The organism is Pantoea sp. RG18 (genome assembly GCF_025910075.1).
Classification (GTDB): Bacteria; Pseudomonadota; Gammaproteobacteria; order Enterobacterales; family Enterobacteriaceae; genus Pantoea; species Pantoea agglomerans.
On the sequence record NZ_JAPCIL010000014.1, the window covers coordinates 1 to 56,696 of the forward strand.

Below are 56,696 nucleotides of genomic sequence, written 5' to 3' on the forward strand. Positions count from 1 at the left end.
ACAGTTGCTGACAGCTGTGAAAGAATCGGTGGAGCGGTAGTTCAGTTGGTTAGAATACCTGCCTGTCACGCAGGGGGTCGCGGGTTCGAGCCCCGTCCGTTCCGCCACCCTATTAGGGGCGTAGTTCAATTGGTAGAGCACCGGTCTCCAAAACCGGGTGTTGGGGGTTCGAGTCCCTCCGCCCCTGCCAGAAAACGATCCTTTGCTTCGGCAAAGGATTTTTTTTTGCCTTTAAAAAAGCAAAAAAGAAAAACCAGCTAAATCTAACTGGCCTCTGATCTTCTCTGCTTACTGTCCTGCCTGCAAATTCAGCTGTTTTGCCTGACCAGAATCGGGAATTTAAGCAACTGACGGATATGTGCCTGCTGATCGCTGTTCTGCAACCAGACAGCATAGAGCGGACGCACGGCGACGGGCGTATCCGGAATCACCATCAACTCACTGTACACACTCTGCCAAAAGTCCGGCAGAAATGCGCACGCTCCGGTGGTATGTAGCAGTTCACGGGTGACATGTGCCGACGTGGTGGTCAGTACCGGTACATCATCAGCCCCGGAGAGATAGCTCTGATGCTGATGAAAATCTGCTCCCCATTCCAGCTTGATATAATCATATTTTTCACGCTTCTCGCTCTGCCGGGCGCAGAAAAGCGCCAGTGAAATATGACCAATCTGCTGACTGGTTAACTCATCCATCTTAGGTGCTTCAGTGGTGATCAACAGATCCAGCTGGCGCTCATGGAGTTGCTTAACCAGCAGATGTCGTTGTGCCACGCGCGCTTCTAAGTGCAGGCTCTCCCGATTCTCGTAGAGCGTCTGTAGCCATGGCGTCAGATAAGCCTCCCATAGTGATGCACTGGCACCTATTGAAAGCTCATGGTGCTGCTGAGTGTGAGAAACCTCCTTCTTCGCCATCATCCAGGTGCTCATCAGGCTTTCAGCATAGGGGAGCAGTCGCTCTCCGGCCGCCGTCAGACGTATGTTATTGCGATGCCGTGTAAAAAGGTTAACGCCAAGCTGATTCTCTAACTGACGGATGCGAAAACTGACAGCAGATTGCGTGAGGTAAAGTGCTTCTGCAGCACGCCCGAAATGGCGAGTTCTGCTCACTTCCAGGAAAGTTTTCAGTAATTCCGTATCCACAGCGTTCTCCCAAAAAATGTTTGTCGTATAGATTTAAATGTTTTGTTTTACACTCTGTCAAGCCTATCTAATACTCCGCGCCATTAACAGCACGGCATTAGAAAATCAGGAGCGTGTAACATGGCGGAAAGCTTCTCAACAGAGAATCGTTTCTTTGATAACAAACATTACCCGCGTGGTTTCTCACGCCACGGTGACTTTACTATTAAAGAAGCTCAGCTTCTTGAACGCCACGGTTTTGCCTTTAATGAGCTGGATTTATCAAAGCGTGAGCCTGCAACCGAAGAAGAACGTTTGTTTATTGAAGTGTGTCGTGGCGTGCGTGAGCCGCAAACGGAAGCTGAACGTGTATGGTCTAAGTATATGACCCGCATTAAGCGTCCTAAACGTTTTCATACGCTGTCTGGCGGTAAACCGCAGATGGACACCGTTGAAGACTTCACCGACAGCGACGATTAACAGAGAAGGGGCGAAAGCCCCTTTTTTATTGCAGGCTGTTATGCAGATGGATCATTAATCGATCTATCGTGCGATAGCTGACAGCTTCCTGCAGATGATGCCGGGTGATGTCTGTTTCCCCAGCCAGATCGGCCAGGGTACGGGCCACTTTTAAAATCCGCTGCCATGCCCGTACAGATAAACCCAGTTTTTCCAGCACTGACTCCAGCCACTCCGCATCCTCTTTAGCAGGCTGACACCAGCGCATAATCTCTGCATTGTTTAAATGCGCATTTATTTTTCCTGCACGAGCCAGCTGAATGTCACGCGCTGCGACCACCCGATGACGAACCTGCTCAGATGCTTCCGCTTTGGCGCGCTGACCGCTGAGCATGCCGCTGGGGAGTAGCGGCACCTCCAGCGAAAGATCAAAACGATCAAGAAATGGGCCGGATAGCTTACTGAGATAACGCAGCACCTGCTGGGGTGAGCAGCGGTTATGCTGTCCCTGATAGTGTCCGGTTGGACTTGGATTCATCGCAGCAATCAGCTGAAACCGGGCCGGGTAGGTAACTTTTGCCCGTGCGCGTGAAATAGCGATGATGCCCGATTCTAATGGTTCGCGCAGGGAGTCCAGCACCTTGCGATCAAATTCCGGTAATTCATCCAGAAACAGCACGCCGTTATGCGCCAGGGAGATCTCACCGGGCCGTGGCAGTGAGCCGCCGCCAATCAGAGCATAGAGAGAGGCGCTGTGGTGAGGTGACCTGAAAGGCCGGGTGCGCCACTGTCGATGCAGGGTCTTGCTGTTCACCAGGCTGGCGATTGCCGCACACTCCAGTGCTTCCTGATCGCTTAAGGAGGGCATGATGCCGGGCAACCGGGTAGCGAGCATGGTTTTACCGGTGCCAGGGGGCCCGATCAGCAACAGGTTGTGCCCGCCAGCCGCAGTGATCTCCAGTGCTCTGCGTCCCTGTTCCTGACCAATGATATCAGCGAGATCGTCAGCAGGTGCATCGCCCTGATGCTCAGGATATTGGGCTGTCGGTAATGTGAGTTCATTGCGCAGAAAGGCGCACACTTCGCTGAGGTGAGAGGCAACCAGCGACGAGCCCTGACGGATTAGCCCGGCATCACACTGATTCTCAGCGGAGAGGACCAGCTGTCGTCCAGCCTGAATGGCTACCATGGCCGCGGGAATCGCGCCCTGTACACCGCACAGTGCACCGTCGAGTGCCAGCTCACCCAGAAACTCATAGTGCGTCAGCTTGTCGGCAGGAAGCTGCTCAGAGGCCACCAGAATGGCAATCGCCATAGGTAAGTCATACCGCCCGCCCTCTTTGGGTAAATCTGCGGGTGCCAGATTGATGGTGACGCGTTTTGCCGGGAAGGCAAAACCGCTGTTGATAATGGCGCTGCGTACCCGCTCACGCGCCTCTTTCACCGTGGTTTCAGGCAGCCCCACCAGCGTTAACGCAGGCAGTCCGTTACTGATGTGTGCCTCGATGGTCACCAGCGGGGCTTCCACTCCCAGCGCTGCCCGGGTCAGAACTTTTGACAGTGACATACTCGCTCCTTGTTACCGTCAGTCTGGTGACAGCATCAAAGGAAAGCCAGGGCATCATCAGCACTATTCGGGTCATTGCACAACCTATCAGAAGTTTTTTCACGACCTGTTAAAACGCTGCGTGTCTGCGCGCAAATTCACCAAAACATTATTACGTCAGTAAAGTGATGAATAATTATCATCATGTAATTATTTCTTATATTACAAATTGATAGATCGCGATTTAGCGCCAGGCGCTAAAAAAACTCTGTAAAAAAAGTTGTGTCATGCCCCCTGACTATGATAACTCTGTAGGCATTACTTCGAACAAGCGAAAGAATTGAACAACACATGAAAGCCCTTCTACAAGTGATTAGCCTGGTCGTGATTAGCGTGGTGGTGGTTATTAACCTACCGTGCGGGGCAACGCTTGGAGAAAGAAAGGCTTAGAAATCAAGCCTCGAATCCGAAAAAACCCCCGCACCGAAAGGTCCGGGGGTTTTTTTTCGACCAGAGGAAATATCAGTAAATCCACAAGGAACAAACAATGAACAGTAGCATAAAATTCTGTTGTTCCGGTCAGGACACAGGAGAATAGCGATGACAGGTGCACAGTGGGTAGTTCAGGCTTTACGCGCGCAGGGTGTTAATACCGTATTCGGTTACCCTGGCGGCGCAATCATGCCGGTATACGACGCGCTCTACGACGGCGGCGTGGAACACCTACTGTGTCGTCACGAGCAGGGCGCTGTGATGGCGGCGATCGGTTATGCGCGCTCAACCGGCAAAACCGGCGTCTGTATCGCCACCTCTGGCCCTGGCGCGACAAACCTGATTACCGGCCTGGCAGATGCCATGATGGATTCGGTTCCGGTCGTGGCAGTAACCGGTCAGGTCACCTCGGCCTTCATCGGCACCGACGCCTTTCAGGAAATCGACGTGCTGGGCTTGTCGCTGGCCTGCACCAAACACAGCTTCCTGGTCGAATCGTTAGATGAGCTGCCCGCCATCATGGCAGAAGCCTTTGCGCTGGCGCAGTCAGGCCGTCCGGGTCCGGTACTGGTGGACATTCCTAAAGATATTCAGATTGCGCAGGGAGAACCTGCCCCGCATCTGGTTCCGGTAGAAGAGGGAAGCGCGCTGCCGCATCAGGCGATTCAGGAAGCACGCGCACTGATGGCGCAGGCCAGAAAACCAATGCTCTATGTTGGTGGAGGCGTTGGCCTGGCACAGGCTGTTCCGGCACTGCGCGCGCTGGCAGAAGAGACCGGCATCCCGGCAGTGGCCACCTTAAAGGGGCTGGGCAGCGTAGACCCCCACAGCGAGGTGTATCTCGGCATGCTGGGGATGCACGGTACTAAAGCCGCCAACCTGGCGGTGCAGAGTTGTGACTTACTGATCGCGGTCGGCGCCCGTTTCGATGACCGCGTGACCGGCAAGCTGGACACCTTTGCCCCCCATGCCAGCGTGATTCATCTCGATATCGATCCCGCTGAGTTAAATAAATTACGTCGTGCACATGTCTCTCTGCAGGGTGATCTCAACGAACTGTTGCCCGCCCTGAGTCAGCCTCTGCATATCAACGCCTGGCGCGATGAGATGAAAGCGCTTAAGGCCAGTCACCCATGGCGCTACGACCATCCGGGCGAAGCGATCTATGCACCGCTGTTGCTGAAGCAGCTTTCCGATCGCAAACCGGCCAATACCGTAGTGACCACCGACGTCGGTCAGCACCAGATGTGGACGGCGCAACACATGGCATTCAGCGCGCCGGAGAACTTCATCACCTCCAGCGGCTTAGGCACCATGGGCTTTGGTTTACCCGCCGCCATCGGTGCGCAGGTTGCACGCCCGGAAGATACGGTTATCTGTGTTTCGGGCGATGGCTCTATCATGATGAACATCCAGGAGCTGGGCACCATCAAGCGCGGCAAACTGCCGGTCAAAATCGTGCTGCTGGATAACCAGCGTCTGGGCATGGTGCGTCAGTGGCAGCAGCTGTTTTTCGATGGCCGCTACAGTGAAACCAATCTGTCCGACAACCCCGACTTCCTCACGCTGGCCAGCGCTTTCAATATTCCCGGCCAGCGCATTACCCGTAAAGATCAGGTCGACGCCGCCCTTGATGCTCTGCTGAACAGCGAAGGTCCTTACTTCCTGCATGTTGCAATTGATGAGCATGAAAACGTCTGGCCACTGGTACCGCCGGGTGCCAGCAATGCAAACATGATGGAGAAAACTGTATGAACCAGCATCAATTGTCTATCGAAGCCCGTTTCCGCCCTGAAATATTGGAGCGCATTTTACGCGTAGTGCGTCACCGCGGTTTTCAGGTCTGTTCTATGAACATGGCCTCAGTCGCCAACGCAGAAAACATTAATATTGAAATGACCGTTGCCAGTCAGCGTTCCGTCGATTTACTGTCTTCGCAGTTAAGCAAATTGATCGACGTTGCATGCGTTCAGATTCAACAACAGACAACACAACAAATCCGCGCTTAGCCGCGAGAGGGAATAACAATGAGCACGAAGAAAGCAGACTTTATTTGGTTCAATGGCGAGATGGTTAAGTGGGAAGAGGCGAAGGTCAGCGTCATGTCCCACGCGTTGCACTACGGTACGTCGGTATTTGAAGGCGTGCGCTGCTACGACTCTCACAAAGGACCGGTTGTGTTCCGCCATCGCGAACACATGCAACGTCTGCACGACTCCGCCAAAATCTATCGCTTCCCGATTAAAAGCAGCGTTGATGAGCTGATGGAAGCGTGCCGCGAAGTCATCCGCGTGAACAAACTGAAAAGTGCTTATATCCGTCCGCTGGCCTTTGTCGGCGATGTGGGCCTGGGCGTGAACCCGCCAGATGGCTTCACCACCGACGTGATCATTGCGGCGTTCCCGTGGGGCGCATACCTGGGCGCTGAAGCCCTGGAGAACGGCATCGATGCCATGGTCTCCTCATGGAACCGCGTAGCACCGAATACCCTGCCAACCGCCGCTAAAGCGGGCGGTAACTACCTCTCCTCACTGCTGGTGGGCAGCGAAGCCCGTCGTCACGGCTATCAGGAAGGGATTGCGCTGGATACCAATGGCCTGATCTCCGAAGGTGCAGGCGAAAACCTGTTTGAAGTTAAAGATGGCGTGCTCTTTACCCCGCCATTTACCTCTTCAGCACTGCCGGGCATCACCCGCGATGCCATCATCACTCTGGCGCGTGATATGGGCATTGAAGTGCGTGAGCAGACCCTGTCGCGTGAATCTCTCTATCTGGCTGACGAAGTCTTTATGTCTGGCACCGCGGCAGAAATTACACCGGTGCGCAGCGTTGACCGCATTCAGGTCGGCGAAGGCAAACGTGGCCCGGTGACCAAACGCATCCAGGAGGCCTTCTTTGGCCTGTTCACCGGCGAAACCGAAGACAAATGGGGCTGGTTAGATCCGGTTAACCCATAATCAGATACAGCGCGGGCGTCATCTGACGTCCGCGAGCTTATTCTTACTGGAGTAAATAGAGTATGCCTAAGTACCGTTCCGCCACCACCACCCACGGCCGCAATATGGCGGGTGCCCGTGCCTTATGGCGCGCGACAGGAATGACCGACGACGATTTCGGCAAGCCGATTATCGCTGTGGTTAACTCATTCACCCAATTTGTGCCGGGCCACGTTCACCTGCGTGATCTTGGTAAACTTGTCGCCGAGCAGATCGAAGCGGCAGGCGGTGTGGCTAAAGAGTTCAACACCATTGCGGTGGATGACGGTATTGCCATGGGTCATGGCGGCATGCTGTATTCACTGCCGTCGCGTGAGCTGATTGCTGACTCGGTCGAGTACATGGTCAACGCCCACTGTGCTGACGCCATGGTCTGCATCTCTAACTGCGACAAAATCACCCCGGGTATGCTGATGGCGTCATTGCGCCTCAATATTCCGGTGATCTTCGTTTCAGGCGGACCGATGGAAGCGGGTAAAACCAAGCTTTCTGACCAGATCATCAAGCTGGATCTGGTAGATGCGATGATTCAGGGTGCCAACCCGAACGTCAGCGATGCCGACAGCGAGCAGATCGAACGCTCTGCCTGTCCGACCTGCGGCTCCTGCTCCGGTATGTTCACCGCCAACTCGATGAACTGCCTGACTGAAGCACTCGGTCTGTCGCAGCCTGGCAACGGTTCACTGCTGGCTACGCACGCCGATCGCAAAGAGCTGTTCATCAATGCCGGTAAGCGCATCGTAAGCCTGACCAAGCGCTATTACGAGCAGGATGATGTCAACATGCTGCCGCGTAACATCGCGAACAAGGCCGCTTTTGAGAACGCCATGATGCTGGATATCGCCATGGGCGGTTCCACCAACACCGTGCTCCACCTGCTGGCAGCCGCACAGGAAGGCGATATCGACTTTAATATCTCCGACATCGATCGCCTGTCACGCAAAGTGCCTCAGCTCTGTAAAGTGGCGCCAAGTACCCCGAAATACCACATGGAAGATGTGCATCGCGCGGGTGGCGTGTTCGCCATTCTCGGCGAGCTGGATCGTGCCGGCCTGTTCGACAGCAGCGCCCGTAATATCCTGCAGCAGACCATGCGTGAAACGCTGGATCAGTACGACATCATGCTGACCAAAGATCAGGCGGTAAAAGATATGTTCCGCGCGGGTCCGGCGGGTATTCGTACCACCCAGGCGTTCTCACAGAACTGCCGCTGGGACACGCTGGATGATGACCGTGCCGAAGGCTGTATCCGTACCCATGAAAATGCTTACTCGCAGGATGGCGGTCTGGCCGTGCTCTACGGCAACATCGCGGAAGATGGCTGTATCGTAAAAACTGCGGGCGTAGACAAAGAAATCCTGACCTTCACCGGTCCGGCCAAAGTCTATGAAAGCCAGGATGACGCCGTTGAAGCGATTCTGGGCGGCAAAGTCGTTGCGGGCGATGTGGTCGTCATTCGCTACGAAGGTCCAAAAGGCGGGCCAGGCATGCAGGAGATGCTCTATCCGACCACTTATCTGAAATCGATGGGGCTGGGCAAAAGCTGCGCGCTGATCACCGATGGTCGTTTCTCTGGCGGTACGTCGGGCCTCTCTATTGGTCACGCCTCGCCTGAAGCAGCCAACGGCGGCACCATTGCGCTGGTCAAAGATGGCGACACCATCGAAATCGATATCCCTAACCGCGGTATCAAGCTCGCCGTACCGGATAACGAACTGCACGCCCGTCGTGAAGAGCAGCAGGCACGTGGCGATGCGGCGTATACGCCGGTCAATCGTCAGCGTGAAGTCTCCTTTGCGCTGCGTGCCTACGCATTACTCGCGACCAGTGCTGACAAAGGCGCCGTCCGCGATAAGAGCAAGCTGGGAGGCTAACGATGGCCGAGTCTCAACCGCTACCCGAGGCGCCTTGTGGCGCTGAGTATTTGCGCGCAGTGTTGCGTTCACCGGTGTATGAAGTGGCACAGGTGACGCCGCTGCAGGTTATGGAAAAAATCTCATCGCGTCTCGGCAACACCATTCTGGTGAAGCGGGAAGATCGTCAGCCGGTGCACAGTTTCAAGGTGCGCGGTGCCTACGCGATGATTGCCGGTCTGAACGAAGAGCAGAAAGCGCGCGGCGTGGTGACGGCGTCAGCCGGTAACCATGCGCAGGGCGTGGCGCTCTCCGCCACTAAGCTGGGGATCAAGTCACTGATTGTGATGCCGCTGGCGACGGCAGACATCAAGGTTGATGCGGTGCGCGCATTTGGCGGTGAGGCTTTCCTGTTCGGGGCCAACTTTGACGAGGCGAAAGCCAAAGCGATAGAACTTTCTGAACAGCGCGGTTACACCTTCGTGCCGCCGTTTGACCATCCGGCCGTCATTGCCGGACAGGGCACGCTGGCGATGGAGCTGCTGCAACAGGATGCGCATCTCGACCGGGTCTTTGTCCCGGTTGGCGGTGGAGGTCTGGCAGCCGGCGTCGCGGTGCTGATCAAGCAGCTGATGCCGCAAATCAAAGTGATCGCGGTGGAGTCAGAAGATTCAGCCTGCCTGAAAGCAGCGCTGGAGGCGGGTCATCCGGTCGATCTGCCACGCGTCGGGCTGTTTGCCGAAGGGGTGGCGGTGAAACGGATTGGCAGCGAAACCTTCCGGCTCTGTCAGGAATACATCGATGACATCATCACCGTCGACAGCGATGCGATTTGTGCCGCGATGAAAGATCTGTTCGAAGATGTCCGTGCTGTGGCGGAGCCCTCTGGCGCGCTGGCGCTGGCGGGCATGAAAAAGTATATCCAGCAGCATGGAATCAAAGGCGAGCGGCTGGCGCATGTGTTATCCGGGGCCAACGTCAATTTCCACGGCCTGCGCTACGTTTCTGAGCGCTGCGAGCTGGGCGAACAGCGTGAAGCGCTGCTGGCCGTAACGATCCCGGAACAGCAGGGCAGTTTCCTGCGTTTCTGCCAGACGCTGGGTGGACGGTCGATTACCGAGTTCAACTACCGCTACGCCGATGCGGACAAAGCCTGCATCTTTGTTGGCGTACGACTGACGCGTGGCGTGGAAGAGCGCAGCGAGATCATCAGCGAGCTCACCAGCGGCGGTTATCAGGTGGTCGATCTCTCGGATGATGAAATGGCGAAACTGCACGTGCGTTATATGGTGGGCGGACGTCCTTCTAAACCACTGCGTGAACGCCTCTTCAGCTTTGAATTCCCGGAGGCACCTGGCGCGTTGCTGAAGTTCCTGCAAACGCTGGGCACCCACTGGAATATCTCGCTGTTTCATTATCGCAGCCACGGCACCGATTATGGCCGTGTGCTGGCCGCTTTTGAACTTGGCAGCGATGAGCCACGCTTCGAAGAGCATCTCACCGATCTGGGTTACGACTTTCATGACGAAAGCCAGAACCCGGCGTTCCGCTTCTTCCTGTCAGGCAGCTGATTACAGCTGGCTCCAGAAAGCACTGATCAGCGGCTCTCCGAGCCGCTTTTTTTGCACGCAGATGCCGAGTTCGAACGGCGCAACCGAGTCAATATTCTCCAGTAGCAGCACGCGGTTACGCACCGGATCCGGGCTGTTTTCCAGCACCACATCCGGTAAAAGTGCAATACCGCAGCCCAGCGCCACCATCGAAACAATCGCCTCATGCCCCGAGACCGTGGCGTAAATCACCGGATTCGGGATGCGCTGGCGGCGGAACCAGAGATCGATACGTCGCCGTGCCGGTCCCTGTACCGGCAGGATAAACGGAATTTTTGACCAGTCGGGCTGCGACTGTGTTGCCTGAGTACGAACGGCACAGGGCAGTGCAGGCGCGATCAGCACCAGCGGGATCAGCCCCAGTGGCATAAAATCAATGCTGGCGGGCAGCGTTTCAGGACGGCCGGCAATGGCCAGATCGGCATCGCCGGAGTGCACTTTTTCCACCGCATCCGCAGCATCGCCGGTATCCAGTTTGATTTCGACCTGCGGATGTTCAGCGCGAAAGCGGTCGAGGATGGGCGGCAGATGACTGTAGGCAGCCGTCACCGAACAGAACAGGCGCAGCTCGCCGCTGAGCGACGGACCGTTAAGATCCATCACATGGCGCAGTTGCTGATACTGCAACAGCGTCTGCTGGGCAAACTGGCGCAGCCGTTCGCCCGCTTCTGTCAGCGTCACGGTGCGGTTATCGCGCAGAAACAGCGCATGGCCGACATCTTCTTCAAGCCGCTGGATCTGGCGTGACAGCGTGGAAGGGCTGACGTGCATAGCACGCGCAGTGCGCCCGAAATGGCAGCTTTCTGCCAGATGAAGAAACAGTTTCAGATCCCGTAAATCCATGTGCGCGTCGCCTCTGGGTGGTGTTGCATTTATTGCAATGTGACGTTGTTAATATATCAATTTAAGCAACAGAATTCCTGTCATATGATGGGGTCATTCGCGGCGCTGCATGACACGCCGTTCCTGAACAAAAAAAGCAAACACAACCTTACCGGAGTACCCATGGCTAACTATTTCAACACATTGAACCTGCGCAACCAGCTGGCGCAATTAGGCAAGTGCCGTTTCATGGCACGCGATGAATTCGCGGATGGTGCCAGTTTCCTGAAAGGCAAAAAAGTCGTTATCGTTGGCTGTGGTGCGCAGGGCCTGAATCAGGGTCTGAACATGCGTGATTCCGGTCTGGATGTGGCCTATGCACTGCGTGCTGAAGCAATTGCGGAAAAACGCCCTTCATGGCGCAAAGCGACCGATAACGGTTTCAAAGTGGGCACCTACGAAGAACTGATCCCGCAGGCTGATCTGGTGGTTAACCTGACGCCAGACAAGCAGCACTCCGCTGTAGTTCAGGCTGTTCAGCCGCTGATGAAAGATGGCGCTGCGCTGGGCTACTCGCACGGTTTCAACATCGTTGAAGTGGGCGAAAGCATCCGCAAAGATATCACCGTGGTCATGGTGGCACCGAAGTGTCCGGGTACAGAAGTTCGTGAAGAGTACAAACGTGGCTTTGGTGTACCGACGCTGATCGCGGTTCACCCGGAAAACGATCCAAAAGGCGAAGGCATGGCGATTGCCAAAGCCTGGGCAGCAGCAACTGGCGGCGATCGTGCTGGCGTGCTGGAGTCCTCTTTCGTTGCTGAAGTGAAATCTGACCTGATGGGTGAGCAGACTATCCTGTGCGGCATGTTGCAGGCTGGTTCACTGCTCTGCTTCGACAAGCTGGTGGCTGAAGGCACTGACCCGGCTTACGCAGAAAAACTGATCCAGTTCGGCTGGGAAACCATCACCGAATCACTGAAGTTTGGCGGCATCACACTGATGATGGATCGCCTCTCTAACCCGGCTAAACTGCGCGCTTATGCGCTGTCAGAGCAGCTGAAAACCATCATGGCACCGCTGTTCCAGAAACATATGGATGACATCATCTCCGGCGAATTCTCTTCCGGCATGATGGCGGACTGGGCTAACGATGATAAAAACCTGCTGACCTGGCGTGAAGAGACCGGCCAGACCGCGTTCGAAACCGCCTCACAGTATGAAGGCAAAATCGAAGAGCAGGAGTACTACGACAAAGGTGTGGTGATGGTTGCGATGGTTAAAGCGGGCGTTGAGCTGGCGTTTGAAACCATGGTGGACGCCGGCATCATTGAAGAGTCTGCCTACTACGAATCACTGCATGAGCTGCCGCTGATCGCGAACACCATTGCCCGTAAGCGCCTGTATGAAATGAACGTGGTGATCTCCGATACCGCCGAATATGGTAACTACCTGTTCTCCTTCGCCGCGGTGCCGCTGCTGAAAGAGTTCATGACCACGCTGCAGCCAGGCGATCTGGGTAAAGCGGTTGAAGGCACGCAGGTTGATAACGCGCAGCTGCGTGACGTTAACGAAGCGGTTCGCCAGCACCCAATTGAAACCGTTGGCCGTAAGCTGCGTGGCTACATGACCGACATGAAGCGTATCGCTGTGGCGGGCTAATTATCGTCATCACAGTTTTCAGCAAAACAAACCCCGGCTTGCCGGGGTTTTTTGTTGGTGAACAACGGCTGGACGGTTCTCTGTGAGACCGTGCCTGCACAGGCAACACGGTCAGATCGGAAAGACGCAAAACCGCCATCCATGGCATGCTCGGCCCGCGCGATTACGCACCTCATCCCTGAGGTGCGCCCGTTTCCGGGCCAACGCTTTGCGTTGTTCAAAAACGCTCCCGGCGTTTTTGTCCCTGGCGCGGGACGCTTTCCTTGACCGTGTTCCCTGTGCCCTTAAGCTTCTTCATTGCTGCCAGTATCAATACGCTTTTCAGCGAGGTCCGGTTTTTTCAAACAGAAAGCTAACCCGCTTAAGGCGTATGCTCCCTGAGCCTGTCGCCTGATATTGTTTAACCCTTCAGAGCGGTTGTACTCTGTGAGCCTGCTCCATAAAAAAACCCGGCAGCCGCCGGGTTTTCACTGACCTTCATCCAGCCGGATTAAACGTCATACAGCGTCTGATTACGCGTCTCTTTACAGGCGAGCAATGCAATCAGCGTCAGCACGGCCATCGACGCCAGATAAAGTCCCACCGCCTGCAAACCATAATGCGCATTCAGCCAGGTCGCGATATAAGGCGCAACAGAGGCACCCAGAATCGATGAGAGGTTATAAGAGAACGATGCGCCGGTATAACGCACTTCGGTCGGAAACAGCTCCGGCAGCAGGGCGCCCATCGGACCAAAGGTCAGGCCCATAATGCTCAGACCCAGCAACAGGAACGCCATCACCAGCGCCTGCGATCCGGAACCGAGCATCGCCGGGAACAGGAACGAAAACGCGATAATCATCAGCGTAATGGTAATCATCGTCTTGCGGCGACCAAAACGGTCAGCCAGCAAACCGGCAATCGGCACCATCACTCCAAAGCCAATCACCGCCAGCATCAGCATCCACAACATACTATTACGCGGAATACCCAGACCGGCCGGTGCTGCCGTGGTGCCGTAGCTCATCGAATAGACGGTCATGATATAGAACAGCGTATAGGTCGCCAGCATGATAAAGGTGCCGAGAATGGTGGCAGTCAGATGCTTGCTCAGCAGCGCCGCAATGGGCACCCGAACCTGCTTCTTCTCTTTCTGTACTTTGGCAAACACCGGACTCTCATGCAGCGAAACGCGCACATAAAGGCCGATCAGCACCAGCACGGCAGAGAGAATAAACGGCACGCGCCAGCCCCACTGCATAAACTGCTCGTCGGTCAGCAGCCACGAAAGCAGCAGAAAAGTGCCGTTAGCGAAGAAAAAGCCAATCGGCGCACCCAGCTGAGGGAAGGAACCGTAAAGCGCACGCTTCTTCGCCGGGGCATTTTCCGTCGCCAGCAGCGCCGCGCCACCCCATTCACCACCCAGTCCCAGTCCCTGACCAAAGCGCGCCAGCGCCAGCAGCAGCGGAGCCATCACGCCGATGGTTTCATAGCCGGGCAGCAGACCAATCACCACGGTGGAGATCCCCATGGTCAGCAGCGAGGCAACCAGCGTGGCTTTGCGACCCACGCGATCGCCAAAGTGACCAAACACGGCGGAGCCAATCGGACGCGCGATAAAGGCGATAGCAAACGTGGCCAGCGACTGTAGCGTCGCGACCGTGGCATCACCCTGCGGGAAGAAAATGTGCGGGAAAACAATCACCGCAGCAGTGGCATAAATATAAAAGTCGAAGAACTCGATGGCCGTTCCGACCAGCGAGGCAATCACCACTTTACTGCGTGAGTTAACCGGCGTGGGATCCTGCTGTTTGTCGAGCGTGTCTGTGAGGGAGGCTTGCATAACTGTTTCTTATTTGTAAATACAGACAAAGAATCTTACGCATCTGCCAGAGCGCATTCAATGATGAAAACCCGCGCCGCGTCTGGCTTCAGCGGGCAAAAAGAGGATAATTTCTGAGGTGCGACGAATGTCGGGTGATACCGGGGTAATCCGGACGATATATGGCGGGATACTCTACGAAAGGGCTAAATAAAAGTGACCCCTCAGCTATTCATCCTGTTATCTGGTTAAAAAATAGCCGAGGGGTGATATTTTCCGCTGTTGTTAACGGATTACGATGATTTGTGTCGTGACGCGCTGCCCGCTTCAGGCATTTGTGGGTCGTCTTTATATTTGGCGGTGGCGATCCACGCCGCACAGAACAGCGTCAGACGGGCGAAGAAGTAGAAAAACGCCATCAGGCCAAGCACGGAACCAAAGGCCGCACCGGAAGGCGAGGTCGCCAGCTTCGGCAGCGTCAGCGTCATCACAAACTTGATCACCTCAAAACCGATTGCCGCCAGCAGAGTGCCGCGAAACAGCGCTTTCTTACGCGGCTTATGACGCGGCAGGATCCAGAAAATCCACAGGAACAGCAGATAGTTAGCCATAACGGAAATCGAGGTGGCGATAATGGTCAGGGCGGGCCGTAACCAGTCGATGCCATCCAGCCCCAGTGCGCTGACGATCATTGCCTGCGCCGAACCGGCTACCGAGGTCAGCGACAGCGTAATCACCAGCGCCAGCATCAGACCGGTCAGCGACAGGAAATCGCGAATATAACGCTTCCAGATCTCCTCTTTGTCATCCGGTTTGCGTTCCCACACGTCGCGCGACTGGGCACGAATCGCTTCGCGCAGGTTACCCATCCAGTTAAGACCGGAGTAGAGCGCCAGCAGTAAACCGGTAATACCCACGGTGGCACGCTGCTGAATGGCGGTATTTACCGTATTCTTCAGCGTGGTGGCCAGCGTCGGGTCGCTGATGCTGCTGACGATTTTGTTGATGATATCGGTCAGCAGATCCTGGTTCGATGCCAGCACAAAACCCACGGCGGCAAACGACACCATCAGAATGGGGATCAGCGATAAAAAAGAGAAATAGGTAATGGCCGCGCCAAACTGGCTGCCGAGCCGATCATTAAAGCGGTCAAGGGCGCGAATAAAATGCGCCACTGCCGGGATCGCCTGAAACCAGGCGGCAAAACGCGACACGCGCACTATCGAATGATCAACCGTCTCGTTGCCGGTTTTAATATCGATAAGTGGCTTTTGCGGCTGCGTATCCTGCGGGTTTTCCTGCTTGTCTGTCATAGACCTTCACTGTCCTGTTTATCATTAAAATCAAAGTATAGCCGCTCAGGTGACGTACTCCTGTAACACCTGACTCAGCCACTCCATAAAAACCCGCACGCGACGCGCCACATTGCGCCGGTGCGGATAGAGCAGGTGGATCGGCATCGGTTTGGCGGGAAAGCGATGCAGCACTTCTACCAGCTCGCCTCTTTCCAGTAATGTCTGAATCCCGGCGGCAGGCACCTGAATAATGCCTAACCCCGCCAGACAGGCGGCGCGATAGGTTTCGGTGCTGTTCACGGTGACCACACCGCCGGTGTGAACATAGTGACACTGCCTGCCATCAAAATATTCAAAACCCGGTGAGGCCTGACCCAGTTGCTGGCTGTAATGCACCATCGCATGCTGCGACAGCTCTTCCAGCCGGATCGGCATGCCGAAACGCGAAAGGTAGCCAGGGCTGGCGCAGTTGATCAAGGTATGGGTACCAATTTTTCGCGCAATCAGGCCAGAATCTTTGAGCTCGCCGACGCGGATTACGCAGTCAAACCCTTCCCGGATCACATCTACCTGACGGTCGCTGCTGCTCAGCTCAATCTCTACGCCGGGGTAGTGCTGCAAAAATTCCGGCAGCCGTGGCAGGATAAAACTGGTGGCCATGGCCACAGACATATCAATCCGGAGTTTACCGCTGAGCGAGGCAGGCTCGTGCTGGAACAGGCTGTCCATATCGTCAATCATCGACAATAAATCCAGACAGCGATCGTAATAGACCAACCCGTCCTGGGTTAGTTGCACCCGGCGCGTGGTGCGATGCAGCAAACGTGTTGCCATTTGATTCTCCAGCGCCTGTATCTGCCGCGAAACGCTGCCTTTGGGGACACCTAAACTCTCTGCCGCGCGGGTAAAACTGCCCATTTCGGCTACCCGCACAAACACCTGCATTGCGTGAATTTTGTCCATGTTGTTCACCGATTGTTGTTTTTATTGAAACAGTGATGCGCATTTAACACTGTTTATAGATCAATAATTCGCGAATATCCTTAACCTGTGTTCAATTTTTCAACAGGTGCGAGAGATGAATCAGAAAGTGGCGTTAATTACCGGTGCAAACCGCGGTTTAGGCCGTAATGGCGCGTTAAAACTGGCGGCCAGGGGGACAGACATTATCCTGACTTACCGCAGCCATGCCGATGAGGCACAGACGGTGGTGAAGGAGATCGAGGCGCTGGGACGGCGTGCAGTGGCGCTGGCGCTGGACGTCGGCGAAACCGGTCAGTTCGATCGCTTTGTCGTCCAGGTGAAAGAGGCACTGCAACAGCAGTGGCAGCGTGAGCGCTTTGACTATTTAGTGAACAACGCCGGACACGGACACTACAAGCCATTTACCGACACTACCGAGGCGGAATTTGATGCGCTGGTTAATGTGCATTTCAAAGGGCCTTACTTCCTGACCCAGAAGCTGCTGCCGCTGATCAACGACGGTGGCCGCATCCTGAATATCTCCAGCGGTCTGACCCGGCTGATCTATCCTGGCTCCTCGACCTATGCGTCAATGAAAGGGGCGATGGAGGTACTGACGCGCTATCAGGCGAAGGAGCTGGGCGAACGGCGCATTCGCGTCAATATCCTGGCACCTGGCGCGATAGAGACCGACTTTGGCGGTGGCCGGGTACGCGATACCCCCGAGATTAACCATCAGATTGCCGGGCTGACGGCGCTGGGCCGGGTCGGACTGCCGGATGATATCGGCGACGCCATCAGCGCGATCCTCAGTGACGAAACCGGCTGGATCACCGCTCAGCGTATTGAAGCCTCAGGCGGGCAGGGGATTTAACCGCTGGTGGCGTCGCGGAAAGCACCCCGCGACGTCGCCGCCTTTTACAGCGTAATGGTGCCATCAATGACGGTAACGGTATTACCGCCAATCCAGATGGTCTCACCATTAAAGGTTACGTTCACCCGACCGGCACGCTGCAGAGCAGTACCCTGACGCACGCGATAGGAGGTGGTATGGCCTGCGGCTGCAAAATAACGCGCCAGACAGGCGTTGGCGCTGCCGGTCACCGGATCTTCGGTCAGGCTGCCATTTTCCACCAGCAGGCCACGCACTTCATACTGTTCATGCTCGCCCGAGGGCAAACGGCCAAAAGGCATCACGCCCGAGACACCCGCATGTTTAATCAGGCGCTGCAAATCGCTGACATTGGGCTGCAGCGCCAGCACGGCCTCGGCGCTGACCATTGGCACCAGCAGCCAGCGGATACCCATATCCACCACGGTCGGGCTTTGCGTCAGATCGAACGCATCGCTGTTTAAGGCGTTACCCATCAGCGCATCCTGCCATGGCATCAGAGTGGCAGCTGGCGCGGCAAAGGCCAGTCCGCCCGTCTCATTAATCTTCACCGTCACGTTACCGACGCCGCACTCCTGCACGATTTCGCCCGGCGTACGGGTTGGCCAGCCCGCCTCCAGCAGCGCGTGTGCGGTGCCCAGCGTCGGGTGACCGGCAAACGGCAGTTCGCCTTCAACGGTAAAAATACGCACCCGGTAGTCCGCCTCTTCATGTTGTGGCGGCAGCACAAAGGTGGTTTCCGACAGGTTAGTCCAGCGGGCAATCGCCGCCAGCTGGCTGTCGCTCAACCCCTGAGCATCCATAATCACCGCCAGCGGATTGCCATTAAAGGCTGCTGAGGTAAACACATCGACTTGCTTAAACGCGACCTTCATGGTGACTCCTTGCGATTGGGTTCAGTGCGGCCTTTTCTCTGCCGGATGATTGCTTATAACAGCTAACAGCGTTATCAATAAGTTAAAGATTTTACCGGAGACTGTGAATGCTAACGATCCTGGGACGCGCCTCCTCAATCAACGTGCGCAAAGTATTATGGCTGTGTGACGAGCTTGACCTTGATTATCAGCGCGAAGAGTGGGGCGACGGATTCCGCTCAACGCACCTGCCCGAATTCATGGCACTCAACCCCAATGCGATGGTGCCGGTACTGAAAGATGATGACTTTGTGATGTGGGAATCCAACGCCATCCTGCGCTATCTGGCGAATGCCTATGGCGGCGAGTGGCTCTATCCTCATCATCCTCAAACGCGTGCGCCTGTCGATCAGTGGATGGACTGGCAGTCAACTGAACTCAACACCTCATGGCGCTACGCATTTATGTCGCTGGTGCGAAATTCACCGGCTCATCAGGATCCACGTCTGCTGGCCGCGGCCAGCAAAGGCTGGGCACACACCATGAGCATTCTCAATCAGCAGCTGGAAAAAACCGGTCGCTACGTTGCCGGACGTAATTTCACGCTGGCAGACATTCCGATTGGTCTGGCGGTGAACCGCTGGTTTGAAACGCCGCTCGAACACCCTGATTATCCGGCGGTACGCACCTATTACGAACGCCTGACTGAACGCCACGGCTATACCGTCTGGGGCCGCAACGGTACACCCTGAGCCTCGCCGCAGGATACTCCCGCCAGTTCACAGGCGATTTCGCCCGCGCGTCTGATCGCCCAGCTGTAGCGCGCATCAAACGGATAGCAGCAGGAGAGGCGCAGTGCATGGTTGTAGCGCTTGCTCAGCGAATAGAGCGCGCCGGGCGTGACGCAAATCTGCTCCTGCAGCAGCCGATCAAACATCTCGGTGGTATTTACGCCGCCCGGTAACTCGACCCAGAAGACGAAGCCACCGCGCGGCAGCGTCGCGCGGGTGCCCTCCGGGAAGTAGCGGGCGATCAGCCCCCGCGCCTCATCCAGGTTGGCCGCGTAGCGACGGCGCAGCGTGCGCAGATGGTGGTCATAACCGCCGGAAGCAAGAAACTCCGCCAGCGTTTCAGAGAGCAGGGCGGATTCTGCCATCGACGACACCGCTTTCAGTCGGGCAATCGCATCATGAAAACGGCCAGCGGCGGTCCAGCCAATACGGAAATCGGGCGCCACGGTTTTGGTGAAGCTGGTGCAGTAGATCACCCAGCCGTCGCGATCAAAGGCTTTTACCGCGGGCGAGAGCGGCCAGTCGAACTGTAACTCGTCATACAGCCCATCTTCTATCAGCGGAACGTGGTAAGTATTCACTAACTTCGCCAGCCGCTTCTTGTTCTCCAGCGACATGCCGCAGCCCAGCGGGTTCTGCGCGCTCGGCATCGCAATCAGCGCCTTAATTCGCTGCTCCTGAAGCAGCATCTCCAGCGCATCCAGCGACAGCCCATGCTGCGGATCGGTGGGGATTTCCAGCGCCTTAAGGCCCAGTGAAGCCAGCAGCGGGAAGAGGAAAAAGTAGGTCGGCGACTCCAGTCCGACGCAGTCGCCGGGCTGCGTGACCGCCCGCAGCGCCAGCTGAAGCGCCTCCATGCAGCCGTGGGTCAGGGTGATCTCATCGGCGGTGAGCGTCTGTCCGGCGTGCAGCGCCCGTCGCGCAATCTCCTCCCGTAAGCGCTCACTACCGGGCGGAAGCGCATAGCGCCCAATCATGTTCGGATGACGGCGCAGCAGTGAGGTGGTAATCCGGGCAATACGCGCCGCAGGAAACAGCTCGCTATCCTGGGGGCAGGCCAGGGAAATATTGATGTAGTCGGGATGGTTCTGCGCCGCAAATACCTTATCGATCAGGTCGAGCTTGCTGCTGCTGGGGTCGCGTACCCGGGTTTTATGCTGACCATGGCGGGTCACGGCGGGCAACACGCCGCGCACGTAATAGCCCGACTGGGGACGCGCCTCAATCAGCCCGCGATCTTCCAGCAACTGCCAGGCATTCAGTACCGTATTGACGCTGACCTGATGTGACTGGGCGACGCGGCGGATCGCCGGCAGGCGTTTGCCGGGTTTCAGCGTGCCCTGATGGATAGCCTCAGCGAAGCTGTCTGCCAGCTGCTGATAGAGAGGCCGATCGGAAGTGGGAGCAAGGGACACAGTAGCCTCCGGATTGGATGGGTACAATTGCTGTTAACGGGAACTGTAACCATAACAATAGTGATTTTGTGTCACTGTTACCATCCCTTTTCCCGCCGTAGCATAGAACTCTGTCTGTTTTCAGGAGAGTCACCATGCTCGATCCCTCTTTCTTCAGTTACGTTACCGTCATGTCGATTACGCCAGGCCCGAACAATCTGTTGCTGGCGACCTCAGGCGTCAATTTCGGCATGCGCCGCACGCTGCCGATGGTGTTTGGCATACTGGTAGGTTGTGCGCTGCAAACGGTGATCGCCGGCGTCGCACTGGAGGTCTTACTGCACTGGATGGCGGCGATTCGCCTGCCGCTGACGCTGGCAGGCTGTGCCTATCTGTTGTGGCTGTCATGGAAGATTTTCCGTGCGGCAGCACCTGAAGTGCGCAGCAAGCCGCAGCCCATGACGCTGCTGGGCGGTGCCTGTTTCCAGGCGATCAATCCCAAAGCCTGGCTGATGGCGACCAATGTGGCGCTGTTGTACAGCGCCAGCAGCGGCGTGCTGACGGTGATGATCGGCTTTATGCTGCTGAACCTGCCCTGCATTCTGATCTGGGCTGCGCTGGGCGATCGCCTGCGCAGCCATCTGCAGATTGCCTGGAAGCGTCAGTTATTTAACAGCCTGATGGCGCTGTCGCTGGTGGCGACTACCATCTGGATGCTGACCGACGCCTTGCTGGCCGCTTAATCGGGTGCACCAGGTGCAGTGGCCGACGGCCATTTCCAGTTCTGCACCTCCGGCACATCTTCACCGTGTTCACGCACATAGCGATGATGTTCAGCGATGCGCTCCTGCAGATCGTCCAGCAGCTCAGGATGCGCATCGGCCAGGCCAGGCACGCGAAGAATCGCCTCCTGCGCCAGATGATAGCGGTCAAGCTCGTTCAGCACCGTCATATCAAATGGCGTGGTGGTGGTTCCCTCTTCATTAAAGCCGCGCACATGGAAGTTGCGGTGGTTAGTTCGCGAATAGGTCAGGCGATGTATCAGCGTCGGATAGCCGTGGAAGGCGAAGATCACCGGTCTATCCGGGGTAAACAGCGCGTCGAATTCCGCATCAGATTTGCCATGCGGATGCTGATCCTGCGGCTGCAGCGCCAGAAGATCGACCACGTTCACCACGCGGATACGCAGTTCGGGCAGCATACCGCGCAGCAGATCCACCGCCGCCATCGTCTCCATGGTCGGCACATCACCGGCACAGGCCATCACCACATCCGGCTCCTCATGCTCTGGGGTGGTGCCCGCCCAGCGCCACTCGCCCATGCCCGCTTCACAATGGGTCACCGCACTCGCCATATCCAGCCACTGCGGCGCAGGCTGCTTGCCCGCCACAATCACATTGATGCGGTCCCAGGTGCGCAGGCAGTGATCGCCAACCCACAGCAGCGTATTGGCATCGGGCGGCAGATAGATGCGCACAATGTCCGCTTTTTTATTGGCAACGTGATCGATAAAGCCCGGATCCTGATGGCTGTAGCCATTGTGATCCTGTCGCCAGACGTGTGAAGAGAGCAGATAGTTCAGCGACGAGATCGGCTTACGCCAGCTCAGTTTACGCGAGACTTTCAGCCACTTGGCGTGCTGGTTAAACATCGAATCGACGATGTGAATAAAAGCTTCATAACAGTTAAACAGCCCGTGGCGGCCGGTCAGCAGATAGCCCTCAAGCCAGCCCTGACACTGATGCTCACTGAGAATTTCCATCACCCGGCCATCACGCGCCAGCTGCTCATCGTAAGGCTCTGTTCGTTCCAGCCAGGTACGGCTGGTCACGTCGAAGACCGGCGTCAGGCGGTTAGAGGCGGTTTCATCCGGGCCAAACAGGCGGAAATTATCGCGGTTGCGCTGGAACAGCACGCTGAGGTAGCGGCCCAGATGCTCAGTGGCCTGCGCCATCTGTGCGCCTGGCTCGCTGACATCGCAGGCAAACTCCGCGAGTTCAGGCGCATCCAGCTCACGGCGCAACAGGCCGCCATTGGCATAAGGCGAAGACCCCATGCGTTTATCACCTTCCGGTGCCAGCGCCTGCAGTTCCGGCTTTAAGCGACCCTGTTCATCAAACAGGTCGTCTGGCTGATAACTCCGCATCCACGTCTCAAGGATCTGGCGATGTCCTTCATCTTCACGACAGGCCGCGACCGGCACCTGATGCGCCCGCCAGAAATCCTCCACTTTCTTGCCGTCGACCGTTTTGGGGCCGGTCCAGCCTTTGGGGCTGCGCAGGATAATCATTGGCCATCGCGGCACCCCGGTGGTGGCTTTGCCCTGGCGCGCCTCGCGCTGATAAGCGGCGATTTTACTGAAGGCACTATCCAGCGCCTCCGCCATCAGCGGATGCATTTTTTCAGGCTCATGCCCGCAGACGAACAGCGGCTCATAGCCGTAGCCACTGAACAACTGGTGCAAATCTTCATCGCTGCTGCGACCCAGCAGCGTCGGGTTGGCGATTTTGTAGCCATTGAGATGCAGAATCGGCAGGACCGCGCCGTCACGTTCAGGATTCAGGAATTTAATGCCGTGCCAGCTGGAGGCCAGTGGACCGGTCTCCGCTTCGCCGTCGCCAATCACGCAGGGTACAACCAGTTCGGGATTATCGAAGGCCGCGCCAAACGCATGGGAGAGTGAATAGCCCAGCTCACCGCCTTCATTAATCGAGCCAGGCGTTTCCGGTGCCGCGTGACTGGGAATGCCCCCCGGAAAGGAGAACTGTTTGAACAGACGCTGCATGCCCGCCGCATCCTGCGTGATGTGCGGATAAATCTCGCTGTAGCTGCCCTCAAGCCAGGTATTCGCCACCATGCCGGGGCCGCCATGTCCTGGTCCGCAGATGTAGATCATATCCAGGTTTTGCTTACGGATAACGCGGTTGAGGTGGGCATAGATAAAATTCAGGCCTGGCGTAGTGCCCCAGTGACCCAGCAGACGCGGTTTAATGTGTTCAGGCCTGAGTGGCTCACGCAACAGCGGGTTATCCATCAGGTAAATTTGTCCGACGGAGAGGTAGTTCGCGGCCCGCCAGTAGCGGTCGAGCAGCGTGAATTCCGGTGAAGCAGGGGAGTAAGACATGCAGTTTCCTCCTGATCGTGCAGCTAAAAGATGCCTTAACCCTAATAGAGAATGCCCGGATCGACCAGGTAACCGGCCAATAAAAAAGGCCCCGCAGTGCGGAGCCTTTTTATCAATGGCGCTGAATTATTTGCCGACGACGAACGCGGTTTCCCGTCCTTCATCGTTTGCCGCCATCGGGGTAACCGGCGAATAGTCGAGCTGCAGAATCCGGCTGGTTTCGGCTAACACTTTCTCTGTCAGCGCTACGTCGCCGTTCAGCTTACGTCCCCAGGATGGGATCACCGCACGGATTTTGTTCTGCCATTCCGGCGAAGCCATCTGCTCAGGACAAACCTTGTGCAGCAGCTCCAGCATGATCGGTGCCGCCGTAGAGGCGCCAGGCGATGCACCCAGCAGTGCTGAAATCGAGCCATCCTGTGAGGCGACCACTTCGGTGCCCAGGCGTAACACGGCGCCCTCTTTCTCATCTTTCTTGATGATCTGCACACGCTGACCGGCAGTCACTAAGCGCCAGTCCTCCTGCTTCGCCTGCGGCACATAGGCGCGCAGGGCGTCCATCCGGTCGCGATCGCTTTGCAGCACCTGATCCATCAGGTATTTCACCAGATCAAAACTTTTCAGCCCCACTTTCACCATCGGCAGCATATTGCTGCTGTTCAGTGAGGTGAACATATCCATCAGCGAACCCTGCTTCAGGAACTTAGTCGAGAAGGTGGCGAACGGGCCAAACAGCAGCACCTGCTTGCCATCCAGCACGCGGGTGTCGACGTGCGGCACGGACATCGGCGGCGCACCGACGCTGGCTTTGCCATAGACCTTGGCCATGTGCTGCGCGACGACCTGCGGATTTTCCGTTACCAGGAATGAACCGCCCACCGGGAAACCAGCGTAACCGTTGGCTTCCGGGATGCCAGCCTTCTGCAACAGCGGTAACGCTGCGCCGCCAGCACCGATAAATATTCTACCCGCCGTCAGTGTGCGACGTGTGCCGCTGTTCAGACACTGCAGCGTCACCTGCCAGCGACCGTCGGCGAGCTGCTTCAGCTCACGCACTTCCTGGCGCAGACGCAGCTGGAAATTCGCTCTCTTCTCTAACGAGGCGATCAGCTGACGGGTGATTTCACCGAAGTTCACATCGGTGCCCATCTCCGTCCAGGTCGCGGCCACTTTCTGGCTGCGGTCACGGCCATTCATCACCAGCGGGATCCAGCGGGCAATCTGCTGCGGATCTTCGGAGTAGGCCATGCCACGGAACAGGGTGCTTTTCTGCAGCGCCTTAAAGCGCTTGCGCAGGAAGTCGACATTGTCGTCACCCCAGACAAAGCTCATGTGCGGCGTGCTGTGAATAAAGCTTTTAGGGTTGCGCAGGTTGCCTTTCTGGACCTGATAAGCCCAGAACTGGCGGGAAATCTGGAACGATTCGTTGATCGTCACCGCTTTAGAGATGTCGATGCTGCCATCCGCCTGCTGAGGCGTATAGTTCAGCTCTGCCAGCGCCGCATGACCGGTGCCCGCGTTATTCCAGCCGTTGGACGACTCTTCGGCCACGCTATCCAGCCGCTCCACCATTTCGATGGACCAGTCCGGCTCTAAATCCTGCAGCCACGCGCCAAGGGTGGCGCTCATCACACCTGCGCCAATCAGCAGCACGTCAACGTCTTTGCGCTCCTGCGCGGTAGTAGTGGTGTCCTTTGCCATGGCACTCATCGCGAGCGCAAGGTTTACAGCTGAATTGCACATGAGGCGACATCTCCTCTTCTGTTGACCTGAAGCCCAACAGTTTTGCAGGCGAAATAGTCACGCTTCTTACGAGCGCGTTGCGCTATTTCTCAAAGGTTAAGTCTCAGGTATAGGGTTAAAGCGGTAATAACGCGTTAACTGCACGTTATGCTTTGTCATCTGAATATAACATTCTCGCATCTGAATTAAACATTTGTTTATTTTTTAAATGCAGAAATGATTCAGCATAAGAATTAATCATCAGGGCCAGCGGCGTATTAGGGTTTTTTTAGTGTGAAGTCAGTGGGTTAACGGAAATGGCATGTTGCTGAAAAGCCCCATGCTGGTGCAACGACGGGATGGATATGAACCGTGCGGAATTATTTAATCCGCTGAAATTTAGCGATTTATTATGCAGCAAGGAATAACGGGAATCGGGAGCAGAGCGCCTGAAAGGCTGCTTGTGTAAAAATAATGTTACATTTTTGTGAGTCTGAAAATGCGTGCACATCGGCGCACGCATCGGATTCACTTATGACTGATTGGCGCTGGCGGGCAACTTTTTCAGACTTATCGCCATGCGGTTGTAGGTGTTCATCAGACCAATCGCGATGTTCAGATCGACAATCTCTTTTTCACTGAAGTGCGCTTTCAGTGCGGTATAGCGGTCGTCTGGCGCACCCTGCTGAGCAATCAGGGTCAGGCATTCAGCCCAGTACAGGGCAGCCTTCTCTTTATCACTGAACAGCGTACCGGATTCCTGCCAGACCGAGGTCAGCACGATCTTATCCCAGCCCATGCCCGACTTATTCAGTGCTTTGGTATGTAAATCAATGCAGTAGGCACAGCCATTAATCTGCGATATGCGCAGGAACAGCAGTTCCAGTAAAGTGAGCGGCAGATCGGTTTGTGCCAGATAACTGTATACGCCGCCCAGCGCTTTCATGCCTGCCGGTGCTGCACTGTGAAAATCGATACGTTCGCTCATCTTATTGCCTCATTCAGGGTTGATAAGGCGATTTTCAGCCTTTCAATGGAGCAGATAAAGTGCCAAAAAATGAGAGTCTGACTGGTCCATCGCCGCTTTCCACGCTGACACTGCAGCGCGGCGCGTCACGTGGCCTCAGTGAACAACTGCGCCAGTTGATTGAACAGGCGATTGGTGAAGGACGTTTACAACCTGGCGCACGTCTGCCTTCCTGCCGCGATCTGGCGGCTCAGCTCGGCGTGGCGCGTGGCACCGTTCGCGCCAGTTATGACATGCTGGTTGATGGTCAGTTTCTGCAGGCCAGAGGCGCAGCGGGTACTTTCGTCAGCCCATTGCCGCCGTTAAAACCGGTCAATGCCGAGGCTGAACGCCAGCTGCTGGAGGGTGCAGAGGAGTATGAAGCGCCACCGCTGACCTTCCAGATGGGCATTCCTGCCAGCGATGCATTCCCGGCCAAAGTCTGGCTGCGCATTCTGCAGCGTCAGACGCGCATGCAGGTCAGCAGACCGGCCAGCTATCCCGATCCCCGCGGCAGCTTAGCGTTGCGGCAGGCGCTGGTGGCCTACCTGGCGGTGGCACGCGGCCTGCGCTGTCAGGCGGACCAGATTATTATTACCAGCGGCTATGCTGGCGCAATGGGGCTGATTGGGCTGGCAATGAATTTTCAGGGTAAAACAGCATGGCTGGAAGATCCCGGATTCTGGGTGGCGCGTCGTGCGGTTGAAGCGCTGCGCGTCACGCCGGTTGCCGTGCCGGTTGATGCCGAAGGGTTGCAGGTTGAGGCCGGGATTGCCCGCGCTCCGGATGCCGCTTTTGCGCTGGTCACGCCGGGACAGCAGGCGCCGCTTGGTATGACGATGAGCCTGGCACGCCGGCATGCCCTGCTTAACTGGGCCAGCCGCGCGCAGCGCTGGATTATCGAAGATGACTATCTCGGCGAGCTTCAGCCCGGCAATCGCGCCGCGCCGGCACTGGCCGCGCTCGACAGCCAGGGGCGGGTGTTGCACATCGGCACGTTCAGCAAGACGCTGACGCCGCAACTGCGTCTCGGTTTTATGGTGGTGCCACCCGCGCTGACGGCCCGATTCGGTGAGGTCTGCGCGTTGCTTTCGCCTGCCTCCTCCGGATTGCTGCACAACGCGGTGGCGGAATTTCTGCGGGATGGCCACTTTATGCGGCATCTGCGGCGCATGAAGCGCGTCTATCATGAGCGGCTGGAGCAGATGATCGCGGCGCTGCATCCTCACTTTCCTGACCTGCAACGCGCCGGGCTGGCGGTGATTGTCCGTTTACCCGCCGGTTCACCGGATCAGGTGATTGCGCAGCAGGCGGTGGAGTGGGGCATGGCACCGTCGCCGCTGTCGATCTGGTATCAGCAGGCGGATCAGCGCGGTGCGGGCCTGTTGCTGGGGGCGGCCCATCTGCCACGTGAAGGTTATGCGCGCAGTGCCGAACGGCTAAAAGCGCTGGTCGATGCGTATCCTGCTGTCAGCCTCTGAACCAGCGACGCCAGACAAAACGGATAACAAAAAACTCCAGTGCGCCCAGCAGCAAAAACCAGACGCAAAACACCACCGTATAGAGCTGATTCAGGTCCTGCAAATGGAACATCTGCAACAGATGCTGCGCTACCGTCACGCTAAAGGCGGGCGCGGGCAGCAGCAGCGCCGAGAGAAAGCCCAGCAGTAAAATGCCACCAGGCACGATCAACGTTTCAAAAGGGTTATTCATAACCGGTATCCCATATTTATCAGCCCGGCATTTTCCGGTAAACGGCGACACGGTTCAATGGTGGCGCGCTGCTTCGTGCGCATCCGGCATGCTGCATGGCCAGACGAATGGTCAGAAAATGCTTTGCTACCATCGACTTAGCGCGAGTCATAGCGGATGATAAGAGTTATAGCCTTTGCTATACTTAAATCCCTGATTTTACTGTCTTTTTATCTTTGGGTTTGCATGGTAGACTGCGCCCACTTTTTCATAACTGAACACTTTGTGTGGTGAATTCAGCGTGAATTGCCGCTTTTTCGCCCCAGGTGAATAAATCATGACCTTTATTGCCACTTTAATTCTTGCGCTGGGCATGTCGATGGACGCGTTTGCTGCTGCTCTGGGCAAAGGTGCCACATTGCATCGTCCCGGTTTTAAAGAAGCGCTGCGTACCGGTCTGATTTTCGGCTCAATTGAAGCGCTGACGCCGCTGATTGGCTGGGCGCTTGGCCTGGCCGCCAGCCGTTACATCATGGCGTGGGATCACTGGGTCGCCTTCATCCTGCTGGCGTTTCTGGGTGGCCGTATGATGATGGAAGGCTTCCGTCAGACTGCTGTTGCAGAACCCTGTGAAGCCCCGCAAAGCCATGGCTTTATGGTACTGGCGACCACCGCGGTAGCGACCAGCCTGGATGCGCTGGCTGTCGGTGTGGGTCTGGCTTTCCTGCAGGTGAACATCATTACTACCGCGCTGACCATTGGTGCAGCCACTACGGTGATGGCGACGACTGGCGTATTAGTCGGGCGCTTTATTGGTCCGATCCTGGGAAAATGGGCGGAAGTGCTGGGTGGAGTAGTGCTGATTGCCGTCGGCTCCACCATTCTGTTGCAGCATCTCGGCTACACCGCGTAGGGCTTTTGCACATAAAACCGTCATTTTTGTGATCTGGTTCAAATTTATTTGCTGTTAAAACGCACAGGAGCTATACTTTTTCGGTATATGTTCAACTAAATTTGAATCAGGTGTTCCATGAAACGTATTTTTAAACACGTGTTCCGCGCTTACGTTGAGACGTTCAAACACGTACCGCCGGGTGCCATGTACTAAGCACCTCGCAAGAAACCCTCGATAATCGCGGTCAGGGATCGACCTGTGATTATCACCTTTTCTGCTTTTTCTGCCTTTGCTTCTGCTGATTTAAACCCGCGTTTTTGCACTTCGGGTGCATCCTGTTTGTTGCTACTCCTCTCCTTCTGATTTCCCGTTATGCGCCACTTTGTGCCAGAAACGGACGTTGCTGTAGCGATCTAATCTGCCCGGGAGATTTCCGGATGCCAGACAAAATGGCGGCATACCTTAAACAGGAAACAAGCACTTTTAATGGGGCACGGGATTGCCTGTGCCGAAGCTTAGATTCACGGTTAACCCTGATGATTCTTCCTGAATATTTCAGTAAACCATTCGATAAAAACCCGGACCTTAGGCGGAAGATAGCGTCGGTCAGGGTAGAGTATAGAAACCGGTTTCGTCACAGTCGCATAACCCGATAATACTTCCTTCAGCTGGCCTGTTTCGAGGCAGGGCTTTAATGCCGTATATAATGCGTGAAGCATGCCGAGGCCCGCCACGCCACAGGAAAGAAGGACGTCAGAATTGTTAACTCGTATGCTGCTTCCCGGATGCCGTGAAACAATTTCGCCATTCATGACAAATTTCCATTCCTGGATGTCCCGACTGTGTTCATTAAAAAAATAAATGGCTTTGTGATCTTTAAGGTCATCAGGCGTTAAAGGAGTGCCATATTTATCCAGATAAGAGGGTGCTGCACAGGTGACCATCTGCAGGCTGCCCATTCTGCGCGAAATAAAATTCGAATCAGCAAGCTCACCGAGACGAATAACACAGTCCACACCTTCTGTAATTAAATGGGTCAGGCGATCTGAAGCGGTTAAGACTATTTCAATTTCAGGATATAAAGCCTGAAACTCGCTTAATTGTGGGATCAGGATACTGTGCGCCAGCGCCAGTGGAACATCAATGCGCAGCTGGCCACGAGGTCGCTGATTTGAAGAGTAAGAAGCCATTATATCGCTGGCATCACTCAGCAGCGTTTTAGCCCGCTGATAAATTTCCTCCCCTTCAACGGTCACACTCAGACTGCGCGTTGTGCGGTGCAATAGCTTAACGCCAAGCTTGTCTTCCAGTTGTTGTACGGACTTACTGACCGCAGGGCGATGCAGCTGTAAGGCGTCAGCGGCCCGGGTGAAACTACGGAATTCAACGACGTGAACAAAAATATCCATCAATTCCAGCATGTTCGAGCGCATCATTTAACTCCGCAAAAAATATTCCTGCCGAAATAGTGTATTGCGGATTATATCTCATTCCGATTGTTTCTCCTGCAGTAACACTGAAGTCCTTTTACGTGGCTTTTTATGCCTCCCTGCTTTTTTTATCATCACTCTATTGGATGCATACACATGGGAAATGACAAAATGAAAGCATGGTTACTGAAAGATTTTGGACTTGAAAACTTAAAGCTTGAAGAGGTGGAAACGCCTGTACCCGGTCCGGGAGAACTTCTGGTTAAAGTTGGCGCGGTGTCTCTGAACTTCAGGGATAAGGCAATAGTAGAGGGCTTTTATGAGCCTCATCTGGTTCCAAAGCCACTGATTCCTGTCTCTGATGCCACGGGTACCGTTGTTGCCACGGGGCAGGGTGTGTCCCGTTTTAGCACGGGTGATCGCGTTAACTCGCATCTCTATTCACGCTGGTTAGAGGGTGAACCTGCGGCCGATGAGCCAGCATGGTGTATTGGAATGCCGTTACCCGGCGGGCTGGCTGAATACATGATTATTCATGAGGACAGCGCAGTTAAAGCGCCTGACAGCATGACCGATGAAGAAGCTTCTACACTTCCCATCGCTGCACTAACGGCATGGTACTCGCTAATGGATATCGGCAATCTGCAGCCCGGTCAGACCGTGCTCGTACAGGGAACCGGTGGCGTATCGGTCTTCGCTGCTCAGATAGCGCATGCCTATGGTGCACGTGTCATTGCCACCTCCAGTAACGATGCAAACCTTGAGCGCATTAAATCACTGGGAGCAGATGAAGGGATTAACTATAAAAAATACCCTGACTGGGAAAGAAAAGTGCTTGAAATGACTGATGGTAAAGGCGCTGACGTAACGATAGATGTCGCCGGGGGCAATGGCATCAATCAGTCAATTGCTGCGACAAAAGTTGCCGGTACGATTGCTCAGGTAGGATTTCTGACCGGCCAGACAGCACAACTTGATTTGATGCCGTTAATTTTCCGTCAGACAAAAATCCGGGGCATTGCGGTTGCACCACGCTCCTCGTTTGATCGGATGAATCCGTTCCTCAATAAACATAATATTAAACCCGTCATTGAACAGGTTTACAGCTTTAATGAGGCGGTTGAAGCCTTCCGGCATCTCTCCCGTGGTGCATTTGGCAAAATCGTCATCAGAATTAGCGACTGATAACGACTTTTTATTCCTCAATTCTGGCAGTTTTTACTGACTGCCAGATAATTTTGGATCCCAATCTCACCGCGTTAAACCCCTTCTCAAAGCGTGCTTATATTCCTTCTGCACATCGTCAAAAGAGCCGCTTTTCGTATCACCACGACCGGCAGCGGTGAATTACTTTTGCGGGTGGATAAGCCGAAAAGTACGGACAATTTTCGCCCGGCAAAAACGCTCCTGTCTTAAATCGCATCGGCCACAAATTCAATAAATGTCCGTACTTTCGAATTCAGTGCCGAACGTTCGGTGACACAGGCATAGATATTCATCGGCAGGGACTCAATGGTGCTCTCGCCACTGTGACCTGACCAGGACAAAGGCCTTAACAGACCGCTGTCTATCAGTGGCTGAGCTACAAAGCTTGCCAAACGGGCAATGCCGCCGCCGTTTACGGCTATTCTGGCGATGATATCAATATCATCGCTGATAAAACTGGGGTTGAGTTTTGCATTAACAGGCTGTCCGTTGACCATAAACGTCCATGGCAGAAACCGTCTGTCGGTGGGATAGCGGAAAACCAGGCAGGCGTGCTGGCTAAGTTCTCCAGGCGTCTGAGGCGTGCCAGCGCGTTCAAGGTAAGCCGGAGCCGCACAGAATATAAAGGGTAGCGATGCAATTTTTCTGGCGATCAGTTGATCATTCAGCTGTGCTTCGATGCGGATACTGACATCGACGCCTTCCAGGCGATGATCGACGTTGCGATCGGTACTGATCAGTTCAATATCTATATCGGGGAAAGACGCTTTGAAAGCGGGCATAAGGGGAGCCAGAACGTACCGACCAAACGCGGCTGTTGTGGCGATACAAAGTGGGCCCTGCGGTTTGGTTTCATTCGCAGCAGCCTGCGAGGCGAGTTCGATATCATGTGGGATGTGACGGACTTTCTCGAAATAGCGTTTACCGTTTTCCGTTAAGGTCATGCTGCGGGTGGTGCGCGATAGCAGTCGCACGCCCAGATGCGCTTCAAGACGCGAAAGACTCTGGCTGACTGCTGCCGGACTCATACCTTTAGCGCGTGCCGCCGCTGCAATACTGCCGTTTTCCACCACGCGGATAAAAGTGCTAATCAGCCCTAAAATGTCCATCGTATCCTCAACCGTTAATTCGTCACTTTTACTTAATAATGATTAAAGCATAACCGCTCTACAACCCCCCGCATAAGCTTGTTAAGTTAGCCGCAGTCTTATCTACTTTTGTTAAACAGGATATTCAGATGACTGATGCTGCAACAAAAAAAACCTTACGAACCCGCTTGCCGGTGCGCACGACACCGTACATATTTGCGCTTTATATGGCGATCATCATGGCGTTCCTGATGAGTCTGGTCATCACGTTAGCCGAATTCGGAATGGGGCCTCATTACATGACAAATGTGATGAATGCTTACCGGGTCGCCATGCCAGCGGCTTTCTTTTGCATACTGGTTGTCCGTCCTGTTGTTATCCGGCTCGTAGGATTGACCGTTCACGGTCACTGAGACAGTCAGCATGCCCAAAATGGGCGGACAGGTAGGGTTTAGCCCGCTTCTCGCTCATCGCGGCAGGCTGCTTCTGCACCAGAATGGAGGCGGGTGGCAAATCTCCAGCATTTCAGATGCAGGGTGAGGGCGGGCAGGTCGTCCGGATACTGACCGGTATCAGGATGAAAGATACCGAAGAGCCGGGCGTACGATATGCAGCAGGTAAAGCTCACAGATGAAGATGGCGATGACAGCGCTTCACTGGCCGTGCGGAAATTTTTACGCAATGTGACCTTACTGGCTCTGTTTATTGTTAAGCATCAACGTTAAATCGGCACCGTCATTATGACGGGGCTGGCCTGCTCCTCTTCGCACACAGCGGAGCCTGAAGCACTTCCTGAGCAGTCAAAATAAAACAGCCATTCAGCCATCTGAGCGTTTAAATGGTTAAAATAAATAAACATATACATTGCTAAATTATTATCGCTATGTCTTAATGCGTCATCGGTTTGGAACACAGACCTTATGAAAGCAGTTTTAGTAAAGTAGTCCTCAGTTCAAGTGTTATCCACAGATATCCTTCTTCGAGAGCCTCCTCCTAAGTGCCCAATAAGTAAATCTCTAACTACAGGCCATCTTCGCCGCTCTTAGTGGCTAATCGATTAAGGAAATATCTATGTCTAACAAAATGACTGGTTTAGTAAAATGGTTTAACTCAGATAAAGGTTTTGGCTTTATCACTCCCGATGATGGCAGCAAAGATGTATTCGTGCATTTCTCTGCTATCCAGGGTGATAACTACAAAACGCTTGATGAAGGTCAGAAAGTCTCCTTCACCATTGAAAATGGCGCCAAAGGCCCTGCAGCTGGCAACGTCACAGCGCAGTAAGCCGCGCTCATTATCAGCGATGCTTACAATAGCGATGAAGACATAAGTCTGAGCAGATAAGCTCTGCTGATAATAAAAGAAACCCGCCCAGTGCGGGTTTTTTATTGCCTGAAATTCGTATTATCTCTGGTCCGTTGACCTGCTCCACGTTTATCAGGCTACCCCGATGTTAATCCTCTCTTCATAAGCCCTGCCCGTGATGAAATGTTACGTTAAGCCATCGGGCAAAAGCCATAACGCGCCTTTTGAAATCAGCGATGCTCCCCTGAGGTGTATTACTGATTACCAGCAAGTAATCCATTTCTTTTGCTAACGCTGGATATCGGGCATTGAATGTAAAGCGATACTCCTCGAGTGTTTCAGGCCACTGTTTGTCATGTTCACTGCGAAGAATATTGGTTGCTCTGATTGCCTTTCGTGCAGCAGCACGCTGTAGCTGCAACTTTTTATTTTCGTCAGCAGATAACTGCATTTGAGTTATTAATTTTTCCAGCACCGGCAGGAAGTCGCCATTCACTGCTACCGCGATTTCTTTTGAAGGTTTAAATGACTGGAATCGTTGACTCAGGTCCTCTCCGTAAACGCAGACACAGTGATGTTTGAGCCAGTATCCCCAGCTAAGCAGATTATCCGGATGCACTACCTGTTGTAACAGGCCACAATCAAAATCGATTTTACTGACAACAGGATTATTTTTTTCAAGTTTGCGCTGTATTTCAGTAAGTTGCACTTTAGCCACTTCGCCGGGATCAACGCTAAATATGACTGTCATATCCAGATCGGACTTCCCGATTTTTGCCCGGCCTTCAGCCACACTGCCATACAAATAAAGGCTATGTATAAGCTCAGGAAAACTTTGGATTAGCATTGCCTCGACCTGTGCAACAATATTCCGGAACTCTGGCTGCAATTTATTGGTTTCTGGCAGGGCAATAAAACCGTTGTGATCGATTGCCATCCTTTCTCCCTTTTAATGGCGTCATTCACCGGATTAATTATATCTCTTATGTCCGCTTCTCGCTCACAACGTACACACATCATTCACTGCCGTCATTGCCTTCCCGCTTACACCAGACAGATCTCCCGCCAGAGTTCATCACCCGCAATGCCAGCGTCTTCTTAGGCGAAACCCCATACTTTTTCACACCATCACGCGGATAACCCGCCTGCTGTCTGATCCCGACCTACACTGAATTATTCTCCCCAAACCAGGAGCAGCGGATGATCCAGAAGCATCGACGAAAACAGGCAGCGATTGTGGCAGGTGTTGGATTGGGTGTGGCGGCCACGTTATGGGGCATGAAACGCTGGCGGCAACTTAAGGAGACGCCGCCGGTGTCGCCGAACAGTCATCACGCCGGTCTGGCCGGTTATTATCAGCAGATTGGTGACTGGCGCATGTTTACCCGCGTTACGCCCAATGAGGATCAGGGACTGCCGGTCGTGTTAATCCACGGTCTGGTGATGTCGGGCCGGGCGATGGAGCCACTGGCGCTGGCGCTGGGGCGCGACTATCACGTGCTGGTGCCGGATCTGCCCGGTTTTGGCGCCAGCACACTGCCCCCTTCTTCGCCGATCATGTCGGTGGATCAGCTGGCGGATGCGCTGTGGCTGTGGTTACAGCATAACGGTTTCCAGCGCGCTATCTGGGTCGGCAATTCGTTTGGCTGCCAGATTCTGGCCGCGCTGGCGGTGAAACATCCACAGGCTGTGGCGGGACTGGTGCTGCAGGGGCCGACGGTCGATCGTCATGCCCGCAGTCTGCCGCGTCAGCTCTGGCGCGACTGGCGTAATGGCCGGCTGGAATCCCGTCGTCCACCGGGGCCACTGGCCCGAATCGATTACGCCAAAGCGGGCCTGCGGCGCGCCTTCGGTACCCTGCGCGCCATGATGCGCGACCGCATTGAGCATCGCCTTACTTACATTAACGCACCCACGTTGCTGCTGCGGGGCTCGCGCGATCCCGTCTGTCCGGCCCGCTGGCTGGATGAACTCGCCGCCCTGATGCCGCGCAGCGAAAGACTGACATTACGCGACGGGACGCACACATTGCACTACGTCTACCCGTGGAGTTTCTGTCACGCCATCCGCCCGTTCCTGGCACGTATCCAGCAGGAGGATCAACATGAGTAAACCACCAAGAGGGATTGCCCGCTTTGACTCTGCTGCCGCCATGCTGCTTGCGCTGGCCAATGCGCTGCACGACCGCCCCTTTGCCAGCCCCAGCCAGTCACCGACGCTGGATCGCCTGTTGCCCTCACTGAACCGGCTGCCGACCGGACTGCGTGAGTGGGGCTATGCGCTGGGCGGCATGGCAGAAGGCATCAGCCTGCGTCAGGCGGGTGAACTGGATGTGGAAGGGATCGCCGAATGGATGGTGAGTGAATACCCGCAACAGGATTATCCGGCGGCCTTTATCGGTTCATCGAACGGCGCGCTGGTGCATCTGGCGTCAGCGATGAGCGTGCCCTGGCTGCCGCAAACCTTTCTCTGTCCGGTGCGCGCGGCCAATAGCGATCCCGATGATGTACAGGCGAGTTTTGAGCAGGGTAAAGAGGTGGCGGCGGCACTGCTGGCCGCCTGGCCGCGTCTTGCGGTTCACCATATGCATGACCCGAATCAGGATCGGTTGATGCTCGATCAGATGCGCTACTTCCGGCTAAAACTGCGCGAGCTGCCGCTGGCCTTCAACGAATTCCTGATGGGAAGTCTGCCCGCCGGATCAACGCTGTTTATCAATCATTGTACCCGACAGTGGCCGGTAACCCGCACCAGCGATCGCTCGTTTTTCCAGTTTGGTGCGCTCGGCGGCGCAACCGAAAAAGAGTACTTACAGGGCGGCCCGCGGGTGGCGGAATATCTGGCACGCTATGGCATCGATCGCGAGCGCTGGACGCCGCCGGCCATTACTGACCACGTGCCGGAAGCGGAGTGGGGACTGGATGGTTATCTGATTTCGCCGCTGAAAAAACTGGCGGAAGCTCAGAACTGGAAGCTGATGGAGATTCGTTATGAAGATCCGGAGGCGATGAGCTATGTGGTGGCAGAGATCTACCGCGACTGGTATCTGGCGGCGGGAATTTTACCGACCCGGCTGACGGTGGACAGCTTCCTGCTGATGGACCCGTGGTGCAGCATGCATCAGCACGCCATCCCGTTCTGGCTGGTCTTTTGCACCGAGCCTTCGGCCGCGGCCCTGCAACGCTTCCTGGAAAAACAGCCGCCGTTCCGCAACATCGACATGATGCTCTTTTCTCACGGCACCGACAGCATCGGGCTGGCGGAGATTGACCGCTGGCGGGCGCTGCTCTCCCATGCACGTGATGAAGGCGTATTGATTGGCGTGGATGAGGAACGTTTCCCGCGTGATTTCGCGACGTTTGCCCGCTTCGACTCGGCGCTGCGTGAACGGGCACCGCTGTTGCCACCACCACCCGCGCTGAGCGCGGAGAAGGTGATGACGGGTATTCAGCGTTATGGTGCAAAACATGGGGTCACCCTGACGGCGCTGACGTAGCAGTCGCGCCGTCAGTCGTGATTATTCGCCGTCGGTGATCGGCTGGCGCACCAGCAGCAGGTAGGCGAGTGCGCCAACCAGCGTCACGCAGGCACAAATCATCAGCGCCATGCTGAACGATTTGGTGGTGTCGAGCACCCAGCCGGTGATGACCGGCGCAAACGAGGCGAAGATAAAGCTGGCGAAGTTCTGGATGCTGCCGACAGACGCTGTCATACGGGCGGTGACGTTGGCGTGGATCAATCCCCAGCACGACGTTCCGGCAAAGTGGATACAGAACAGCGCCATCCCAATCAGCGTTACGGCGCTGGTGGTGTCGGTCGCGCGGGTCACCACGGCGGTAAAGCCGGCGGACAGCAGCATCCCGCTGACGATGCAGACTTTGCGGGTTTTCACCGCGTTAAAGCCGCGACGTACCAGCGAGTCGACCACATAGCCATTCAGCAGCATGCCCGCCGCACCGAACAGGAACGGAATTGCTGCCAGCAGGCCGGTACTTTTAAGGTCGAGATGATAGGTCGACTGCAGATAGCCCGGCAGCCACGCGATATAGAGCCAGGCGGTGTAGTTGATGCCGCTGAAGCCAATCATCATTCCCCACATGGTGCGCTGCTTAAACAGGCCGCGCCACTCTTTGAAGCTGATCGGCTCTTTACGCGAGGCGACGCTGCCCGCCTGCAGATAGTGGATCTCTTCAGCGCTCAGGGTGTTGTTGTCGCGGTCGCGGTAGATCATATACCAGCCGATAGCGAGGAACATGCCGAGGATACCGATCGTGACAAACATGCCACGCCAGCCCATCACCAGCATCATCGCCGCCAGAATCGGCGGAGCCACCGACAGTCCAATCATCGAAGCCGCATTGAACATCCCCATCGGCATGCCGCGATCTTTAATGTTGAACCAGTCGTTGATTACCTTCACGCCGCACGGGTTCATCGGCGCTTCGCCAATGCCGAGGCCGATGCGCACCAGGATGAACTGGGTAAAGTTATGCACCAGGCCAGAGGCGGCCTGGAACAGCGACCAGATAAACATGCCAATGCCGAGCATAATGCGCGGCCCTTTACGATCCAGCAGCGCGCCGCACGGCAGTTGCGCCAGGCCATAAGCCAGCGAAAAGGCGGAGAGCAGGAAGCCGATTTCGGTGGCGCTCAGCCCCATCTCCTCGCGGATGGTCATATTCGCGACCGACAGCGAGCTGCGATCCAGATAGTTGATGATGGCGGCGAACAGCAACAGCAGCATCGCCGTGATCTGAATCTTGCGGATACGCGGTGAACGCACCACGTCGCTGCGCATCGGCACGAAATCCTGGTCTGATGGCGTGTCGCCAGCTGCGCTGTCGCGGCCGGTTACTGAAGTCTTTTCCATTGCACTCTCCCGAAACTGGGTACTTATCGTTATGGTGAGAAGGGGTCTGCGCGCAGCGGCAAAAGGCCGCCGTGACGTTGCAGTCGAGACTAAGAGCAAAGGGTTAAGGATGTTGCAAAGATGTTTCTGAATCGTGCGGGAGCTAATGCTTTGTGGTTTTTAATCGGTTTTTAATTGTACTGACCGATTGAGCGCACCATCGAGGTTTTAGCGGTCGCCAGATGGTTATGTAATGCACAGAGGGCGTCGACATCCTGACGGCCAATCAGCGCGGTCAGAATCGCCATATGCTCCTCCAGCGCCACAATATTTCGCTGCTTGAGGTCGCTCTCGTCCCACTGATAATGCGAGTGAAAGATCACCGAGATAATCTCCAGCGACTGATTGAAAAATGGGTTGTTGGCGGCGGATAAAATCAGCGAATGCATCTGACGATCCAGCGCGGCAAAGTGGCGATAGTTGCTGGCGATGGTGTCGCGCATCGATCGGTGACGATCCAGCAGATCCCGCGCCTGAACCCAGCGCTCGTCGCCTGCGGGCAGATTCAGGAAGCGGCTGAGGGCGTGGGTTTCCAGCATCTCGCGCAGTTCAAACAGCTTCTCGGCGTAATCTTGGGTGAATTTTTTCATCCGCCACTGGCCACGTCTGACCGGCTCCAGCAGGTCATAGCGCATAAAGCGCAGCAGGAATTCGCGCACCACCACCGGACTGACTTTCACCTGCTGCGCCAGTTGCAGCTCGCTGAAGGTATCGCCGGGCACCAGCTGCCGCTGATTAATCATATTAAAAAACATCTGCTCAAAGTGGCTGGCCTGCTGCTCAATCGGCGGCGTTAACGCGCTAAAACCGTCATCTTCGCGCGGATCGCGCACGATAACCCAGGTTTGATCCACCTTATCCAGCACGCCGCACTGATGCAGATAGTGCAGGGTGTGGCGCACCGTAGTCCGGCTGATATTAAACATTTCCGCCAGTGCCGCCTGGGGCGGCAGCGGTGAACGAATGTGGTGCTGAGCGATGCTTTCCAGCATCTGGTTGATGACGTTCTGGCGCAAATTCTGGCTGCGGCTCATCTCACTCTCCGGTTTTTTATGCATTAAAAACCATTCAAAGCCCAAAAAAATCGCGGTGCTTCACACTTCCCGTAAACGAACACCGCAGCGCGTGCAGGATTCGCCATAACTGCCTGCAGGACAACCGGAGAATCACCATGACAACAATGAAAGCACTGGTCATCGCTGAACCACGTAAGATGGTATGGGCCACCCGCGATATCCCCACGCCCGCCGCTGGCGAGGTACTGATTAAAATCCTTACCGCGGGAATCTGCGGCACCGACATCCACGCCTGGTCCGGTAATCAGCCATTCTTCAGCTATCCACGGGTGCTGGGCCATGAAATCTGTGCCGAAGTCGTGGCGCCGGGAAGTGGTGCGGAGAGCTTTCAGCTGGGCCAGCGGGTGGCGTTAATGCCCTACATCTCCTGCCTGCGCTGTGACGCCTGCCAGAGCGGCAAGACCAACTGCTGTGAGCAGATTTCAGTGATTGGTGTGCATCAGGATGGCGGGTTCTGCGACTACTTAAGCGTGCCAGTCAGCACGCTGCTGGTGGTGGATGATGTCGCGCCGGAAGCGGCTGCGCTGATTGAGCCGTTTGCCATCAGCGCCCATGCAGTGCGTCGTGCCGCAATTGTGGCGGATGAGCAGGTGCTGGTGGTGGGAGCCGGGCCGATTGGGCTGGGTGTTGCCGCTATCGCCGCCGCCAGCGGCGCGCAGGTGGTGGTCGCGGATACCAGCGAATTTCGTCGCCAGCATGTTGCTGACCAGCTCGGCCTGGCGGCACTGAATCCGGCTGATGAAGCGTTTTACAGCGCGCTGCGCGAGGAGTTTGGTGGCCGTCTGGCGCTGAAGGTGATCGACGCCACCGGCAGCCCGGCGGCGATGAACAATGCGGTCAACCTGATGCGACACGGCGGCACTATCGTTTATGTCGGCCTGCACAAAGGCGATCTGGTGATCCCGGACAGTGAATTCCATAAAAAAGAGACCACCCTGATGGGCAGCCGCAACGCCACCCGTGAAGATTTCGATCGGGTGCGTGCGCTGATGGCCAGCGGCCAGCTGCGCGCCGAAATGATGCTGAATCACCATCTGGCCTTCTCCACGCTGGATGAAACCTTTGAGGCGCAAATCATCAACAACCGCGAGCTGATCAAAGGCGTGATTCATTTCGACCGGTAACGCGGCCAGTCGGTTCGCGTGGTTCAGGGCGCGGTGAGAGTCTGAAAGAAGTGCGCCCGCACCGCGTCAGCATCCACGCCAAGTGCGATACGCTGGGCGGTCAGGCCGTTAAAGGGATCCTGGCGGGATGCCAGCGCGCTCAGCTTACGCACCGTCTGACCGCAGGCGATGCCCTCCGTGATCACCCGCAGCGGGCTTTCGGTCAGGGTAAACGCCTGTGGCAGAGTGAGCCACGCCACCGCCAGGGTGTCGTGCAGCGCCATACCCTCGAACCCCTCTTTCTCCAGGCTGTAAGCCAGGTAAGGGCGACAGATCGCACTCAGCACCGGCTGATTCAGACGCTGAACCTCATCGCCGCTGATCAGCACTTTGTGTGTGACATCCAGCGGGATCACCACCACATTCAGTGCCGAGGCGAGCACCTGATCGGCAGCATGCGGATCTTTCCAGATATTAAATTCGCTGAAGGGCGTCACGTTGCCACTGTGCCCGTCGGTGCCAAATGCGCCACCCATGATCACCAGCTCTTTCACCAGCGGAATAATATCCGGCGCCTGATTAATGGCCGTGGCGATATTGGTCAGCGGACCAATCGCCACCAGGGTGATCTGATGCGGCTGCGCCCGCACGCTGTCGATAATAAACTGCACCGCGCCCGGCGCCTGTTCGCTGCACGCATTATCAAACGCATCGCCCAGCCCATCTTCACCGTGCAGTCTGGCAGGCGCAGAGGGTGGCAGCGCCAGCGGTCGTGAACAGCCGCGATAGACCTCCGCGTTAATCGCCATTTTCCCGCAAAACAGTCGGGCGTTTTTCACCGCCTGACCCACTGCCACGTTGCCGAAGACCGTGGTAATCCCCAGCAGATGCTGCGTCCGCGCCGCATAGGCCAGCGCAAAGGCGTCATCCACGCCGATATCGGTATCAAAAATCAGGGTACGCATAGGGTCTCCGCAACAGGCTGTAAACCATCAGCATTACTCCGTCTGTGGCGTGCGCGTCAAGGTTTTCAGCCGCCATGACCTCACTGTTGCCAGCCTGAAACGGGCGTCGTATTATCACCGGCTCAAGGTGATGGCGTGCCACCTTTCCCAACCGCCGGTGGGCTTTACACCGGCTGATGACGCCTGACACTCAATCCTTTCGCGGGAGCTGAGGTGTCAGGCGCAGTTTATCTCTGCCTTTCCCCCTCAGCCCGGCGTCAATCTGCAATCAGGAGCAAGACATGTTGAAACCGTTATTGGCTGTGATGATCGGCGGCTCTGCCGGCTGTGTACTGCGCTGGCTCTTTGCGATGCGCTTTAATGCGCTCTTTCCCAATCTGCCACCTGGCACACTGCTGGTAAATCTGATCGGCGGTCTGGTGATCGGCGGCGCGATGGCCTGGTTTGTTCGCCATCCCGACCTCGACCCATTCTGGAAACTGCTGATCGTCACCGGACTGTGCGGCGGGCTGACCACCTTCTCCTCTTTTACGGCGGAATTAATGGGGTTGCTACAATCAGGGAACTATTTCTGGGCGATGACCAGCGCGCTGGTGCATGTGATCGGTTCGCTGCTGATGGCGTTTGCCGGTTTCGCACTGGTCACGATGCTGGGCTGATCTGGCTAAGCGGCGCTTGTCATACTCCTTAAGAGGTAGATACTGTTTCAGGTTTTACGCCCGACCATCCCGCATGAACGGGCGCAGAAGCTGAACGTCACCGATTATTCCGGACGATTAAGGAGCCGAGCAATGCGAACTAACCCCACATTCCTTAACCTGGTGCTGTTAAACGGTGAACCCGGCCAGAAGCTCCAGGCGGCGCATGACGCCGGTTTCGATCAGGTGGAGATCTGGCGCGAGGATGTCGAGGCGTGCGAGGGCGGCGCGGCGGCACTGGCTGAGATCGCTGCCCGGCAGGGACCTGGCTTTACCAATCTCCAGGTGCTGCGCGATTTCACCGGGGCACCCAGCGCGTTGCGCGGACAGAAGCGCGAAGAGCTGCGCCAGTTTATTCAGATTGCCCAGGTGCTGGGCTGCGACACCATTCAGGCGCCGGCCAGCACCCGCGAGGATTGCTGCGCCGACCAGATTGATGATGACCTGCGCTGGATGGCCTCTGAAGCTGCGCGCTACAACATGCGCATTATGTATGAGCCGATGGCCTGGTGCAGCGTGGATAACACGCTGCCGCTGGCGTGGCAGCGATTGCAGCGGCTCGATCAGCCCAATATCGGGCTGGTGGTCGATCTGTTTCATATCTGCGCACTGGGTGGCGACGCCTCACAGCTGGACGGCATTCCGGCAGATCGCATCTATGAAGTACAGCTGTGTGACATGGCCGCCGTTCCCGCGCAGGATAAGCAGAGCCTGATGGCGATGGCAAAACATCAGCGTCTGTTGCCCGGCGATGGCATTATCGACATTGAACGCTTTGTCGATAAGCTCAAAAGCGCGGGCTATCAGGGGCCGGTGGGCATTGAAGTCTTTAATGATGCGCTGAAACGCCTGCCGCCTGAGGTCGCTGCCCGTCATGCCTGGCAGGCATTAAAGCGCTGCTGGGGTTAATCCTGTAAGCACTGCCCGATAAACGCGGCGGCGTGCATGGCACCCTGAGCGGAAATGGTGTGGCCGGTGGCGGGTTCAAATCGCGCTTCTACCGGCACCAATGCGGCCCTGAGTCGTGCTGCGGCAGATTCGCTCTCCTGCCACGGGATCACCTCATCGGCCTGGCCGTGGATCAGCAGCGCGGGCAGATGAGGCTGTGGCGTCAGTTCACCGTCAACCGCCAGACGACCCGAAAAGGCGACCACGCCCGCCAGCGGATAACGGCCAGATGCCAGCGCATCCAGCGCCATGATCGACCCCTGTGAAAAGCCGACCAGCACCACATCCTGCCAGCGGTCGGCGAAGCCGTGCTGTGCGATAACGTCGCTGAGGGTCGCGTCAAACGCCGCCCGCGCGGCCCGTACCCGACCTGGCCGGTTCTCTGGCGTCACCTCCTCCAGGCTGAACCACTGCCAGCCAAAACCGGCGGTAAAACGTTCGGGCGCATTGGGTGAGGCAAAAATCACATCCGGCAACAGCGTCGCCCAGTGACGGCCAATCGGTGCCAGATCGTCGCCGTTACTGCCTACGCCATGCAGAAAAATCACCAGTGCTTTTGCCATTATTGCTCCTTTAAAGACCGTACTCACTCAGATCCGGGCCTGCCGGAACGATCCCGTTCGGGTTCAGTGCCTTGATTGAGTAGTAACCCTGTTTGATATGATCGATGCTGACCGTCTCACGCACGCCGGAGACTGACAGCATGCTCTTAAGATAGCGATTCAGCAGCGTATAGTCGCGTATCCGGCGCAGGTTGCATTTGAACAGGCCATGATAGGCGACGTCAAAGCGAGTCAGGGTGACGAACAGGCGAATATCAGTTTCAGTCAGCCGTTCACCCAGCAGGAAGGTGCGTCCATCGCTGAGCAGGGCTTCCAGTTCGTCGAGCTGGCTGAAGACGTCATTAAATGCCTGCTGGTAGCTGATCGATGTGGTGGCGAACCCGGCGCGGTAAACGCCGTTATTCAGACGCGGATAAAGACTCTCATTCAGCGCATCAATCTCAGGGCGCAGCGCGGCGGGATAGAGGTCGATGCGGTTATCGGCCAGATCGCCAAAGCCGCTGTTGAACATACGCACAATGTCAGCGGACTCGTTGCTGACAATGGTGCCGGTTTTCTTGTCCCATAAGACCGGCACGGTGGCCCGGCCCGTGTAATCGGGCGCGACGCGGGTATAGATTTCATGCAGGTACTGCGCGTTATTCAGCGGGTCCTGCTGTGCGCCGGGAAAATTGCCAAAGCGCCAGCCCTGGGCACCGAGCTGCGGTTCAACCACCGTCACGCTAATCAGCGACTCCAGCCCTTTGAGCTTGCGGGCAATTAACGCGCGCGACGCCCATGGACAGATCAGCGCCACATAAAGATGGTAGCGATCTGCTTCTGCCGCAAATTCAGTGGAGCCATCGCTGCTGATAAAATGCCGGAAACCGGACGTCTGACGGACAAACCCGCCCTGTTTATCGGTCGACTGCACCGGGTGCCAGTCACTACTCCATTTGCCTTCTACTAACATCGCGCGACTCCTCTGTAATGTGAGAAGCAGCTTAACTGATGACTAAACGGCTGATAATCCGGTCATAAAGACAATCATTTCTTCCATTCTGGAAGAAATTACGCGGGCGGAAAACGGGTAAAGTGACTCACCAGGAAGTCGATAAGCAGGCGCGCCCGGTGTGCCAGATGACGGGCGGGCGGATAAACCGCAAACAGGCCAAGCGGTGGCGTGTCGAAATTCTCCAGCAGCCGGACAATCTCACCGCGTTGCAGCGCGGGAGCTGCGATAAAACCGGGCAGCCGCGCAATGCCCAGTCCGGCCATCGCGGCCTGCAGGCAGGCTTCAGTGTTGGCGAAGCGCAGACGCCCGCGGACCGGTACGGTGACAATCTCGCTGCTGCCGTCGCCGTCGCCGCCGGCAAACGGCCAGTGCCAGGGATCGCGAAAATTGGTGTCGATGATGCACTGATGCTGGGGCATCTCGCGCCAGTGCTGCGGCGTGCCAAACTGCTCAAGATAGACCGGCGAGGCGGCGATGCGCACATGCACCTCACCCAGCTTGCGCGCGACCAGGCTGCTGTCGCTGAGGGTGCCGATACGGATCGCCATATCAAAGCCTTCATCGACGATGTTGACGGACCGGTCTGAAAAGCTGACATCCAGTTCAATCAGCGGATAGCGCCGGGCAAACGCCACCAGCACCTCAGACAACACCACAGTACCAAAGGAGCCGGGGGCGCTGATTTTCAGCCTGCCGGTAGGCGTCGTAGCGCTTTCACGCACGCTGGCATCCAGCGTCTCAAACGCATCGAGCAGGTTTTTGACCCGCTCATAATAGCTGCGCCCGACATCGGTGGGTGACAGGGCGCGCGTGCTGCGCTTAAACAGCTGGACGCCGAGCCGCTGCTCCAGCTTTGAAACCAGCTTGGAAGCCTGACTGCTGCTGGTGCCGAGACGTAACGCCGCCGCAGAAAAGCTGCCGGTTTCCAGCACCGTGACAAACATCCGGTCACAATCGAGTCGATCCATGGCGGTGTCCTGTGGAGATAAAGTCGCAGTATAGAAGCTGTGCTCCGCTGATGCAGCCTTCACTTTGCGTGCCTTAACCCTTTCGCTGACGCGGAAAACCTGCTTGACTGACTCTCTGCCCGACGTTCTCTGGAGTAATTCATGTCGCTGATTCACCTGACGTCACTGGCGGAGATCCCGGCCGCCGAGTGGGATGCGCTGTTGCCTGATGACCAGCCCTTTTTGCGCCACGCCTTTCTGCTCACGTTAGAACAGAGCGGCAGCGTGCGGTTAGAGGCGGGCTGGCAGCCCGATCATCTGCTGTGGCGGGAGGAGGGGGTGACCCGCGCCGCGCTGCCAGGCTACCGCAAACGCCATTCACAGGGCGAGTACGTCTTTGATCACGCCTGGGCGGATGCCAGCCAGCGCGCCGGGATCCGCTACTACCCGAAATGGCTGGGCGCGATCCCCTTCAGCCCGGTCAGCGGCGCGCGCCTGCTGGGCGAAACCGCTGCCGCGGCGCAACTGCTGTCGGCCCTGCCTGAGAGCCTGTTACAGCAGGGCTTAAGCGGGGCACATATCAACTTTACCGATGCGCAGGCTAACCAGCTGCTGGCCGATCAGCCCGACTGGCTCTCCCGGCTCGGTTGCCAGTATCACTGGCATAACCGTGGCTACCGCGATTTTCAGGATTTCCTGGATTCGCTGATGTCGCGCAAGCGCAAACAGCTGCGTAAAGAGCGTGAGCAGGTGATGCAGAGCGGCTTTGAGTTTGACCGCTACCTGGGCTATCAGCTGCGCGAAGATCAGTGGGATTTTGTCTACACCTGTTACGCCAACACCTATGCGGTGCGCGGTCAGCGTCCCTATCTGACGCGTGACTTCTTCAGCCTGCTGGCGGAACGCATGCCGCAGAACATTGTGGTGGTGATCGCCCGTTTACAGCAACAACCGGCCGCCATGGCGTTTTATCTGCGGGACAGCAATGCGCTCTATGGCCGCTACTGGGGCTGTCTGGCGGAGTTTGACCGGCTGCACTTCGAAACCTGTTTCTATCAGGGAATGGATTTGGCCCTTGATGAGGGGCTGACGCGGTTTGATGCCGGCGCGCAGGGCGAGCATAAGCTGGTGCGCGGCTTCGAGCCGCAGATTACCCACTCCTGGCACTATCTGCTGCATCCCGGCCTGCGCGATGCCGTGGCAGATTTTCTGGTGCAGGAGCGGGAAGGCGTGCGCGGCTGGGCGGAAGAAGCACGCGACGCCTTACCCTATCGACGCGGCGATTAATCGATGCCGACAAAACCGCCGGTCTGATGCTGCCACAAGCGGGCATAGAGGCCGTTTTGCGCCAGCAGCTCGTGATGGCTGCCCATCTCGGCAATGCCGCCTTTATCCAGCACCACCAGCCGATCCATCTTCGCGATGGTCGACAGGCGGTGCGCGATGGCGATAACGGTTTTGCCCTGCATCAGTGACTCCAGGCTCTCCTGAATCGCCGCTTCCACTTCGGAGTCGAGCGCCGAGGTGGCCTCATCCATGATCAGAACCGGCGCATCCTTCAGCAGCACGCGGGCTATCGCCACACGCTGACGCTGACCGCCCGACAGTTTCACGCCGCGCTCGCCCACGTGCGCGTCCAGCCCGGTGCGGCCCAGTGAGTCAGAGAGCAGCGGGATAAACTCATCGGCGCGGGCGCGGTGAATCGCAAGCTGCAGCTCCTCTTCGCTGGCGTCGGGACGACCATACAGCAGGTTTTCACGGATTGAGCGGTGCAGCAGCGAGGTGTCCTGCGTAATCATGCCAATCTGGCTGCGCAGGCTCTCCTGCGTCACGGCGGCGATATCCTGATCGTCGATCACAATCCGCCCCGCGTTCAGGTCATAGAGGCGCAGCAGCAGGTTCACCAGCGTCGATTTACCGGCGCCCGAGGGACCAATCAGCCCAATCTTCTCGCCAGGTTTGATGTCGAGGTTAAAACCGTTAATCACCTGACGGCCACCGCCATAATCGAAGCGCACATCCTCAAAACGGATGTTGCCGCGCGTCACCTTAAGCTGCTTCGCCTGCGGCGCATCCTGCACGCTCAGCGGCTGCGCGATGGTTTTCAGGCCATCCTGTACCGTACCAATATTTTCGAAAATGCCATTGACCACCCACATGATCCAGCCGGACATATTCACCAGGCGGATGACCAGACCGGTCGCCAGCGCAATCGCCCCGACGCTAATCAGCGACTGGCTCCATAACCACAGCGCCAGCCCGGAGGTCGAGACAATCAGCAGGCCGTTCAGCGCCGACAGGGTCAGATCCATGCTGGTGACCATGCGGCCGGCGTTCTGGGTTTTTTCGGTCTGCTCCTGAATCGCCTCACGCGCATACTGCCTTTCCAGATCGCTGTGGGCGAACAGCTTGATGGTGGCGATGTTGGTATAACCATCGACAATGGTGCCCATCAGCTTAGATCGCGACTCTGAGGAGACCACCGAACGCGCTTTAACGCGCGGCACAAAGAAACGCAGGGAGGCGCTGTAGGCCACCATCCACAGAATCAGCGGGATCATCAGCCGCCAGTCGGCACCGGCAAACAGCACCAGTGAAGTCACCGCGTAGATCAGCACGTGCCAGATGGCATCCACCAGCTGCACCGCGGAATCGCGCAGTGAACTGCCGGTCAGCATAATGCGCTGGGCGATGCGACCCGCGAAATCGTTCTGGAAGAAATTGAGGCTCTGGCGCAGCACGTAGTTGTGATTCTGCCAGCGGATCATGCTGGTCATGCTCGGGCTGATGCTTTGATGTACCAGCATGTCGTGCAGGGCGATAAAAATCGGCCGCAGAATCAGCGCCACCGCCCCCATCCACAGCAGTATCGGCCAGTTATCCCGAAACAGGGTGGCGGGCGTGGAGTGATTGACCATATCGATAATGCGGCTCAGATAGCTGAACAGCGACACTTCAATCAGGGCTGACGCCAGTCCCACTACCAGCAGTGCCGCGAAACTCGGCCAGACCTGCCGCAGATAGTAGAGGTAAAACGACCAGACCGTTGAGGGGGGCGAGTCGGTGGGCGCGTCATGAAAAATATTGATAAAACGCTCAAAACGGCGATACAACATAGCGATACTCTTTCCGTCCGGTAAAGAGCTACAGCTTAGTGCATGAACCCCGTTCGGCTAAAAGGAGAAAATATGGAAATCATTATTCGGGCACGGGAACCGCAGGATGCCGCCGCCTATCAGCGACTCTACAGTCATCCCGATGTCTATCCCTGGACGCTGCAGCTGCCGTTTCCCAGCGTTGCCACCTGGGAGAAAAAAATCGCCAGAATGGATGCTGAGGGGTTTATCGCCTTTGTCGCGGAGATCGAGGGCGTGCTGGCCGGTGAGCTGACGCTGTTTGTGGATAACAAGCCGCGCACCCGCCACTGCATCAGCTTTGGGCTGGGTGTGCATCCCGATTACGCCGGTCGCGGCGTCGGTGAGCGCCTGATCCGCACCGCGCTCGACTATTCCCGTAACTGGCTGGGGATTACGCGTATGGAGCTGGAGGTGTTTCACGACAACGAACGGGCGCTGCGGCTCTATGAGCGGCTGGGCTTTGAGCGTGAAGGGGTGATGCGGCAGGCTGCCCTGCGCGACGGTCAGTTGCGCGATGTGGTGATGATGGCGAAACTGCTGCACGAGAAGTGATAACCGGAGCGGCAGCGCTGCCGCTCCGCTTTTCATTACGGATTTTTATTGCTGTATTGCTGCATGTTCTGCTGCGTCACCAGTTCAAACGGGATCCACTGGTGGGAATCGACTTTTTTCCCTTTGATCATCTGCTGCGCCACCTCGACCGATTTTTTGCCCTGACCCACGGCATCCTGGAACACGGTGACGGCCAGTTTGCCGCTTGCCAGGGCTTTCAGGCCATCCGGCGTGGCATCAATGCCGCCCACCAGAATGGTTTTCTTCGGTTTCGCCTGGGCAATCGCCATGGTTGCGCCAATCGCCATTTCGTCGTTGTTGGCGGCGACAATATCGATCTCTTCCCCGTTCGACAGCCAGTTGAGCATTAAATCCATGCCCTCATTACGCGAATAGTTTGCGGTCTGCTTCAGCACTACTTTCATGTCGGGATACTTTGCCACCACCTGCTCCACATCTTTGGTGCGCTGCAGCGCACCCGCATCGCTGAGGTTACCGATGATAATGGCGACTTTGCCACGATAACCCGCCTGCTTCGCCAGCGCTTCCATCTGCAACGTGCCCGATTCGCGTTCGTCAGAGCCGACAAACACCACGCCCGGCGGCAGGGTTTTATCGCCCGGTGTGCGGTTAACGTAGACCAGCGGAATGTGAGCCTGCTGCGCCAGTCTGGTCAGGGCAGGGGTGCTGGCGGAGTCGACCGGATCGACGATAATCGCGTCCACCCCGGAACTGATAAAACTCTGCACCTGATCGGTCTGACGGCCCACGTCGCCGCGTGCATCTTCGAACTGCGCATCCAGCTGACGCGCTTTGGCCTCTTTCTCGATCGACTGGCGGATAATGGTCAGAAAGTTCTGGTCGAAATAGGCCATTGAGACGCCAATTTTCTCTGCCAGCGCCGACGTGGAAAGAGAGAGCAGACAGAGTATTGCCCATGCACGTTTTTTCATTGCAGACTCCCGAGGTTAACTGAGTGGAATAGATTTTTCATTTATTATAAAAATGGACAAAGATTATCATTTGCAGCTTATGAACAGTCGCCGGGTTTGACAACCGGCCCTTTTCACTCTTGCTAGCGCCGCCACACTTTGCCGTAAAATCGCCGCGTCATAGCTGCCAGCGCCGATGAAATCCTCGACGTGGCGCACACTCTGCGGCAGGCAGCCGCGGCTTTTTGCGCTTTTGTGCAGCATCGCACTGGCCTTTGTGGTGGTTGTCAGAAAACCGTTGAATCGGGCCTGACGATCTCAACATCCGCACAATGATCCATCGTTAGCCTCCTATCTATATTTCCTTAAGCGGGAAATCTCAGCGTTATTCCTGAAAAAAACCTCGTGGCGCAACCTGCCGCTTTTTAAGGAATTCAGCTCATGCTTAAAGACCAAACGACTCACCGGACGTCTCATGTACGCATCTGGATCCTCTGCCTGATCCTCTTTCTGTCGGTCGTGGCTTATGCCGACCGTTCGATCCTCTCGATCTCCGGATCGGCAATCAAAGAGGAGTTCGGCCTGTCAGCGATCCAGCTGGGATTGATCCTCTCTGCCTTCAGCTGGGCCTACGTTATTGGTCAGATCCCCGGCGGGCTGTTTCTTGATCGCTTCGGGGCTAAAAAAGTGTATGGCGTCACGCTGGCGCTCTGGTCAGTCTCGACGCTGGCGATGGGATTCGTTGGCGAGTTCTCCAGCGGCATGACCGGCGCGCTGATGCTGATGTTTGGTCTGCGCTTTATGCTGGGATTGATCGAGGCACCCAGCTTTCCCGCCAATGCGCGCGTGGTGATTATGTGGTTCCCTGGCGCAGAGCGGGGACGGGCTTCATCGCTGTTCAGCTCGGCGCAATATTTTGCCGTCGCCATCTTCTCGCCGCTGTCAGGCTGGCTGGTGTCGCGCTTTGGCTGGGAGTGGCCGTTCTTTGTGCTGGGCGGCATCGGCCTGCTGGCGGTGTTTGTCTGGGCTGCCTGGATGCGGGAGCCGCGCAATCACCCTGGCGTGTCAGAGAGTGAACTGCGCCACATCGTTGACGGTGGTGCGCTGGTGGATATCGACTCGGCGCAGACGCTGAAAGCGCGGCCACCGGTCAGTAAAGCGATGTTCAGAAAGCTGCTCACTAATCGCATGCTCTGGTGCGCCTATCTCGGTCAGTACTGCATCATTGCGCTCAGTTACTTCTTTATTACCTGGTTTCCGATCTATCTGGTGCAGGCTCGCGGCATGAACATTATGGAGGCGGGCTTCGCCACCGTTGCTCCGGCGCTGTTTGGTTTTCTGGGCGGGATCAGCGGCGGCTATCTGTCAGACAAGTTAATCGCCCGGGGCTGGAGCGTCTCCTGGGCGCGTAAAACGCCCTATATCGTCGGCATGCTGATGGCGTCCAGCCTGGTGCTGGCGGCGATTATTCCCGGTAACGGCGGCATTATCGCCATTATGTCCTTCGCCTTTTTCGGTAAAGGTATAGCGGCCGGTGCAGGCACCTGGACGGTGATCAGCGACACCGCACCTAAAGAGGCGGTGGGCCTGGCCGGCTCCATTTTTAACGGCATCGGCAATATTGCCGGTTTCACCACGCCGCTGCTGTTCGGCATCATCGTCGGTCTGACCGGCAGCTACAGCATCGGGCTGGCGTTTGTGGCGGCACACTGCGTGGTAGCGGCGCTGCTGTTCCTGCTGGTGATGGGACCGATTGAACGCGTCGGTGAAGAGAGCGATCGCCCGGCATCCTATAACAATCAGGAGAAAGAAGATGGCATTAAAGCAATGTAAGGTGCTGATCAGAGGGAAATTCCTGCCACCGCAGCTGATAGAGAACATTGAAAAGACGTTCACCGCGTTCCGGCTGTGGGAGGCGGAAGATGAGGCAGCCTTTCTGGCTGAGCAGGGCGCAGATATCGACATGCTGGTCACCAGCGGCAACGCGGTGATGGGCGCACCGGCCGCGCTGATCGCCGCGCTGCCAAACCTGAAAGCGATCTGCAGTAACGGCGTCGGTTATGACAGCATCGATACGGAAGCCGCCCGGTCGCGCGGCATTGTGGTGACCAACACGCCGGAGGTGCTCAATGATTGCGTCGCCGATCTGGGGATGGCGCTGCTGCTGGATGTGGCGCGCCGCATCAGCGAGGCCGATCGCTTCACACGCGCCGGTCACTGGACGCAGGGCCGCTTTCCGCTGAGCAGCAAAATCGGTGGCAAGGTGTGCGGTATCGTCGGGCTGGGCAATATCGGTCAGGCGGTGGCAAGGCGCGCGCAGGCGTTTGATATGGCGATTCACTATTACAACCCGCGTTCACGCCCCGATGTGCCCTACACCCGTCATGAGAGCCTGGTGGCGCTGGCGCAGCAGGCCGATTTCCTGGTGCTGACCCTGCCGGGCGGTGCCGCGACGCGCCACATTATCAATGCGGAAGTGCTGCAGGCGCTGGGACCACAGGGCTATCTGATTAACATTGCGCGCGGCAGCGTGGTGGATCAGCAGGCGCTGGTGGATGCGCTGGAAACCGGGCAGATCGCCGGTGCCGGGCTGGATGTGTTTGAACAGGAGCCGCAGGTGCCTGACGCACTGCGCCAGCGCGACAATGTGGTGATCACGCCGCATATCGCCAGCAGCACCCGCGAAACCATGGCGGCGATGGCTGACCTGGTCTTTGAGAATATGCTGGCGTTTGCCCGTGGTGAGCCGGTGCTGACCCGGGTAGTGTAACCACCGCGGCGTCTTAACTCCCTGCTGAAACGGGGGCGAGGCAGGACGCCTCTCCTCTGACCACTCACCAGACCCTCACCTTCGCACAAAACAGCCTGAAGAAAATTTGTCCGGCTGCCGATATCACCTTACCACCCGCTGATATTAAAGAGTGATAGCGTGATAAAGCTGATTACCATTGATGAATTGCGCCCAGGGATGTTTATCCACAAGCTGGAGGTCTGGTGGATAAAAGACCAGCGCATTCATAATGAGATGCTGATCACCGATCCCCGACAAATCGCCATGCTTCGCACTGAAGGGATCCGCCAGCTCTGGATCGACCTCGATCGATCGGTGCAGGCGCCGATCGCCTCCACGGTCGCGAAGAGAACCATTGGCCGCACCCCGTTTTTCCAGGAACTGGATCAGGCACAGCAGATCTTTTTGCAGGGCAAACCGAAAGTGCTGGCGATGTTCAACGAAGCGCGGCTGGGTAACGGCCTGAAGCTCGATTATATGATGGATCTGGTGGATGAAATCGCCGGATCGATCACGCGTGAACCCTCTGCCATGCTGAGCGTGGCGCGACTGAAAAATCATGATGACTACACCTACCTGCACTCCATGGCGGTCTGCGGGCTGATGATTGCGCTGGGTAAAAAACTTGGACTGGATGAGCAGGAGCTGCGTCGGGTGGGCATGGGCGGTTTACTGCATGATGTCGGCAAAGCGGCCGTGCCGCTGGCGATCCTGAACAAAGCGGGCAAGCTGACTGAAGAGGAGTTCAGGGTGATGCGTGAGCATCCGGTGGTCGGTGCGCAGATGCTGATAGAAGCCGACGCCGATGACGATCTGCTCGATATCACCCTGCATCATCATGAGAAATATGATGGCAGCGGCTATCCGCACCGCCTGAAAGGCGAGGCGATTTCGCTCTACGCCCGCATGGCGGCGGTGTGCGATGTCTATGATGCCGTCACTTCGACCCGCTCCTATCGCAACGGCTGGACACCCGCCGAGGCGATGCACCAGATGCTGAGCTGGCGCGGCCATTTCGACCCTGGCTTGCTGCACACCTTCGTACGGACCATCGGCATCTATCCGGTGGGATCGCTGGTGCGTCTGGCCTCCGGCCGGGTGGCGCTGGTGGTGAAAGCGGGCGAAAAATCGCTGATGCGTCCCTGCGTGCATGTCTTCTGGTCGCTGCACGCCCAGCGTGAAGTGAAACCGGAAGAGCTCGACCTTGGCGACAGCTTCTGCACCGACAGCATTGTAGGCGCAGAGGACAGCACGCTGTGGGGTAACGTCGATCTCAATCGTATCTGGGCGCTGGAAGTCGCCTGATTTTTCGCCATTTTTACACTATTTTTACGCCCGCCCGCTGCATTTTAACCCCTTCTTTATACGCCTCCGCGCAAGCTAAGCCATAAATCCAATCCTCTGGAGGTTCCTGTGAGCGTGGGCGTAATAACCGGCATTGTGCTGGTGGTGTTGTTACTGGGCTATCTGATCTATGCCCTGTTAAATGCGGAGGCCTTCTGATGGCGGCCAATGCTTTTTTACTCATCGCATTCTATCTGCTGCTGCTGATGGTGCTGGCGCAGCCGCTCGGACGGGGTCTGGCGTCGTTAGTGGCTGACAAGCCGGTGTTTGCCCGCCTGGAAGCGCCGCTGTGGCGACTGCTGGGCGCACAACAATCGGACATGCGCTGGCCGCACTACCTGCTGGCGATTCTGCTGTTTAATGCGCTGGGTTTCGTGGTGCTGCTGGCAATATTGCTGATGCAGGGCGCGCTGCCGCTGAATCCGCAGCAGCTGCCTGGCCTGAGCTGGCATCTGGCGCTGAACACTGCCGTGAGCTTCGTCACCAACACCAACTGGCAATCCTACAGCGGCGAAAGCACCCTGAGCTATTTCAGTCAGATGGTGGGCCTGACGGTGCAGAATTTCCTCTCAGCCGCGACCGGTATCGCCGTGGCATTTGCGCTGATCCGTGGCTTTGCTAATCGCAGCTCTGCGACCCTGGGTAACGCCTGGCGCGACCTGACGCGCATCACGCTCTATGTCTTACTGCCCCTCAGCCTGCTGATGGCGCTGTTCTTTGTCAGCCAGGGCAGCATCCAGAACTTCGCGCCTTATCACAGTTTCTCCACGCTGGAAGGCGTGCAGCAGACGCTGTCGATGGGGCCGGTGGCGTCGCAGGAAGCGATCAAAATGCTGGGCACCAACGGTGGCGGCTTCTTTAACGCCAACTCCTCCCATCCATTTGAAAACCCGACGGTGCTGACTAACCTGGTGCAGATGCTGAGCATCTTCCTGATCCCGGCGGCGCTCTGCTTCGCGTTTGGCGAAAGCGTGCGTGACCGTCGTCAGGGCCACATGCTGCTGTGGGCGATGACGCTGATGTTTGTGGCGGCGGTCTCGGTCGTCATGTGGGCCGAACTGCAGGGCAACCCGCACTTCCTCCAGCTGGGTGCTGACAGCGCCATCAACATGGAAGGTAAAGAGACGCGCTTTGGCATTCTTAACAGCAGCCTGTTCGCGGTTATCACCACCGCCGCCTCCTGCGGTGCGGTGAATGCCATGCACGACTCCTTTACCGCGCTGGGCGGCATGGTGCCGATGTGGCTGATGCAGCTGGGCGAAGTGGTGTTTGGCGGCGTCGGTGCCGGTCTCTACGGCATGCTGCTGTTTGTGCTGCTGGCGGTGTTTATCGCCGGGCTGATGATCGGTCGTACCCCGGAATTCCTGGGCAAAAAAATCGACGTCTGGGAGATGAAGATGACCGCGCTGGCGATTCTGGTCACACCGGCGCTGGTGCTGATCGGTACCGCACTGGCGATGATGACCGACGCCGGACGCAGTGCCATGGCCAATCCCGGCATTCACGGCTTCAGCGAAGTGCTCTACGCGGTCTCCTCGGCGGCCAACAACAACGGCAGCGCCTTTGCCGGCCTGAGTGCTAACACGCCGTTCTGGAACCTGCTACTGGCTGCCTGCATGCTGCTGGGCCGCTTCGGCATCATCATTCCGGTGATGGCGATTGCCGGTGCGATGGCGGTGAAAAAAGTGCAGCCGGTGGGTAACGGCACGCTGCCAACCCAC

At 56.6% G+C, this 56,696-nt stretch carries 52 protein-coding genes, 2 tRNA genes and 1 riboswitch (1 of these 55 running past the window's edge); of the genes, 31 read left to right on the forward strand and 23 right to left on the reverse strand.

Annotated features, from left to right (window positions below; genetic code table 11):
- The first annotated feature begins 30 nt into the window (after positions 1 to 30).
- A tRNA-Asp gene (locus tag OK409_RS14940) sits at positions 31 to 107 on the forward strand.
- Between the two features lie 7 nt (positions 108 to 114).
- Positions 115 to 190 (forward strand) — tRNA-Trp (locus OK409_RS14945).
- A 118-nt stretch (positions 191 to 308) separates the two neighbouring features.
- Here OK409_RS14945 and hdfR read toward each other — a convergent pair.
- Positions 309 to 1,142: an HTH-type transcriptional regulator HdfR gene (gene hdfR / locus OK409_RS14950; RefSeq protein WP_010253571.1), complete on the reverse strand. Its 834-nt coding sequence runs from the start codon at positions 1,140 to 1,142 to the stop codon at positions 309 to 311.
- 120 nt (positions 1,143 to 1,262) lie between these two features.
- Between hdfR and OK409_RS14955 the strand changes: the two genes are divergently transcribed.
- Positions 1,263 to 1,601, forward strand: coding sequence for a DUF413 domain-containing protein (locus tag OK409_RS14955; protein ID WP_010253568.1), 339 nt, complete (start codon positions 1,263 to 1,265; stop codon positions 1,599 to 1,601).
- A gap of 25 nt (positions 1,602 to 1,626) precedes the next feature.
- Here OK409_RS14955 and OK409_RS14960 read toward each other — a convergent pair whose 3' ends face one another.
- Entirely contained in the window at positions 1,627 to 3,147 is a 1,521-nt protein-coding gene (locus OK409_RS14960) for a YifB family Mg chelatase-like AAA ATPase (protein WP_264367184.1), read from the reverse strand.
- 330 nt (positions 3,148 to 3,477) lie between these two features.
- On the opposite strand from OK409_RS14960, the gene ilvL reads away from it, so the two are divergent.
- The 6 genes from ilvL (at position 3,478) to ilvA (ending at position 10,038) form a co-directional block, all read left to right on the forward strand.
- Positions 3,478 to 3,576: an ilv operon leader peptide gene (gene ilvL / locus OK409_RS14965; protein ID WP_072101316.1), complete on the forward strand. Its 99-nt coding sequence runs from the start codon at positions 3,478 to 3,480 to the stop codon at positions 3,574 to 3,576.
- Between the two features lie 150 nt (positions 3,577 to 3,726).
- Entirely contained in the window at positions 3,727 to 5,373 is a 1,647-nt protein-coding gene (gene ilvG, locus OK409_RS14970; RefSeq protein WP_033759177.1) for an acetolactate synthase 2 catalytic subunit, read from the forward strand.
- Positions 5,370 to 5,627: an acetolactate synthase 2 small subunit gene (gene ilvM / locus OK409_RS14975; protein ID WP_008926359.1), complete on the forward strand. Its 258-nt coding sequence runs from the start codon at positions 5,370 to 5,372 to the stop codon at positions 5,625 to 5,627. The genes ilvG and ilvM overlap by 4 nt, the downstream gene beginning before the upstream one ends.
- An 18-nt stretch (positions 5,628 to 5,645) precedes the next feature.
- Entirely contained in the window at positions 5,646 to 6,575 is a 930-nt protein-coding gene (locus OK409_RS14980; RefSeq protein WP_010253558.1) for a branched-chain amino acid transaminase, read from the forward strand.
- 62 nt (positions 6,576 to 6,637) lie between these two features.
- Positions 6,638 to 8,488: a dihydroxy-acid dehydratase gene (gene ilvD / locus OK409_RS14985; RefSeq protein ID WP_033766560.1), complete on the forward strand. Its 1,851-nt coding sequence runs from the start codon at positions 6,638 to 6,640 to the stop codon at positions 8,486 to 8,488.
- 2 nt (positions 8,489 to 8,490) lie between these two features.
- On the forward strand, positions 8,491 to 10,038 hold the full coding sequence (gene ilvA, locus OK409_RS14990) for a threonine ammonia-lyase, biosynthetic (protein ID WP_031593765.1): 1,548 nt from the start codon (positions 8,491 to 8,493) through the stop codon (positions 10,036 to 10,038).
- Here the strand turns inward: ilvA and ilvY are convergent, their stop codons facing one another.
- On the reverse strand, positions 10,039 to 10,920 hold the full coding sequence (gene ilvY, locus OK409_RS14995) for an HTH-type transcriptional activator IlvY (RefSeq protein ID WP_129063184.1): 882 nt from the start codon (positions 10,918 to 10,920) through the stop codon (positions 10,039 to 10,041).
- A 162-nt stretch (positions 10,921 to 11,082) separates the two neighbouring features.
- Between ilvY and ilvC the strand changes: the two genes are divergently transcribed.
- Entirely contained in the window at positions 11,083 to 12,558 is a 1,476-nt protein-coding gene (ilvC, locus tag OK409_RS15000; protein ID WP_010253551.1) for a ketol-acid reductoisomerase, read from the forward strand.
- 490 nt (positions 12,559 to 13,048) lie between these two features.
- Here ilvC and OK409_RS15005 read toward each other — a convergent pair whose 3' ends face one another.
- The 3 genes from OK409_RS15005 to OK409_RS15015 form a co-directional block, all read right to left on the reverse strand.
- The gene (locus OK409_RS15005; protein WP_010671462.1) at positions 13,049 to 14,380 is read right to left on the reverse strand and encodes an MFS transporter; all 1,332 of its coding nucleotides are present in this window, start codon (positions 14,378 to 14,380) and stop codon (positions 13,049 to 13,051) included.
- A 272-nt stretch (positions 14,381 to 14,652) separates the two neighbouring features.
- Entirely contained in the window at positions 14,653 to 15,672 is a 1,020-nt protein-coding gene (yhjD, locus tag OK409_RS15010) for an inner membrane protein YhjD (protein WP_264367185.1), read from the reverse strand.
- A gap of 45 nt (positions 15,673 to 15,717) precedes the next feature.
- A complete protein-coding gene (locus tag OK409_RS15015) occupies positions 15,718 to 16,617 on the reverse strand; it encodes a LysR family transcriptional regulator (protein ID WP_264367186.1) in 900 nt (299 codons plus the stop codon).
- Between the two features lie 115 nt (positions 16,618 to 16,732).
- On the opposite strand from OK409_RS15015, the gene OK409_RS15020 reads away from it, so the two are divergent.
- A complete protein-coding gene (locus tag OK409_RS15020; protein WP_122457489.1) occupies positions 16,733 to 17,491 on the forward strand; it encodes an SDR family NAD(P)-dependent oxidoreductase in 759 nt (252 codons plus the stop codon).
- 44 nt (positions 17,492 to 17,535) lie between these two features.
- On the opposite strand, the gene OK409_RS15025 is transcribed toward OK409_RS15020, so the two are convergent.
- The gene (locus tag OK409_RS15025) at positions 17,536 to 18,384 is read right to left on the reverse strand and encodes a PhzF family phenazine biosynthesis protein (RefSeq protein ID WP_010253539.1); all 849 of its coding nucleotides are present in this window, start codon (positions 18,382 to 18,384) and stop codon (positions 17,536 to 17,538) included.
- A 107-nt stretch (positions 18,385 to 18,491) separates the two neighbouring features.
- On the opposite strand from OK409_RS15025, the gene OK409_RS15030 reads away from it, so the two are divergent.
- Complete coding sequence (locus OK409_RS15030) at positions 18,492 to 19,115, forward strand: glutathione S-transferase family protein (protein ID WP_010253536.1); 624 nt, start codon at positions 18,492 to 18,494, stop codon at positions 19,113 to 19,115.
- Here OK409_RS15030 and OK409_RS15035 read toward each other — a convergent pair.
- Entirely contained in the window at positions 19,082 to 20,569 is a 1,488-nt protein-coding gene (locus tag OK409_RS15035; RefSeq protein ID WP_264367187.1) for a PLP-dependent aminotransferase family protein, read from the reverse strand. The two genes, OK409_RS15030 and OK409_RS15035, sit on opposite strands and share 34 nt — an antisense overlap.
- A 134-nt stretch (positions 20,570 to 20,703) precedes the next feature.
- Between OK409_RS15035 and OK409_RS15040 the strand changes: the two genes are divergently transcribed.
- Complete coding sequence (locus OK409_RS15040) at positions 20,704 to 21,291, forward strand: LysE family translocator (RefSeq protein WP_031593770.1); 588 nt, start codon at positions 20,704 to 20,706, stop codon at positions 21,289 to 21,291.
- Here the strand turns inward: OK409_RS15040 and OK409_RS15045 are convergent.
- The 3 genes from OK409_RS15045 to OK409_RS15055 form a co-directional block, all read right to left on the reverse strand.
- Complete coding sequence (locus tag OK409_RS15045; protein ID WP_052270740.1) at positions 21,288 to 23,672, reverse strand: phosphoketolase; 2,385 nt, start codon at positions 23,670 to 23,672, stop codon at positions 21,288 to 21,290. The genes OK409_RS15040 and OK409_RS15045 overlap by 4 nt on opposite strands.
- A gap of 126 nt (positions 23,673 to 23,798) precedes the next feature.
- On the reverse strand, positions 23,799 to 25,415 hold the full coding sequence (gene mqo, locus OK409_RS15050; protein WP_022623958.1) for a malate dehydrogenase (quinone): 1,617 nt from the start codon (positions 25,413 to 25,415) through the stop codon (positions 23,799 to 23,801).
- Between the two features lie 511 nt (positions 25,416 to 25,926).
- Complete coding sequence (locus tag OK409_RS15055) at positions 25,927 to 26,382, reverse strand: carboxymuconolactone decarboxylase family protein (protein ID WP_111534764.1); 456 nt, start codon at positions 26,380 to 26,382, stop codon at positions 25,927 to 25,929.
- A gap of 59 nt (positions 26,383 to 26,441) precedes the next feature.
- On the opposite strand from OK409_RS15055, the gene OK409_RS15060 reads away from it, so the two are divergent.
- Positions 26,442 to 27,881 (forward strand): PLP-dependent aminotransferase family protein, encoded by a 1,440-nt coding sequence (locus OK409_RS15060; RefSeq protein ID WP_264367188.1) that lies wholly within the window; start codon positions 26,442 to 26,444, stop codon positions 27,879 to 27,881.
- On the opposite strand, the gene OK409_RS15065 is transcribed toward OK409_RS15060, so the two are convergent.
- Entirely contained in the window at positions 27,871 to 28,113 is a 243-nt protein-coding gene (locus OK409_RS15065) for a DUF1158 domain-containing protein (RefSeq protein WP_010253517.1), read from the reverse strand. The two genes, OK409_RS15060 and OK409_RS15065, sit on opposite strands and share 11 nt — an antisense overlap.
- 316 nt (positions 28,114 to 28,429) lie before the next feature.
- On the opposite strand from OK409_RS15065, the gene mntP reads away from it, so the two are divergent.
- Both mntP and azuC read left to right on the forward strand, forming a co-directional pair.
- Entirely contained in the window at positions 28,430 to 29,005 is a 576-nt protein-coding gene (gene mntP / locus OK409_RS15070) for a manganese efflux pump MntP (RefSeq protein ID WP_010253515.1), read from the forward strand.
- 117 nt (positions 29,006 to 29,122) lie between these two features.
- Positions 29,123 to 29,200, forward strand: a complete 78-nt coding sequence (azuC, locus tag OK409_RS22555; protein WP_111534772.1) for a stress response protein AzuC — start codon at positions 29,123 to 29,125, stop codon at positions 29,198 to 29,200.
- Positions 29,201 to 29,514: 314 nt separating this feature from the next.
- Here the strand turns inward: azuC and OK409_RS15075 are convergent, their stop codons facing one another.
- Complete coding sequence (locus tag OK409_RS15075) at positions 29,515 to 30,420, reverse strand: LysR family transcriptional regulator (RefSeq protein ID WP_033781012.1); 906 nt, start codon at positions 30,418 to 30,420, stop codon at positions 29,515 to 29,517.
- A 168-nt stretch (positions 30,421 to 30,588) separates the two neighbouring features.
- Between OK409_RS15075 and OK409_RS15080 the strand changes: the two genes are divergently transcribed.
- Positions 30,589 to 31,602, forward strand: coding sequence for a zinc-dependent alcohol dehydrogenase family protein (locus tag OK409_RS15080; protein WP_083070522.1), 1,014 nt, complete (start codon positions 30,589 to 30,591; stop codon positions 31,600 to 31,602).
- Positions 31,603 to 31,829: 227 nt separating this feature from the next.
- Here the strand turns inward: OK409_RS15080 and OK409_RS15085 are convergent, their stop codons facing one another.
- Positions 31,830 to 32,732, reverse strand: coding sequence for a LysR family transcriptional regulator (locus OK409_RS15085; protein WP_264367189.1), 903 nt, complete (start codon positions 32,730 to 32,732; stop codon positions 31,830 to 31,832).
- A 128-nt stretch (positions 32,733 to 32,860) separates the two neighbouring features.
- Here OK409_RS15085 and OK409_RS15090 point away from each other — a divergent pair, with 128 nt between their 5' ends.
- Both OK409_RS15090 and cspA read left to right on the forward strand, forming a co-directional pair.
- Entirely contained in the window at positions 32,861 to 33,124 is a 264-nt protein-coding gene (locus tag OK409_RS15090) for a DUF2798 domain-containing protein (protein ID WP_010253502.1), read from the forward strand.
- Positions 33,125 to 33,782: 658 nt separating this feature from the next.
- On the forward strand, positions 33,783 to 33,995 hold the full coding sequence (gene cspA, locus OK409_RS15095; RefSeq protein ID WP_010671477.1) for an RNA chaperone/antiterminator CspA: 213 nt from the start codon (positions 33,783 to 33,785) through the stop codon (positions 33,993 to 33,995).
- A 181-nt stretch (positions 33,996 to 34,176) separates the two neighbouring features.
- Here cspA and OK409_RS15100 read toward each other — a convergent pair whose 3' ends face one another.
- A complete protein-coding gene (locus tag OK409_RS15100; protein ID WP_264367190.1) occupies positions 34,177 to 34,953 on the reverse strand; it encodes a nucleotidyltransferase domain-containing protein in 777 nt (258 codons plus the stop codon).
- 263 nt (positions 34,954 to 35,216) lie between these two features.
- Here OK409_RS15100 and OK409_RS15105 point away from each other — a divergent pair, with 263 nt between their 5' ends.
- Both OK409_RS15105 and OK409_RS15110 read left to right on the forward strand, forming a co-directional pair.
- A complete protein-coding gene (locus OK409_RS15105; protein WP_223564612.1) occupies positions 35,217 to 36,128 on the forward strand; it encodes an alpha/beta fold hydrolase in 912 nt (303 codons plus the stop codon).
- Positions 36,121 to 37,512 carry a hypothetical protein gene (locus OK409_RS15110; RefSeq protein WP_264367191.1) on the forward strand — a complete coding sequence of 464 codons (1,392 nt, stop codon included), beginning with the start codon at positions 36,121 to 36,123 and terminating at the stop codon, positions 37,510 to 37,512. Before OK409_RS15105 ends, OK409_RS15110 begins: the two co-directional genes overlap by 8 nt.
- Before the next feature lie 21 nt (positions 37,513 to 37,533).
- Here the strand turns inward: OK409_RS15110 and OK409_RS15115 are convergent, their stop codons facing one another.
- Both OK409_RS15115 and OK409_RS15120 read right to left on the reverse strand, forming a co-directional pair.
- A complete protein-coding gene (locus tag OK409_RS15115; RefSeq protein ID WP_010671480.1) occupies positions 37,534 to 38,886 on the reverse strand; it encodes an MFS transporter in 1,353 nt (450 codons plus the stop codon).
- Between the two features lie 170 nt (positions 38,887 to 39,056).
- Positions 39,057 to 39,959: a GntR family transcriptional regulator gene (locus tag OK409_RS15120; RefSeq protein ID WP_010671481.1), complete on the reverse strand. Its 903-nt coding sequence runs from the start codon at positions 39,957 to 39,959 to the stop codon at positions 39,057 to 39,059.
- A 137-nt stretch (positions 39,960 to 40,096) separates the two neighbouring features.
- Here OK409_RS15120 and OK409_RS15125 point away from each other — a divergent pair, with 137 nt between their 5' ends.
- Positions 40,097 to 41,125, forward strand: coding sequence for a zinc-binding alcohol dehydrogenase family protein (locus OK409_RS15125; RefSeq protein ID WP_264367192.1), 1,029 nt, complete (start codon positions 40,097 to 40,099; stop codon positions 41,123 to 41,125).
- Between the two features lie 23 nt (positions 41,126 to 41,148).
- Here the strand turns inward: OK409_RS15125 and OK409_RS15130 are convergent, their stop codons facing one another.
- A complete protein-coding gene (locus OK409_RS15130) occupies positions 41,149 to 42,069 on the reverse strand; it encodes a nucleoside hydrolase (protein WP_061704380.1) in 921 nt (306 codons plus the stop codon).
- A 117-nt stretch (positions 42,070 to 42,186) separates the two neighbouring features.
- Positions 42,187 to 42,262, forward strand: a riboswitch (Fluoride riboswitch).
- An 88-nt stretch (positions 42,263 to 42,350) separates the two neighbouring features.
- Here OK409_RS15130 and crcB point away from each other — a divergent pair.
- Positions 42,351 to 42,728: a fluoride efflux transporter CrcB gene (gene crcB / locus OK409_RS15135; RefSeq protein WP_033773110.1), complete on the forward strand. Its 378-nt coding sequence runs from the start codon at positions 42,351 to 42,353 to the stop codon at positions 42,726 to 42,728.
- A 132-nt stretch (positions 42,729 to 42,860) separates the two neighbouring features.
- Positions 42,861 to 43,676 (forward strand): sugar phosphate isomerase/epimerase family protein, encoded by an 816-nt coding sequence (locus OK409_RS15140; RefSeq protein ID WP_163763343.1) that lies wholly within the window; start codon positions 42,861 to 42,863, stop codon positions 43,674 to 43,676.
- Here the strand turns inward: OK409_RS15140 and OK409_RS15145 are convergent.
- The 3 genes from OK409_RS15145 to OK409_RS15155 all read right to left on the reverse strand — a co-directional run bounded on the left by OK409_RS15145 (position 43,673) and on the right by OK409_RS15155 (position 46,240).
- A complete protein-coding gene (locus tag OK409_RS15145; protein ID WP_033773107.1) occupies positions 43,673 to 44,278 on the reverse strand; it encodes an alpha/beta hydrolase in 606 nt (201 codons plus the stop codon). The two genes, OK409_RS15140 and OK409_RS15145, sit on opposite strands and share 4 nt — an antisense overlap.
- Positions 44,279 to 44,288: 10 nt before the next feature.
- Positions 44,289 to 45,230 (reverse strand): glutathione S-transferase family protein, encoded by a 942-nt coding sequence (locus OK409_RS15150; RefSeq protein WP_264367193.1) that lies wholly within the window; start codon positions 45,228 to 45,230, stop codon positions 44,289 to 44,291.
- A gap of 98 nt (positions 45,231 to 45,328) precedes the next feature.
- Positions 45,329 to 46,240 carry a LysR family transcriptional regulator gene (locus OK409_RS15155; protein ID WP_029519450.1) on the reverse strand — a complete coding sequence of 304 codons (912 nt, stop codon included), beginning with the start codon at positions 46,238 to 46,240 and terminating at the stop codon, positions 45,329 to 45,331.
- A gap of 141 nt (positions 46,241 to 46,381) precedes the next feature.
- On the opposite strand from OK409_RS15155, the gene OK409_RS15160 reads away from it, so the two are divergent.
- A complete protein-coding gene (locus OK409_RS15160) occupies positions 46,382 to 47,506 on the forward strand; it encodes a GNAT family N-acetyltransferase (protein WP_010253462.1) in 1,125 nt (374 codons plus the stop codon).
- On the opposite strand, the gene OK409_RS15165 is transcribed toward OK409_RS15160, so the two are convergent.
- Complete coding sequence (locus OK409_RS15165; protein ID WP_010253459.1) at positions 47,503 to 49,335, reverse strand: ABC transporter ATP-binding protein; 1,833 nt, start codon at positions 49,333 to 49,335, stop codon at positions 47,503 to 47,505. The two genes, OK409_RS15160 and OK409_RS15165, sit on opposite strands and share 4 nt — an antisense overlap.
- A 72-nt stretch (positions 49,336 to 49,407) precedes the next feature.
- On the opposite strand from OK409_RS15165, the gene OK409_RS15170 reads away from it, so the two are divergent.
- Positions 49,408 to 49,908, forward strand: coding sequence for a GNAT family N-acetyltransferase (locus tag OK409_RS15170; protein ID WP_010253457.1), 501 nt, complete (start codon positions 49,408 to 49,410; stop codon positions 49,906 to 49,908).
- Between the two features lie 35 nt (positions 49,909 to 49,943).
- Here OK409_RS15170 and OK409_RS15175 read toward each other — a convergent pair whose 3' ends face one another.
- Positions 49,944 to 50,861 (reverse strand): sugar ABC transporter substrate-binding protein, encoded by a 918-nt coding sequence (locus tag OK409_RS15175; protein WP_022623976.1) that lies wholly within the window; start codon positions 50,859 to 50,861, stop codon positions 49,944 to 49,946.
- Positions 50,862 to 51,281: 420 nt separating this feature from the next.
- Between OK409_RS15175 and OK409_RS15180 the strand changes: the two genes are divergently transcribed.
- From OK409_RS15180 to kdpA, 5 genes are all read left to right on the forward strand, one after another.
- Positions 51,282 to 52,673 (forward strand): MFS transporter, encoded by a 1,392-nt coding sequence (locus OK409_RS15180; RefSeq protein ID WP_033759126.1) that lies wholly within the window; start codon positions 51,282 to 51,284, stop codon positions 52,671 to 52,673.
- Positions 52,654 to 53,610 carry a 2-hydroxyacid dehydrogenase gene (locus OK409_RS15185; protein WP_022623978.1) on the forward strand — a complete coding sequence of 319 codons (957 nt, stop codon included), beginning with the start codon at positions 52,654 to 52,656 and terminating at the stop codon, positions 53,608 to 53,610. Before OK409_RS15180 ends, OK409_RS15185 begins: the two co-directional genes overlap by 20 nt.
- 159 nt (positions 53,611 to 53,769) lie before the next feature.
- The gene (locus tag OK409_RS15190) at positions 53,770 to 54,936 is read left to right on the forward strand and encodes an HD-GYP domain-containing protein (RefSeq protein ID WP_010253446.1); all 1,167 of its coding nucleotides are present in this window, start codon (positions 53,770 to 53,772) and stop codon (positions 54,934 to 54,936) included.
- A 108-nt stretch (positions 54,937 to 55,044) separates the two neighbouring features.
- Entirely contained in the window at positions 55,045 to 55,134 is a 90-nt protein-coding gene (gene kdpF, locus OK409_RS15195; protein ID WP_010253443.1) for a K(+)-transporting ATPase subunit F, read from the forward strand.
- Positions 55,134 to 56,696, forward strand: partial view of a potassium-transporting ATPase subunit KdpA gene (kdpA, locus tag OK409_RS15200; RefSeq protein ID WP_089414975.1) — the 5' portion only. Its footprint extends 126 nt past the window's final position; only the first 1,563 of its 1,689 coding nucleotides appear in the window; it begins with the start codon at positions 55,134 to 55,136; its stop codon lies beyond the right edge, outside the window. The genes kdpF and kdpA overlap by 1 nt, the downstream gene beginning before the upstream one ends.

Bases quoted from the DNA above. Each gene is read 5' to 3' on its own strand.
- OK409_RS15015 (WP_264367186.1), bottom strand. From the start codon at position 16,617: ATGGACAAAATTCACGCAATGCAGGTGTTTGTGCGGGTAGCCGAAATG.
- OK409_RS14980 (WP_010253558.1), top strand. From the start codon at position 5,646: ATGAGCACGAAGAAAGCAGACTTTATTTGGTTCAATGGCGAGATGGTT.
- ilvC (WP_010253551.1), top strand. From the start codon at position 11,083: ATGGCTAACTATTTCAACACATTGAACCTGCGCAACCAGCTGGCGCAA.
- OK409_RS14960 (WP_264367184.1), bottom strand. From the start codon at position 3,147: ATGTCACTGTCAAAAGTTCTGACCCGGGCAGCGCTGGGAGTGGAAGCC.
- OK409_RS15080 (WP_083070522.1), top strand. From the start codon at position 30,589: ATGAAAGCATGGTTACTGAAAGATTTTGGACTTGAAAACTTAAAGCTT.
- OK409_RS14955 (WP_010253568.1), top strand. From the start codon at position 1,263: ATGGCGGAAAGCTTCTCAACAGAGAATCGTTTCTTTGATAACAAACAT.
- OK409_RS15120 (WP_010671481.1), bottom strand. From the start codon at position 39,959: ATGAGCCGCAGCCAGAATTTGCGCCAGAACGTCATCAACCAGATGCTG.
- OK409_RS15165 (WP_010253459.1), bottom strand. From the start codon at position 49,335: ATGTTGTATCGCCGTTTTGAGCGTTTTATCAATATTTTTCATGACGCG.
- ilvD (WP_033766560.1), top strand. From the start codon at position 6,638: ATGCCTAAGTACCGTTCCGCCACCACCACCCACGGCCGCAATATGGCG.
- OK409_RS15040 (WP_031593770.1), top strand. From the start codon at position 20,704: ATGCTCGATCCCTCTTTCTTCAGTTACGTTACCGTCATGTCGATTACG.
- yhjD (WP_264367185.1), bottom strand. From the start codon at position 15,672: ATGACAGACAAGCAGGAAAACCCGCAGGATACGCAGCCGCAAAAGCCA.
- mntP (WP_010253515.1), top strand. From the start codon at position 28,430: ATGACCTTTATTGCCACTTTAATTCTTGCGCTGGGCATGTCGATGGAC.
- OK409_RS15030 (WP_010253536.1), top strand. From the start codon at position 18,492: ATGCTAACGATCCTGGGACGCGCCTCCTCAATCAACGTGCGCAAAGTA.
- OK409_RS15170 (WP_010253457.1), top strand. From the start codon at position 49,408: ATGGAAATCATTATTCGGGCACGGGAACCGCAGGATGCCGCCGCCTAT.
- OK409_RS15085 (WP_264367189.1), bottom strand. From the start codon at position 32,732: ATGGACATTTTAGGGCTGATTAGCACTTTTATCCGCGTGGTGGAAAAC.
- azuC (WP_111534772.1), top strand. From the start codon at position 29,123: ATGAAACGTATTTTTAAACACGTGTTCCGCGCTTACGTTGAGACGTTC.
- OK409_RS15125 (WP_264367192.1), top strand. From the start codon at position 40,097: ATGACAACAATGAAAGCACTGGTCATCGCTGAACCACGTAAGATGGTA.
- OK409_RS15140 (WP_163763343.1), top strand. From the start codon at position 42,861: ATGCGAACTAACCCCACATTCCTTAACCTGGTGCTGTTAAACGGTGAA.
- mqo (WP_022623958.1), bottom strand. From the start codon at position 25,415: ATGTGCAATTCAGCTGTAAACCTTGCGCTCGCGATGAGTGCCATGGCA.
- OK409_RS15150 (WP_264367193.1), bottom strand. From the start codon at position 45,230: ATGTTAGTAGAAGGCAAATGGAGTAGTGACTGGCACCCGGTGCAGTCG.
- OK409_RS15075 (WP_033781012.1), bottom strand. From the start codon at position 30,420: ATGCGCTCGAACATGCTGGAATTGATGGATATTTTTGTTCACGTCGTT.
- cspA (WP_010671477.1), top strand. From the start codon at position 33,783: ATGTCTAACAAAATGACTGGTTTAGTAAAATGGTTTAACTCAGATAAA.
- OK409_RS15160 (WP_010253462.1), top strand. From the start codon at position 46,382: ATGTCGCTGATTCACCTGACGTCACTGGCGGAGATCCCGGCCGCCGAG.
- OK409_RS15025 (WP_010253539.1), bottom strand. From the start codon at position 18,384: ATGAAGGTCGCGTTTAAGCAAGTCGATGTGTTTACCTCAGCAGCCTTT.
- OK409_RS15005 (WP_010671462.1), bottom strand. From the start codon at position 14,380: ATGCAAGCCTCCCTCACAGACACGCTCGACAAACAGCAGGATCCCACG.
- OK409_RS15145 (WP_033773107.1), bottom strand. From the start codon at position 44,278: ATGGCAAAAGCACTGGTGATTTTTCTGCATGGCGTAGGCAGTAACGGC.
- OK409_RS15045 (WP_052270740.1), bottom strand. From the start codon at position 23,672: ATGTCTTACTCCCCTGCTTCACCGGAATTCACGCTGCTCGACCGCTAC.
- crcB (WP_033773110.1), top strand. From the start codon at position 42,351: ATGTTGAAACCGTTATTGGCTGTGATGATCGGCGGCTCTGCCGGCTGT.
- OK409_RS15115 (WP_010671480.1), bottom strand. From the start codon at position 38,886: ATGGAAAAGACTTCAGTAACCGGCCGCGACAGCGCAGCTGGCGACACG.
- ilvY (WP_129063184.1), bottom strand. From the start codon at position 10,920: ATGGATTTACGGGATCTGAAACTGTTTCTTCATCTGGCAGAAAGCTGC.
- ilvG (WP_033759177.1), top strand. From the start codon at position 3,727: ATGACAGGTGCACAGTGGGTAGTTCAGGCTTTACGCGCGCAGGGTGTT.
- OK409_RS15185 (WP_022623978.1), top strand. From the start codon at position 52,654: ATGGCATTAAAGCAATGTAAGGTGCTGATCAGAGGGAAATTCCTGCCA.
- OK409_RS15100 (WP_264367190.1), bottom strand. From the start codon at position 34,953: ATGGCAATCGATCACAACGGTTTTATTGCCCTGCCAGAAACCAATAAA.
- OK409_RS15110 (WP_264367191.1), top strand. From the start codon at position 36,121: ATGAGTAAACCACCAAGAGGGATTGCCCGCTTTGACTCTGCTGCCGCC.
- OK409_RS15175 (WP_022623976.1), bottom strand. From the start codon at position 50,861: ATGAAAAAACGTGCATGGGCAATACTCTGTCTGCTCTCTCTTTCCACG.
- ilvL (WP_072101316.1), top strand. From the start codon at position 3,478: ATGAAAGCCCTTCTACAAGTGATTAGCCTGGTCGTGATTAGCGTGGTG.
- OK409_RS15055 (WP_111534764.1), bottom strand. From the start codon at position 26,382: ATGAGCGAACGTATCGATTTTCACAGTGCAGCACCGGCAGGCATGAAA.
- OK409_RS15065 (WP_010253517.1), bottom strand. From the start codon at position 28,113: ATGAATAACCCTTTTGAAACGTTGATCGTGCCTGGTGGCATTTTACTG.
- OK409_RS15020 (WP_122457489.1), top strand. From the start codon at position 16,733: ATGAATCAGAAAGTGGCGTTAATTACCGGTGCAAACCGCGGTTTAGGC.
- OK409_RS15180 (WP_033759126.1), top strand. From the start codon at position 51,282: ATGCTTAAAGACCAAACGACTCACCGGACGTCTCATGTACGCATCTGG.
- OK409_RS15130 (WP_061704380.1), bottom strand. From the start codon at position 42,069: ATGCGTACCCTGATTTTTGATACCGATATCGGCGTGGATGACGCCTTT.
- OK409_RS15105 (WP_223564612.1), top strand. From the start codon at position 35,217: ATGATCCAGAAGCATCGACGAAAACAGGCAGCGATTGTGGCAGGTGTT.
- OK409_RS15155 (WP_029519450.1), bottom strand. From the start codon at position 46,240: ATGGATCGACTCGATTGTGACCGGATGTTTGTCACGGTGCTGGAAACC.
- OK409_RS15090 (WP_010253502.1), top strand. From the start codon at position 32,861: ATGACTGATGCTGCAACAAAAAAAACCTTACGAACCCGCTTGCCGGTG.
- ilvM (WP_008926359.1), top strand. From the start codon at position 5,370: ATGAACCAGCATCAATTGTCTATCGAAGCCCGTTTCCGCCCTGAAATA.
- ilvA (WP_031593765.1), top strand. From the start codon at position 8,491: ATGGCCGAGTCTCAACCGCTACCCGAGGCGCCTTGTGGCGCTGAGTAT.